This is a genomic window from Polaromonas sp. P4_F4, from assembly GCF_056401355.1.
On record NZ_JBFUJO010000005.1, the window covers coordinates 169,624 to 226,060 of the forward strand.

At 63.2% G+C, this 56,437-nt stretch carries 51 protein-coding genes and 3 pseudogenes (2 of these 54 running past the window's edge); 24 read left to right on the plus strand and 30 right to left on the minus strand.

All coding sequences use genetic code 11. The annotated features are described in order from the left end of the window. The 8 genes from ilvA to AC1DUR_RS07990 form a co-directional block, all read left to right on the plus strand. A protein-coding gene (gene ilvA, locus AC1DUR_RS07955) for a threonine ammonia-lyase, biosynthetic (protein ID WP_477717627.1) crosses the window boundary here: on the plus strand, positions 1-1,338 show its 3' portion. Its footprint begins 285 nt before the window's first position; the window shows 1,338 of its 1,623 coding nt (coding positions 286-1,623); its start codon lies off the left edge, out of view; the stop codon is at positions 1,336-1,338. 108 nt (positions 1,339-1,446) lie between these two features. Further along, positions 1,447-1,614: a cysteine-rich CWC family protein gene (locus AC1DUR_RS07960; protein WP_477721522.1), complete on the plus strand. Its 168-nt coding sequence runs from the start codon at positions 1,447-1,449 to the stop codon at positions 1,612-1,614. Then, on the plus strand, positions 1,611-2,696 hold the full coding sequence (cobT, locus tag AC1DUR_RS07965; protein WP_477717625.1) for a nicotinate-nucleotide--dimethylbenzimidazole phosphoribosyltransferase: 1,086 nt from the start codon (positions 1,611-1,613) through the stop codon (positions 2,694-2,696). Before AC1DUR_RS07960 ends, cobT begins: the two co-directional genes overlap by 4 nt. Before the next feature lie 62 nt (positions 2,697-2,758). Then, complete coding sequence (locus AC1DUR_RS07970) at positions 2,759-3,607, plus strand: adenosylcobinamide-GDP ribazoletransferase (RefSeq protein WP_477717624.1); 849 nt, start codon at positions 2,759-2,761, stop codon at positions 3,605-3,607. A 256-nt stretch (positions 3,608-3,863) separates the two neighbouring features. Continuing rightward, positions 3,864-4,412, plus strand: a complete 549-nt coding sequence (locus tag AC1DUR_RS07975; RefSeq protein WP_477717623.1) for a histidine phosphatase family protein — start codon at positions 3,864-3,866, stop codon at positions 4,410-4,412. A gap of 174 nt (positions 4,413-4,586) precedes the next feature. Further along, positions 4,587-5,573 carry a 5'-nucleotidase gene (locus tag AC1DUR_RS07980; RefSeq protein ID WP_477717622.1) on the plus strand — a complete coding sequence of 329 codons (987 nt, stop codon included), beginning with the start codon at positions 4,587-4,589 and terminating at the stop codon, positions 5,571-5,573. Then, on the plus strand, positions 5,570-7,435 hold the full coding sequence (locus AC1DUR_RS07985) for an ABC transporter ATP-binding protein/permease (RefSeq protein ID WP_477717621.1): 1,866 nt from the start codon (positions 5,570-5,572) through the stop codon (positions 7,433-7,435). The genes AC1DUR_RS07980 and AC1DUR_RS07985 overlap by 4 nt, the downstream gene beginning before the upstream one ends. Before the next feature lie 55 nt (positions 7,436-7,490). Beyond that, on the plus strand, positions 7,491-9,101 hold the full coding sequence (locus AC1DUR_RS07990; RefSeq protein ID WP_477717620.1) for an MFS transporter: 1,611 nt from the start codon (positions 7,491-7,493) through the stop codon (positions 9,099-9,101). Positions 9,102-9,138: 37 nt separating this feature from the next. Here AC1DUR_RS07990 and queC read toward each other — a convergent pair whose 3' ends face one another. Together queC and AC1DUR_RS08000 are read right to left on the minus strand one after the other, a co-directional pair. Beyond that, a complete protein-coding gene (gene queC / locus AC1DUR_RS07995; protein ID WP_477717619.1) occupies positions 9,139-9,837 on the minus strand; it encodes a 7-cyano-7-deazaguanine synthase QueC in 699 nt (232 codons plus the stop codon). An 18-nt stretch (positions 9,838-9,855) separates the two neighbouring features. Continuing rightward, positions 9,856-11,034, minus strand: a complete 1,179-nt coding sequence (locus AC1DUR_RS08000) for a fumarylacetoacetate hydrolase family protein (RefSeq protein ID WP_477717618.1) — start codon at positions 11,032-11,034, stop codon at positions 9,856-9,858. Positions 11,035-11,313: 279 nt separating this feature from the next. Between AC1DUR_RS08000 and AC1DUR_RS08005 the strand changes: the two genes are divergently transcribed. The 3 genes from AC1DUR_RS08005 (at position 11,314) to AC1DUR_RS08015 (ending at position 13,809) form a co-directional block, all read left to right on the plus strand. Then, positions 11,314-12,468 (plus strand): patatin-like phospholipase family protein, encoded by a 1,155-nt coding sequence (locus AC1DUR_RS08005; protein ID WP_477717617.1) that lies wholly within the window; start codon positions 11,314-11,316, stop codon positions 12,466-12,468. A 345-nt stretch (positions 12,469-12,813) separates the two neighbouring features. Further along, on the plus strand, positions 12,814-13,353 hold the full coding sequence (locus AC1DUR_RS08010; RefSeq protein WP_477717616.1) for a phasin family protein: 540 nt from the start codon (positions 12,814-12,816) through the stop codon (positions 13,351-13,353). Between the two features lie 228 nt (positions 13,354-13,581). Next, on the plus strand, positions 13,582-13,809 hold the full coding sequence (locus AC1DUR_RS08015) for a hypothetical protein (protein WP_477717615.1): 228 nt from the start codon (positions 13,582-13,584) through the stop codon (positions 13,807-13,809). A gap of 161 nt (positions 13,810-13,970) precedes the next feature. Here the strand turns inward: AC1DUR_RS08015 and AC1DUR_RS08020 are convergent, their stop codons facing one another. From AC1DUR_RS08020 to AC1DUR_RS08065, 10 genes are all read right to left on the minus strand, one after another. Next, positions 13,971-14,624, minus strand: coding sequence for a response regulator (locus AC1DUR_RS08020; RefSeq protein ID WP_477717614.1), 654 nt, complete (start codon positions 14,622-14,624; stop codon positions 13,971-13,973). Further along, the gene (locus tag AC1DUR_RS08025) at positions 14,621-15,907 is read right to left on the minus strand and encodes an MEDS domain-containing protein (RefSeq protein ID WP_477717613.1); all 1,287 of its coding nucleotides are present in this window, start codon (positions 15,905-15,907) and stop codon (positions 14,621-14,623) included. Before AC1DUR_RS08025 ends, AC1DUR_RS08020 begins: the two co-directional genes overlap by 4 nt. Positions 15,908-16,276: 369 nt before the next feature. Next, positions 16,277-16,999 carry a ribonuclease activity regulator RraA gene (locus tag AC1DUR_RS08030; protein ID WP_477717612.1) on the minus strand — a complete coding sequence of 241 codons (723 nt, stop codon included), beginning with the start codon at positions 16,997-16,999 and terminating at the stop codon, positions 16,277-16,279. Between the two features lie 139 nt (positions 17,000-17,138). Then, positions 17,139-17,480: a cytochrome C oxidase subunit IV family protein gene (locus AC1DUR_RS08035; protein ID WP_477717611.1), complete on the minus strand. Its 342-nt coding sequence runs from the start codon at positions 17,478-17,480 to the stop codon at positions 17,139-17,141. Between the two features lie 23 nt (positions 17,481-17,503). Then, positions 17,504-18,199: a heme-copper oxidase subunit III family protein gene (locus AC1DUR_RS08040; protein WP_477717780.1), complete on the minus strand. Its 696-nt coding sequence runs from the start codon at positions 18,197-18,199 to the stop codon at positions 17,504-17,506. Positions 18,200-18,244: 45 nt separating this feature from the next. Continuing rightward, positions 18,245-18,859 (minus strand): cytochrome c oxidase subunit 3 family protein, encoded by a 615-nt coding sequence (locus AC1DUR_RS08045; protein ID WP_477717610.1) that lies wholly within the window; start codon positions 18,857-18,859, stop codon positions 18,245-18,247. Continuing rightward, positions 18,856-20,622 (minus strand): cytochrome c oxidase subunit I, encoded by a 1,767-nt coding sequence (gene ctaD / locus AC1DUR_RS08050; RefSeq protein ID WP_477717609.1) that lies wholly within the window; start codon positions 20,620-20,622, stop codon positions 18,856-18,858. Before ctaD ends, AC1DUR_RS08045 begins: the two co-directional genes overlap by 4 nt. A 26-nt stretch (positions 20,623-20,648) precedes the next feature. Next, positions 20,649-21,818, minus strand: coding sequence for a cytochrome c oxidase subunit II (locus AC1DUR_RS08055; RefSeq protein ID WP_477717608.1), 1,170 nt, complete (start codon positions 21,816-21,818; stop codon positions 20,649-20,651). Between the two features lie 33 nt (positions 21,819-21,851). Then, positions 21,852-22,340: a hypothetical protein gene (locus AC1DUR_RS08060; protein ID WP_477717779.1), complete on the minus strand. Its 489-nt coding sequence runs from the start codon at positions 22,338-22,340 to the stop codon at positions 21,852-21,854. Positions 22,341-22,403: 63 nt separating this feature from the next. Then, a complete protein-coding gene (locus AC1DUR_RS08065) occupies positions 22,404-22,919 on the minus strand; it encodes a DUF1269 domain-containing protein (RefSeq protein ID WP_477717607.1) in 516 nt (171 codons plus the stop codon). Between the two features lie 314 nt (positions 22,920-23,233). Here AC1DUR_RS08065 and AC1DUR_RS08070 point away from each other — a divergent pair, with 314 nt between their 5' ends. Next, a complete protein-coding gene (locus AC1DUR_RS08070) occupies positions 23,234-24,163 on the plus strand; it encodes a LysR substrate-binding domain-containing protein (protein ID WP_477717606.1) in 930 nt (309 codons plus the stop codon). Positions 24,164-24,343: 180 nt separating this feature from the next. Further along, positions 24,344-26,545, plus strand: a complete 2,202-nt coding sequence (locus AC1DUR_RS08075) for a CHASE2 domain-containing protein (protein ID WP_477717605.1) — start codon at positions 24,344-24,346, stop codon at positions 26,543-26,545. A 15-nt stretch (positions 26,546-26,560) separates the two neighbouring features. Here AC1DUR_RS08075 and AC1DUR_RS08080 read toward each other — a convergent pair whose 3' ends face one another. Next, positions 26,561-28,519 (minus strand): TolC family outer membrane protein, encoded by a 1,959-nt coding sequence (locus AC1DUR_RS08080; RefSeq protein WP_477717604.1) that lies wholly within the window; start codon positions 28,517-28,519, stop codon positions 26,561-26,563. A 215-nt stretch (positions 28,520-28,734) separates the two neighbouring features. Between AC1DUR_RS08080 and AC1DUR_RS08085 the strand changes: the two genes are divergently transcribed. Then, positions 28,735-28,923, plus strand: coding sequence for a hypothetical protein (locus tag AC1DUR_RS08085; RefSeq protein WP_477717603.1), 189 nt, complete (start codon positions 28,735-28,737; stop codon positions 28,921-28,923). A 66-nt stretch (positions 28,924-28,989) separates the two neighbouring features. Here the strand turns inward: AC1DUR_RS08085 and AC1DUR_RS08090 are convergent, their stop codons facing one another. Continuing rightward, positions 28,990-29,448: a FecR family protein gene (locus AC1DUR_RS08090; protein ID WP_477717602.1), complete on the minus strand. Its 459-nt coding sequence runs from the start codon at positions 29,446-29,448 to the stop codon at positions 28,990-28,992. Between the two features lie 168 nt (positions 29,449-29,616). Continuing rightward, on the minus strand, positions 29,617-31,839 hold the full coding sequence (locus AC1DUR_RS08095) for a cyclic nucleotide-binding domain-containing protein (RefSeq protein WP_477717601.1): 2,223 nt from the start codon (positions 31,837-31,839) through the stop codon (positions 29,617-29,619). A 488-nt stretch (positions 31,840-32,327) separates the two neighbouring features. Here AC1DUR_RS08095 and AC1DUR_RS08100 point away from each other — a divergent pair, with 488 nt between their 5' ends. The 3 genes from AC1DUR_RS08100 to AC1DUR_RS08110 are packed head-to-tail and all read left to right on the plus strand — an operon-like array spanning position 32,328 to position 37,178. Then, positions 32,328-33,947 (plus strand): ShlB/FhaC/HecB family hemolysin secretion/activation protein, encoded by a 1,620-nt coding sequence (locus tag AC1DUR_RS08100; protein WP_477717600.1) that lies wholly within the window; start codon positions 32,328-32,330, stop codon positions 33,945-33,947. Between the two features lie 21 nt (positions 33,948-33,968). Continuing rightward, complete coding sequence (locus tag AC1DUR_RS08105) at positions 33,969-36,353, plus strand: two-partner secretion domain-containing protein (protein ID WP_477717599.1); 2,385 nt, start codon at positions 33,969-33,971, stop codon at positions 36,351-36,353. A gap of 12 nt (positions 36,354-36,365) precedes the next feature. Next, positions 36,366-37,178 carry a FecR family protein gene (locus tag AC1DUR_RS08110; RefSeq protein WP_477717598.1) on the plus strand — a complete coding sequence of 271 codons (813 nt, stop codon included), beginning with the start codon at positions 36,366-36,368 and terminating at the stop codon, positions 37,176-37,178. Between the two features lie 291 nt (positions 37,179-37,469). Here the strand turns inward: AC1DUR_RS08110 and AC1DUR_RS08115 are convergent, their stop codons facing one another. Both AC1DUR_RS08115 and AC1DUR_RS08120 read right to left on the minus strand, forming a co-directional pair. Then, complete coding sequence (locus AC1DUR_RS08115) at positions 37,470-37,676, minus strand: tautomerase family protein (RefSeq protein WP_477717597.1); 207 nt, start codon at positions 37,674-37,676, stop codon at positions 37,470-37,472. A gap of 139 nt (positions 37,677-37,815) precedes the next feature. Further along, entirely contained in the window at positions 37,816-38,550 is a 735-nt protein-coding gene (locus AC1DUR_RS08120) for an SDR family NAD(P)-dependent oxidoreductase (RefSeq protein WP_477717596.1), read from the minus strand. Positions 38,551-38,730: 180 nt separating this feature from the next. Here AC1DUR_RS08120 and AC1DUR_RS08125 point away from each other — a divergent pair, with 180 nt between their 5' ends. After that, positions 38,731-39,699, plus strand: a complete 969-nt coding sequence (locus tag AC1DUR_RS08125; RefSeq protein ID WP_477717595.1) for a LysR family transcriptional regulator — start codon at positions 38,731-38,733, stop codon at positions 39,697-39,699. Positions 39,700-39,749: 50 nt separating this feature from the next. On the opposite strand, the gene AC1DUR_RS08130 is transcribed toward AC1DUR_RS08125, so the two are convergent. The 6 genes from AC1DUR_RS08130 to AC1DUR_RS08155 form a co-directional block, all read right to left on the minus strand. After that, entirely contained in the window at positions 39,750-40,688 is a 939-nt protein-coding gene (locus tag AC1DUR_RS08130) for an aldose 1-epimerase (protein WP_477717594.1), read from the minus strand. A 23-nt stretch (positions 40,689-40,711) separates the two neighbouring features. After that, a complete protein-coding gene (locus AC1DUR_RS08135; RefSeq protein WP_477717593.1) occupies positions 40,712-41,914 on the minus strand; it encodes a mandelate racemase/muconate lactonizing enzyme family protein in 1,203 nt (400 codons plus the stop codon). 37 nt (positions 41,915-41,951) lie between these two features. Then, complete coding sequence (locus AC1DUR_RS08140; RefSeq protein WP_477717778.1) at positions 41,952-42,740, minus strand: ABC transporter permease; 789 nt, start codon at positions 42,738-42,740, stop codon at positions 41,952-41,954. Between the two features lie 70 nt (positions 42,741-42,810). Next, a complete protein-coding gene (locus tag AC1DUR_RS08145) occupies positions 42,811-43,692 on the minus strand; it encodes an ABC transporter permease (protein WP_477717777.1) in 882 nt (293 codons plus the stop codon). After that, positions 43,692-44,783 (minus strand): ABC transporter ATP-binding protein, encoded by a 1,092-nt coding sequence (locus AC1DUR_RS08150; protein WP_477717592.1) that lies wholly within the window; start codon positions 44,781-44,783, stop codon positions 43,692-43,694. The genes AC1DUR_RS08145 and AC1DUR_RS08150 overlap by 1 nt, the downstream gene beginning before the upstream one ends. Before the next feature lie 18 nt (positions 44,784-44,801). Continuing rightward, a complete protein-coding gene (locus AC1DUR_RS08155; protein ID WP_477717591.1) occupies positions 44,802-45,995 on the minus strand; it encodes an extracellular solute-binding protein in 1,194 nt (397 codons plus the stop codon). Positions 45,996-46,243: 248 nt separating this feature from the next. On the opposite strand from AC1DUR_RS08155, the gene AC1DUR_RS08160 reads away from it, so the two are divergent. Both AC1DUR_RS08160 and AC1DUR_RS08165 read left to right on the plus strand, forming a co-directional pair. After that, positions 46,244-47,176: a dihydrodipicolinate synthase family protein gene (locus AC1DUR_RS08160; RefSeq protein ID WP_477717590.1), complete on the plus strand. Its 933-nt coding sequence runs from the start codon at positions 46,244-46,246 to the stop codon at positions 47,174-47,176. 5 nt (positions 47,177-47,181) lie between these two features. Then, entirely contained in the window at positions 47,182-47,883 is a 702-nt protein-coding gene (locus AC1DUR_RS08165; RefSeq protein WP_477717589.1) for a FadR/GntR family transcriptional regulator, read from the plus strand. A 24-nt stretch (positions 47,884-47,907) separates the two neighbouring features. Here AC1DUR_RS08165 and AC1DUR_RS08170 read toward each other — a convergent pair whose 3' ends face one another. The 3 genes from AC1DUR_RS08170 to AC1DUR_RS08180 form a co-directional block, all read right to left on the minus strand. Then, the gene (locus tag AC1DUR_RS08170) at positions 47,908-48,321 is read right to left on the minus strand and encodes a DoxX family protein (RefSeq protein ID WP_477717588.1); all 414 of its coding nucleotides are present in this window, start codon (positions 48,319-48,321) and stop codon (positions 47,908-47,910) included. Positions 48,322-48,425: 104 nt separating this feature from the next. Next, a complete protein-coding gene (locus tag AC1DUR_RS08175; RefSeq protein ID WP_477717587.1) occupies positions 48,426-50,078 on the minus strand; it encodes an AMP-binding protein in 1,653 nt (550 codons plus the stop codon). After that, complete coding sequence (locus AC1DUR_RS08180) at positions 50,075-50,824, minus strand: nitroreductase (protein ID WP_477717586.1); 750 nt, start codon at positions 50,822-50,824, stop codon at positions 50,075-50,077. The genes AC1DUR_RS08175 and AC1DUR_RS08180 overlap by 4 nt, the downstream gene beginning before the upstream one ends. Before the next feature lie 114 nt (positions 50,825-50,938). Here AC1DUR_RS08180 and AC1DUR_RS08185 point away from each other — a divergent pair, with 114 nt between their 5' ends. After that, a complete protein-coding gene (locus tag AC1DUR_RS08185; protein WP_477717585.1) occupies positions 50,939-51,817 on the plus strand; it encodes a Crp/Fnr family transcriptional regulator in 879 nt (292 codons plus the stop codon). A 503-nt stretch (positions 51,818-52,320) separates the two neighbouring features. Here AC1DUR_RS08185 and AC1DUR_RS08190 read toward each other — a convergent pair. After that, the gene (locus AC1DUR_RS08190; protein ID WP_477717584.1) at positions 52,321-53,355 is read right to left on the minus strand and encodes an IS110 family RNA-guided transposase; all 1,035 of its coding nucleotides are present in this window, start codon (positions 53,353-53,355) and stop codon (positions 52,321-52,323) included. Positions 53,356-53,489: 134 nt separating this feature from the next. Then, on the minus strand, positions 53,490-54,437 hold the full coding sequence (locus AC1DUR_RS08195) for a LysR family transcriptional regulator (RefSeq protein WP_477717583.1): 948 nt from the start codon (positions 54,435-54,437) through the stop codon (positions 53,490-53,492). A gap of 168 nt (positions 54,438-54,605) precedes the next feature. On the opposite strand from AC1DUR_RS08195, the gene AC1DUR_RS08200 reads away from it, so the two are divergent. Continuing rightward, positions 54,606-55,604: a YeiH family protein gene (locus tag AC1DUR_RS08200; RefSeq protein WP_477721523.1), complete on the plus strand. Its 999-nt coding sequence runs from the start codon at positions 54,606-54,608 to the stop codon at positions 55,602-55,604. Positions 55,605-55,645: 41 nt separating this feature from the next. On the opposite strand, the pseudogene AC1DUR_RS08205 reads toward AC1DUR_RS08200, so the two are convergent. Next, positions 55,646-55,819 (minus strand): annotated as a pseudogene (locus AC1DUR_RS08205) (LysR family transcriptional regulator); the annotation flags it as partial. An 8-nt stretch (positions 55,820-55,827) separates the two neighbouring features. On the opposite strand from AC1DUR_RS08205, the pseudogene AC1DUR_RS08210 reads away from it, so the two are divergent. Then, positions 55,828-56,016 (plus strand): annotated as a pseudogene (locus AC1DUR_RS08210) (hypothetical protein); the annotation flags it as partial. Between the two features lie 136 nt (positions 56,017-56,152). Here the strand turns inward: AC1DUR_RS08210 and AC1DUR_RS08215 are convergent. Then, a pseudogene (locus AC1DUR_RS08215) lies at positions 56,153-56,209 on the minus strand (hypothetical protein); the annotation flags it as partial. Between AC1DUR_RS08215 and AC1DUR_RS08220 the strand changes: the two are divergent. Beyond that, positions 56,189-56,437: the beginning of an FAD-dependent monooxygenase gene (locus tag AC1DUR_RS08220; protein WP_477717582.1), read on the plus strand. Its footprint extends 435 nt past the window's final position; the window shows 249 of its 684 coding nt (coding positions 1-249); the start codon lies at positions 56,189-56,191; the stop codon falls past the right edge of the window. The pseudogene AC1DUR_RS08215 and the gene AC1DUR_RS08220 sit on opposite strands and share 21 nt — an antisense overlap.

Consider the following 56,437-nt stretch of genomic DNA (forward strand, 5'->3'; position numbering starts at 1 on the left):
AAGGGCGTGATTTGCGCCTCGGCCGGCAACCATGCCCAAGGCGTCGCCCTGAGCGCGCAAAAACTCGGCACCCGCGCCGTCGTAGTGATGCCGACGACCACGCCACAGGTCAAGATCGATGCGGTCAAAGGCTGGGGTGCAGAAGTGGTGCTGCACGGCGACAGCTACTCGGATGCCTATGCCCATGCCGTGTTGCTGGAAAAAAAACGCGGCCTGACCTTTGTGCACCCATTTGACGATCCGGACGTGATTGCCGGCCAGGGCACGATTGCGATGGAAATCCTGATGCAGCTGCAAAGCCTGGGCTCCAGCCGGCTCGATGCGGTGTTTGTGGCCATAGGCGGCGGCGGCCTGATTTCCGGCGTTGCGAACTACATCAAGGCGGTGCGACCCGAGATCAAGGTCATCGGCGTGCAGATGAACGACTCCGACGCGATGATGCAGTCAGTGAGCGCGAAAAAGCGCGTGACCCTGCACGACGTGGGCCTGTTTTCAGACGGCACGGCCGTCAAGCTGGTGGGCGAGGAAACCTTTCGCATCAGCCGCGAGCTGGTCGACGAATTCATCAGCGTGGACACCGACGCGGTGTGCGCCGCCATCAAGGACGTGTTTGTGGACACGCGCAGCATCGTGGAGCCTGCGGGCGCGCTGGCCGTGGCCGCCATCAAGCAGTACGTGGCCACGCACAAGACCAAGGGCGAAACCTACGCCGCCATTTTGTGCGGCGCCAACATGAACTTCGACCGCCTGCGCTTTGTGGCCGAGCGGGCCGAAGTGGGCGAGGAGCGCGAGGCGCTGTTTGCCGTGACGATTCCCGAAGAGCGCGGCAGCTTCCGGCACTTTTGCGAGCTGATCGGCGAGTTGCCCGGCGGCCCGCGCAGCGTGACCGAATTCAACTACCGCATCAGCGACGACGAGAAAGCCCATGTCTTTGTGGGGCTGACCACCTCGGCCAAGGGCGAGAGCAGCAAGATCGCAGCCAACTTCTCCCGCCACGGCTTCAAGGCGCTCGACCTCACGCATGACGAGCTCGCCAAGGAGCATATCCGCCACATGGTGGGCGGGCACAGCGCGCTGTCCAAAGACGAACGCTTGCTGCGCTTCATCTTTCCCGAGCGGCCCGGCGCGCTGATGAAATTTTTGTCCAGCATGCAGCCGGGCTGGAACATCAGCCTCTTTCACTACCGCAACCAGGGCGCCGACTATGGCCGCATCCTGGTGGGCCTGCAGGTGCCCAAGAGCGACAACAAGGCCTTCAAGGCCTTCCTGGACACCCTGGGCTACCCCCACGTGGAAGAAACCGACAACCCCGTCTACCGGCTGTTTCTACAGAGCTGAGCGGACCAACGCATGACATCACAAAGCACGCCATCACCAGAAACACCCGGGACCGGCTTGTCCCCCACCTCAACGTGCCCACGCTGCGGCGCTGGCTTTCGCTGCGGCATGGTGGCCGGCGACGCGCAATGCTGGTGCGTCAAGCTGCCGCACGTGATGCCCGTGCCTGCTTCAACTTCCCCGGCGGGCAAAGAGGCAAGCGCTGACAGCGCCAGCGCCGCCTCGTGCTACTGCCCGGCCTGCCTCCAGCTGATCACCGAGAACCGTGTCCGATGACTGCCACCACCTCTTTCCCCCCTGTCTCCTCTTCTCATCCGGCCCTGCACATCCCGGCGATCGCGCCCATCGCCGATGCCGCGCTGGCAGACCGGCTGCAGCACAAGATCGACCACAAGACCAAGCCCTTGGGCGCGCTGGGGGCGCTGGAAGGCCTGGCGCTGCAGCTGGGCCTGATCCAGCGCCGCGAGACCGTCACGCTGCACGAGCCGCAAATGGTGGTGTTTGCGGCCGACCACGGCATTGCCGCAGAAGGCGTTTCAGCCTATCCGCAGGCCGTCACCGTGCAGATGGTGGGCAACATGCTGGCCGGCGGCGCAGCCGTCAATGTGTTTGCCCGCCAGCATGGCTTTGCACTGCACGTGGTCGACGCCGGCGTCGCGGCTGAACTGCCCGCACACCCGCAACTGCTGCAGCGCAAGATCGCGCACGGTACGCGCAACCTCTGCAGCGAGCCCGCCATGTCGCCGGCCGAAGCCCATGCGGCGCTTCAGGCGGGCATGGCCGTCGTGCGGGCCCTGCCGGGCAACGTGGTGGCGCTGGGCGAAATGGGGATTGCCAACACCTCGGCGGCGGCCCTGCTGTTTGCGCGGCTGGCCGGCGCCAGCCTGGAGGACGCAACAGGGCGCGGCACGGGCCTGACCGACCCGCAGCTGCTGCACAAGCAGGGTGTGCTGATGCGCGCCCTGGAACGCCACGCCGACGCCACGCGGCCGCTTGACGCGCTCGCCGCGCTCGGTGGTTTTGAAATTGCCATGATGTGCGGCGCGATGCTGCAGGCCGCCAGCGAACGCCGCGTCGTGCTGGTCGACGGTTTCATCGCCGGCGCCGCGGCGCTGGTGGCCCACGCCCTGGCGCCGCAGGTGCGCGACTACCTGGTGTTCTGCCACCGCTCAGCCGAGCGTGGCCACGGCCTGCTGCTGGCCCACCTGAAGGCCACGCCGCTGCTTGAACTCGACCTGCGGCTGGGAGAAGGCACAGGCGCCCTGCTGGCCTGGCCGCTGGTGCAGTCGGCGGCGCTGTTCCTGGACGAGATGGCCAGCTTTGACTCGGCCGGCGTGAGCGGCAAGGAGAGCCCCTGAATGCGCCCGGATGTCGCCACGATGTCGCCATGACACCAACATAACGCCGCCATGACATCCCCATGAACCTGATCAGCCAATTTGTGCGTGAGTACCTGCTCGCCGTCCAGTTCTTCACCCGCATACCCGTCGTGGGGCGGCTGGCCGACTGGGTAGGCTACAGCCCCGAACTGCTGCGCGCCAGCGCTGGCCACTTTCCGGGCATCGGCATCCTGGTTGGCACACTGGCGGCACTGGTGTATTGGTTATTGCAGGCCCTGCTGCCCGACACCCCCTTCACACCGCTGGTGGCCACCGTCCTGTCCACCGCCGCCACCGTGCTGTTGACGGGCGGTTTTCATGAAGACGGGCTGGCCGATGTGGCCGATGGCCTGGGCGGCAGCCAGGACCGCGACCGCGCGCTGGAGATCATGAAAGACTCGCGCGTGGGTGCGTTTGGCGCCATGGCGCTGATGCTGGCGCTGCTGGGCAAGGTCGCCCTGCTGGCGATGCTGGGCTCGGTCGAGGGCAGCCTTCCCGAGGGCGGGGACGACGCCCCTTTCAGCAATTGGTACATCTGCGCCGCGCTGCTGACGGGCCACGTGGTCTCGCGCGGCCTGCCGCTGTTGCTGATCTGGCTGCTGCCGCACGTCGGCAACACTGCAAGCTCCAAGTCCAAGCCGCTGGCCGACCAGATTTCCCAGGGCAGCCTGCTGGTCGCATTCATCTGGTCATTTGTCGTGCTGGCCCTTGCAGGCCTGGCGCTGGATGCCATCAGTTTGATAACAGCCTGCAGCTTTGCCATGCTGGCGCTGTTGTGGATGGGGGCGCTCTTCAAACGGCGCCTGCAGGGCTTCACCGGCGACTGCCTCGGCGCCACGCAGCAGGTCTGCGAAATCGCCTTCTACCTGGGTCTGGCCGTTAGTTTGTGAATATGGCCCCCACGCTTGTCGCTTCGCGTACTGCGCTGCCCCCCGAGGGGGCGCATTTCGCCTTGGGGCGGCCCGGCGGCGAAACCCTGGCCCCCACGCCTGTCGCTTCGCGTACTGCGCTGCCCCCCGAGGGGGCCGCTGCGCCTGCGGCCCGGCTAAGCCGGTTCCGCGGCCCCTGCTGGGTTAAGACCCCACCTTGCCTTGATAGGCCCCCCACGCTTGTCGCTTCAGAAATGCGCCGGAGGACCTCTCCTCGATGAAGCTCTGGCTGGTCCGTCATGCGCAGCCCTTGATTGGGCCCGGCATTTGCTACGGCCGGCACCCGGTGGCGGCCGATGCGGGCGCGACGGCGCACTGTGCGCAGTCGCTGACCCGCTTGCTGCCTGAGGGCTGCCGCGTCGCCAGCTCGCCGCTAGCAAGGTGCGAGCAGCTGTCTAGGACTCTGCAAGGACTGCGGCCCGACTTGACTTATGAATCAGACCCGCGCCTGCAGGAAATGGATTTCGGCCAGTGGGAAGGCCGCGCCTGGCAGGACATTGCCCCGGCCGAGCTGCAGGCATGGACCGACGACTTTGCGAACTACGCCGTCGGTGGCGACGGAGAAAGCGTCAGCCAGGTGATGGCGCGCGTCGCCTCTGCCTTCGACGAATTGCAGGGTCCGGCAGGCACGCTGTGGATCACGCACGCGGGCGTCATGCGGGCGGTACACCTGCTGGCGCGCGGCCTGCGCCAGGTCGCGCGTGCCGACCAATGGCCGATGGGTGCACTGGCTTATGGACAATGGTGCACACTGGAACTGGTATGAACACCCCCGTTGCTTGCTCACTGCGTGTAGCCGCCTCCCCCCTTGCAGGGGGCGACACCTGCGGCCTGGCAGAGCCAGTTCCGCGGCGTCTGCTGGTATCGCGTCGCACACGGGTGATCAGCGCCAAATGAAGCCATACCCAAAACCGACCTAACAACACCAAGGCATCACAACATGGCAGCAAATCTGGACGGTCAGCTCGTGGTGGCGATCTCGTCGCGCGCGCTGTTTGATTTCGAGGAAGAGAACCGTATTTTTGAAACGGGCCTGATGCAGGAAGCGCCGCCGGGGGCCAAAAAAGATGCGGCCTACATGAAGCTGCAGCTGGAGCGGCTCGACGTGCCGGCCAAGCCCGGCGTGGCGTTCTCGCTGGTCAAGAAACTGCTGGCATTCAATGACGCCCCTGAAAGCCAGGGCGAAGCGGCCAGCCCGGCCGCGCCGAGCCAGCGGGTGGAGGTGGTGATCCTGTCGCGCAACGACCCGGTCTCGGGCATGCGCGTGTTCCGCTCGGCGCAGCATTATGGCCTGAAGATCGAGCGCGGCACCTTCAACCGCGGCGAAGCGCCGTGGCGCTACCTGAAGCCCCTGCATGCCAACCTCTTTTTGTCGGCCCACCTCAGCGACGTGCGCGACGCGCTGGTTGCCGGCGTGCCCGCCGCACAGGTGTACCCGCACTCGGTGCGTGCCAGCGACGCGCATCCGCACGAAGTGCGCATTGCTTTTGACGGCGATGCAGTGCTGTTCTCCGACGAGGCCGAGCGCGTCTTCCAGTCGCAGGGCCTCACGGCCTTCCAGCAGCACGAGCGCGACAAGGCCACGCAGCCGCTGCTGGCCGGGCCGTTCAAACCGCTGCTGGAGGCGCTGCACCGCCTGCAACAGGCGGGCACCTCGCGCATGCGCATACGCACCGCGCTGGTCACCGCGCGCAGCGCCCCGGCGCACGAGCGCGCCATCCGCACTCTGATGGACTGGAACATCGAAGTCGATGAAGCGATGTTCCTCGGCGGGCTGGCCAAGGGCGAGTTCCTGCGCGAGTTCGAACCCGATTTTTTCTTTGACGACCAGACCGGCCATGTGCACTCGGCGGCCCAGCATGTGCCCTCGGGCCACGTGGCCAGCGGCGTATCCAACCAGTTGTCACCAAAAGGTTTGCCAGAATGAATGTTCCTGCCAGCACTGCCAGCACTCCCGGCCCCGCCGGCTTCCTCGCCAAATTCAGCGCCTTCCGGCTGTTCGGCGCACGCGTCTGGGCCCTGTCGGCGCCTTACTTCCAGTCGGAAGACAAATGGAAAGCGCGCGGCCTGCTGCTGGCCATCGTCGTCCTGAACCTGGGCGCGGTCTACATGCTGGTGCTGCTCAATGAATGGAACCGGGTGTTTTACGACGCCTTGCAAAACAAGGACGCGGCAGTGTTCTGGACGCAGCTGGGGCGCTTTACCTACCTGGCCTTCGCCTTCATCCTGATTGCGGTGTACCGCTTCTACCTCACCCAGTTGCTGGAGGTGCGCTGGCGCGCCTGGATGACGACACACTACCTGAAACGCTGGCTCGCCGACCACGCGTTTTACAAGCTGGAGCTGGGCCGCTTCACCGGCGCAGCCAAAGACGCGCTGAACACGAAGGACACCCCGGACAACCCGGACCAGCGTATCCAGGAAGACATCAACCTCTTCACCTCCTACAGCATTTCACTGAGCATGGGCCTGCTCAATGCGGTGGTCACGCTGCTCAGCTTTGTCGGCATCCTCTGGTCTCTCTCGGGTGCTTTCGCATTCACGCTGGGCGGCACGAGTTACAGCATTCCGGGCTTCATGGTCTGGATGGCCGTGCTTTACTGCGCCCTGGGTAGCGTGCTCACGCACTACATCGGCCGTCCGCAGATCAGGCTCAACTTCCTGCAACAGCGTTATGAAGCCGATTTTCGCCACCACATGGTGCGGGTGCGCGAATACAGCGAAGCGATTGCGCTGGACAAGGGCGAAACCGTGGAGCGCGTGCACCTGGACACGCGCTTTGCCGCCGTGCTGGCCAATTACCTGCTGCTGATCAAAAAGCAGAAGAACCTGGTGTGGTTCACCAACTTCTTTGGCCAGGCCGCCGTGGTGTTTCCTTTCATCGTGGCGGCACCGCGGTTTTTCAGCGGCGCCATCCAGCTCGGCGAGCTGATGCAAATCGCGTCGGCCTTCGGGCGGGTGCAGGACTCGCTGAGCTGGCTGGTCGACAACTACAGCAGCCTGGCCGCGTGGCGCGCCACGACCGACCGCCTGACCAGCTTTGAAGACCACATCGCGGCGATGACCGAGCAAGGACGCGCGCAACTGGCTGCCAATTTGATAGCAAACGAAGCCTCCCCGCTGGCCGGCGCTGACACGCTCGCGGCCCGCGACCTGACGCTGGCCCTGCCCTCGGGCGCCACGCTGCTGAGCGGCGTGTCCGTGCAGGCGGCACCCGGCGAAAGCGTGCTGGTGAAGGGCCCGTCGGGCAGTGGCAAGTCCACGCTGTTCCGGGCGCTGGCGGGCATCTGGCCGTTCTCGCGAGGCCAGACACAGTTGCCGCGGGACGCGATGTTCATTCCGCAGCGTCCCTATTTCCCCGACGGCGCGCTGCGCGATGCGCTGGCCTACCCGCAACCGGCCGCGCGCTACAGTGACGAAGCCCTGCAGCAGGCGCTGTCTGACGCGCTGTTGCCCCAGCTGGCCAGCCGGCTGGACGACAAGGATGCCTGGACCCAGAAGCTGTCGGGCGGCGAGCAGCAGCGCCTGGCGATTGCCCGCGTGCTGCTGAAAAAGCCCGCCTGGATTTTTGCCGATGAAGCGACCAGCGCGCTGGACGAAGCGGCCGAGAAAACGCTGTATGAAAAACTGCTGGCGCATGTGAAGGCCATGCATGGCGGCATCGTCTCGATTGCCCACCGCCCCACGGCGGCGGCCTTTCACAGCAGGCTCTGGGAACTGGAAAAATTGCCGCCGGGTGGACCCGTGCTCTACCGGCTGCACGAAAGCCGGCCGCAGCAGACCCTCTGAAGACCCTCTGAAGCCCTACTGAAGACACACGAAAGAAATACGGAAAAGTCACTGAATGCCCGAAGAACCACTCAAGGCAACGCCGCCGTCCGCCACTGAATCGCTTTCGCCATGGACGCCCATCACCTACCCGGTGTTCCGCATGCTGTGGAGCACCTGGCTGGTGGCCAACATCTGTATGTGGATGAACGACGTGGCCGCCGCCTGGATGATGACGTCCATGACCACCACGCCGCTCTGGGTCGCGCTGGTGCAATCGGCCTCGACCCTGCCGGTCTTCCTGCTCGGCCTGCCCAGCGGTGCGCTGGCCGACATCCTGGACCGGCGGCGCTACTTCATCATGACGCAGTTCTGGATTGCCGGCGTGGCCACGCTGCTGTGTATCGCCGTGGTCTCGGGTGTGATGACGCCGCCGCTGCTGCTGGCCCTGACCTTTGCCAACGGCATCGGGCTGGCCATGCGCTGGCCGGTGTTCGCCGCCATCGTGCCCGAGCTGGTGCCGCGCCCGCAGTTGCCGGCCGCGCTGGCCTTGAACGGTGTGTCCATGAATGCCTCGCGCATCGTCGGCCCCCTGGTGGCAGGCGCGCTGATTGCCAGTGCCGGCACCGCCTGGGTGTTTGTTCTCAATGCCGTGCTGTCGGTCATCTCCGGCTTCATCATCATGCGCTGGCGGCGCGACCATGTACCCAGCCCGCTGGGGCGCGAACGCCTGGTCAGCGCCATGCGCGTGGGGCTGCAATTTGTGCGGCAGTCGCACCGCCTGCGGGCCGTGCTGGTGCGCGTCTCGCTGTTTTTCCTGCATTCCACTGCCCTGCTGGCCCTGCTGCCTCTGGTGGCGCGCAACCTGCACGGCGGCGGTGCCGGCACCTTCACGCTGCTGCTGGCCTCCATGGGGGCGGGCGCCATCATCGCCGCCATGTACCTGCCGCGCCTGCGCCAGATGATGCCGCGCGACACGCTGGTGCTGCGCTCCACCGTGCTGCAGTCGGCCTCCACCGCCGTGATGGCGCTGGCGCCGAATGTCTATGTCGCCGTGCCGGCCATGCTGCTCAATGGCATGGCCTGGATCTCCTGCGCCAATTCGCTCAGCGTGTCGGCCCAGCTGTCGCTGCCGGACTGGGTGCGGGCACGCGGCATGTCGATGTACCAGATGGCCATCATGGGCGCCAGCGCCCTGGGCGCTGCGCTGTGGGGCCAGGTGGCCACGGTGACCAGCGTGCCGACGGGCCTGCTGGTGGCCGCGCTGAGCGGCACGGTCACCATGCTGCTGGCCCAGCGCTGGGTCACGGACCTCAGCATCGAGGAAGACCTGACGCCTTCACGCGACTTCAAAGTGCCGGTGGCCAACGTGCCGCCCGGTGCAGGCCATGTGGTGGTCACCATTGAATACCAGATCGATCCGGCCCGTGCCGACGATTTTCGTGCCCTGATGCAGGAGAGCCGCCGCAGCCGCCTGCGCCAGGGAGCGCTCGACTGGGCGCTGCTGCGCGACATCGGTAACCCGGGGCGCTACATCGAGCAGATCATCGACGAGTCATGGACCGAACACCTGCGGCGCTTTGACCGCGTGACCGCCAGCGACGTAGCGCTGCGCGAGCGCAAGCTCGCCTTTCACGTCGGAGAAGAGCCGCCGCTGGTCAACCGCTGCCTCGTGGAAGGCAGCTGAGGGTCTGGTATTGCTGCAGTACGCTGAGCCGTGAAGCTCAGGGCGTCCCCACATAACCGGCATAGCCGCGCGCCCGCAGCTCGCAGGCCGGGCATTGCCCGCAGCCGTAGCCCCAGGCCTGCCGGTGCGTGCGGTCGCCCAGGTAGCAGGTGTGGGTGTGCTCGATGATCAGCTCGACCAGCGCCTGGCCGCCCAGCGCATGGGCCAGACGCCAGGTGTCGGCCTTGTCGATCCACATCAGCGGTGTCTCGATCAGAAAGCGTTTGTCCATGCCCAGCGAGAGCGCCAGCTGCATGGCCTTGATGGTGTCGTCGCGGCAGTCGGGGTAGCCTGAAAAGTCGGTTTCGCAGACGCCGGTCACCAGCACCTGCAAATCGCGCCGATAGGCCAGCGCGGCCGCCAGCGTGAGAAACAGCAGGTTGCGCCCCGGCACAAAGGTGTTGGGCAGGCCCGAGTTTTCCATCTTGAAGGCCACGTCGCGCGTCAGCGAGGTATCGCTCACCTGCCCCAGCACGGCCAGGTCGAGCAGATGGTCTTCGCCCAGCTTGGGCGCCCAGTGCGGAAACCGGCTTTTGATTTCGCGCAGCACATTCAGGCGTGCATCCAGCTCCACCTTGTGGCGCTGGCCGTAGTCAAAGGCGACGGTCTCCACGCGCTCGTATTTGGAGAGCGCCTGGGCCAGGCAGGTGGTGGAATCCTGGCCACCGGAAAACAGCACAAGTGCGGAGGTATGCATGGCCGGCTTCACCCCTTTCTACAGCAGGCCGCGGCGCGCCAGGCTCTGCATCAACGCCGTGACGCCAAAAGTCCAGGGCGCGGCCTTGTCCGACGTGGTGACGCGGTTCACCAGGCTGCCCAGCTGCGGCGTCGCCACCGTCACCAGGTCGCCCACCACATGGGTGAAGCCCTGGCCAGGGCCGTGCCGGTCCTGCGTGGGTGCGAACATGGTCCCCAGAAACAACATGAAGCCATCAGGATACTGGTGGTTGGCGCCAATCGCCTGGGCCACCAGGTCCAGCGGGTCACGGCTGATCAGGCTCAGCGAACTGCCGCCTTTCATTTCGAAACCCTCCGGCCCGGTCACCGTCATGGCCAGCTCACTGCGGCGCACATCGTCCATGGTGAAGTGGTCGTCCAGCAGGCGAATGAAGGGGCCGATGGCGCACGAAGCGTTGTTGTCCTTGGCCTTGCCCAGCAGCAGCGCGCTGCGCCCTTCAAAGTCACGCAGGTTGACGTCATTGCCCAGCGAAGCGCCCTGCACCTCGCCGCGCGAATTCACCGCCAGCACGATTTCAGGCTCCGGGTTGTTCCAGTGGCTGCGCGGGTGCAGACCTACTTCAGCGCCCGTGCCCACCGCGCTCATGGGCTGGCTCTTGGTGAAGATTTCCGCGTCGGGCCCAATGCCGACCTCCAGGTATTGCGACCAGACGCCCTGGACAATCAGCACTTCCTTGAGCTGGGCCGCTTCCGGCGAACCGGGCTTGATGCTGCTGAGGTTCTCGCCCATGACGCTGACCACCGCGCTGCGCACGGACTCGGCCTTGCTGGCGTCGCCGCCGGCCTGCTCTTCAATCACCCGCTCCAGCATGGAAGCCACAAACGTGACTCCCGCCGCCTTGATGGCCTGCAAGTCGCACGGTGCGATCAGCCAGGGCAATTTCGGGTCGTGCGCGTCCGCATGCGAATTGGCCAGCACCTCGGCCGTGCCCGCCAGGCGCGGCAGCGACGGCGCGGCCGCACGCACGGCCCTGGCCAGGTCCGGCAACTCCAGCAGCTGGCTCGCAGTCGGCGCCAGGCTGGAGAGGTCAAACACGCCGCCGGGATTGACCAGCGCCAGCACAGGGCCGGAGCCCTCGACCCAGACCCGGCCGATCAGCAATGCATCGGGGGCGTCAACAGGCAGGGTCGCGGACGGGCTCAATAAATTTTTCATGGTGGTGTGGCGAATGGAACGCGTATTAACGGGGTTACGGGTAATTTACGGGTGGTACGGATAACCGTATTTTGACAAGGGGAGGATGTGCAATTTCATGAGTTGCAACCTCAATGCTAATGCTACAGCGCTGCAAGGCGCCGGCTCATCACCAGGCCGTGCTGCCGGCCATTCAACCTCTTTTTTGCAAGGTTAAGTGAGTTCGCGTCCGCTTATACGGGAAAACCCTATACTGAACCGACACCTGCAGGGCATTTCGCCCGCCGTGAAGGAGTTCATTTGATCGACAGTGGAGCAACACCGCGACGCGCCAAAGCCCCAAAGCAGTCAAGCCTGGCGCGGCTCAAGCGCCTGCTGGGCCCCCGCCTCGCGCCGGCCCCCGCATCCAGCCCCGGCACGGTGTCAAAAAGCTGGCTGGGTCGGCGCTCTCCAGCGGAGCGGCTCAACCTGGCGCTTCAGGGCGGCGGCGCCCATGGGGCCTTCACCTGGGGGGTATTGGATGCGCTGCTTGAAGACCCGCGCGTCCAGTTCGAGGGCCTGAGCGGCAGCAGTGCCGGCGCCATGAATGCCGTGGTGTTTGCAGACGGCTGGATGAAGGGCCAGCGCGAGGGCGCGCGCCAGGGCCTGGCCGACTTCTGGGGCGAGGTCGGAAAGCAGATGCCCTGGAGCATGATGACCCAGGGGCAGGGCGACGCCATCAGCCTGTCGCCGGCCAGCAAGATGCTGGCGAACTGGGCCGGGTATTTCTCGCCTTCGCAGCTCAACCCGCTGGACCTGAATCCCTTGCGCGACCTGCTCAACCGGCAGGTCGACTTCGAGCGCCTGCGCGCGGGCAGTCCGTTCAAGCTGTTCATCGGCACCACGCAGGTGAACACCGGCAAGCTGCGCGTGTTTCGGGAAAACGAACTCACGGCTGAGGTGCTGTTGGCCTCCGCCTGCCTGCCCAAGATCCATCACTCGGTGGAAATCGACGGCCAGCCGTATTGGGACGGCGGCTACTCGGCCAACCCGGCGGTGTTTCCGCTGTTCTACGACTGCGATTCACGCGATGTGCTGCTGGTCCTGCTGAGTCCGCTCGAGCGCAATGGCACGCCGCGCAGCGTGGAGGAGATCGAGGCGCGCATTGTGGAGCTGGCCTTCAACGCCACCTTCATGCGCGAGATGCGCATGTTCGCCCATGCGACGGAGTTTTCAAGCCTGCCCTTCCTGACCACGGGGCGGCTGGAGCGGCGACTGCAGAAGATGCGCTTTCACATGGTCGACTCCGCTGAGCTGGTGAGCCTGCAACGCACCGAAACCAAGCTGCTGGCACACGGCCCCTTTCTCGAACTGCTGCGGGAACAGGGGCGCGAGAGGGCCGGCACCTGGCTCTCGACGCATTACGAGGACGTTGGGCGGCGGTCAACGGTCGATGTGAAGAAGTGGTTCAGCTGAGAGTGGTTCAACTGAGCCGGCCTGCCCCCACCAGCGCCGGCGAGCCGCCGCAGCCCCGGGCGGCTCGCACAAGGCCCACGTGCAAGGCTATCGGCAGAGCTTGTTATGTCGTGGAATCACTACAACTTTTTTCCCAGAATTCATGACATGCGATGAACGGAATTGACGATAGCGCCAGGGCAACCGCCGCCGCACACTCTTCAGACGTTTTGAGCACCACATTCAGCGCAGCAGGTGATCGGACACGGGGCCAGCGAAGCCAGTGATTCGGAGAAGGCAGCGATGAAAACCGGTCATCCAGAGCGCCCTGTTTATTCAACTCCTTATTCAAAAAAAGAGACATTCATGACGCAGTCCAACAACCAGCTTTTCGATTTCCACCGTGCCAGCCTGAAGGCGACAGGCGATACGATCAGGTGGTCACTGGAGGGCGCGGAACGTTTGCGCAGCCATCAGCTTGCCGCTATCACCGAGGCCCTGGCATCCCATGCACAGGCCACCACCATGGTCAACGAGGCAAAGGACTTTGAAGAACTCGTCGCCGTATCGGCAAAGCTCGTGAACATCCAGTCCCGGACGATGATCGGCTACTGGAGCGGCCTCTACCAGATGGCCAGCGAGAGCCAGACCGAGGTTACCAAGCGCATGCAGGCCCAGGCGGAACAGATTCGGGAAAACTCCCGGAAAATTCTTGGCATCAGCACAGCTGGACAGGCGCCGATGCTGGCGGCGCTGCAACCGCTGGTGGACGCGGCCTCATCGGTTTACGACTTGGGCGCGCGCGCCACGGAAGAGGCGACGAAGTTCGCCACAGGCACCTGGAAAACTCCCCGCGCGGGTACGACCCGGGGGAACGGCGTGAATGGGCATCAAAAGTCGGCCTGAAGAAGCCGCCCACTAAGACATCGCCGGAGGTGCTGGAGCGAGACAAATTTGCCGGGACAGCGTGTCGCTGTCACCTGGCCATCCCCATCCAATGTTCTGTCACACCATGAGTTGCCGTCAATAACAAATTTTTCGCGTTTCAGTGGCCAGGTTCTTGCATGTCGTTAATTCAACCACGAAGCCGCGTTCCAGCTTACCCGGAGCGCAGGCTGCCTCAGGAGGAAGCGAATGTTGTCCCATCATGAATTGGCAAAATTATTTCTGATCAGCCGGGCGCCAGAACAGCTCGCCCTGGGCGACCCGGATGTCGGCTCGTTGATCGAAAAAAATCTGGTGGGTCTGCCGCGAATATCCGATGGCGGGAGCAATTTGCAAATCACGGGCCTCGGCATTGCAGTGCTGCGCGCACTGGACCGGCCGCAGCGCAGGCGTTCGGGCTACGCTCCATCTCACTAGCTCGCATCCGGCGATCGCGATGTGACGCGACGCCGTGAGCCTTGGAGCCGCGAACAAAACCCAGCGAAGCGGTCCTGGCCAGGCGTGCCGCCGCAGACAGTGCTATAGCTATAGCACGGCAAGGCGGCACAACGACGCCGTGAGGGTTTTGTTGACGGCTCTTATTGAACCAGGCTATTGTCGATCGCGTAGCGCGTCAGCTCGGCATTGCTGTGCACATCGAGTTTTGCGCAGATACGGGAACGGTAGGTGGTAATGGTACTGGCGCTCAGGTGCAGGCCGGCAGCGATGCGGGCCAGACTCTTGCCATCGACAATCTGCCTGAGGACTTCAAGTTCCCGGTCGGTCAGCGACTCATGGCCCCTTTTCCTGCGGCCGCCGCGTGTGCTACCGACATTGGCGGCCAGCTGATCGACCAGTTCAGCGCTGAGGTACTTGCCACCGGCGTGTGCCTTGCGCACCGCGGCGATCAGGCTGGCGGTGGGGCTGTCCTTGGTCAGGTAGCCGGCCGCGCCGTGTTTGAGTGCCCGCATGGCGTAGAGATCCTCGGCATACATGCTCAGCATCAGTACGGCGAGCCCGGGACACTCGGCGCGCAACATCTTCAGCAACTCCAGCCCGTTGCGCCCCGGCAATGCGATGTCCACCAGCGCCACGTCAAACGCCTGTTTGCGCACCAGGTTCAAGGCATCCCTAGCCGTCGGCGCCTCTCCCGTGACGTCGATGTCGGGCGCGGTGCCCAGCATCAAGCGCACCCCATTGCGCACAACAGCATGGTCATCCACCAGCAGGACCCGGATCCTGGGACCCGTCATTGCCGGTTCCCCGGCGGCCATGGCAGGCGCAGGGCAACCGTCGTGCCCTGCCCAGGCACCGGGATCATCTTCAGTTCCGCGCCACAGTGGCGTGCCCGCTCATGCATGCCGGCGATACCCCAGGATTCGCGCTGCCCCATGCGAACCAGGCCATTGCCGTTGTCCATCACTGCCACAGTCACCGCGCCATCCGCCTGCCGCACCTGGATGTCGACCCGCGAGGCCCCGGCATGACGCACGACATTGGTCAATGCTTCCTGGACAATGCGAAACACCGCATTGCTGGATTTGGCATCGAGCTGGGCGAGAACCTCGGTTTCATCGATGTCCACCCGGCAGGTCAGCCCCGCCTGCTTTTCAATCTGGCTCGCATACCACTCGATCGCTGCCCAGACGCCCAGCTGGTCCAGCACGCTGGGCCGCAAATCCGTGATGATCCGGCGCACGCTGGCCAGCGCGGTATCGGCCAGATCGGCGGCGTCGGCCAATTGCGGGTCTGATGGCAGGCCTCGCCGCACGCAGCGCTCCTGTGCAACCGACACATAGGCCTTGATACCCGTCAGCAGGCCGCCCAGCTCGTCGTGGATCTCCCGGGCGATCCGCTTGCGCTCCTCTTCCCGAATATGCTCCTGGTGGGCGGCCAGGCGACTGATGGCACGCTCAGCCTCCTCGCGCCGCATGATCTCGTGTTCGAGCGACTGCGCCTTGTGCTGCAGGCGCGCCATCGTGCGGTGAAAACGGTCCGGGTCGGCAAGCAGCGCCTGGTACTCCTCGCACGGGCTGACATGCGAATGCGCCGAACATATCGCGTCGAACACCTGCGACGGCGCTTCCGCCCCAAAAGCATCGACCGGATAGGCGCATAGCAGGGAGAACGCATGCTGCGTGGCAAGCTGGTTCCAAAGCTCTTCCAGCCGCAGCGCCGCCTGCGGCTTGCCATCGGCGCACAACAGGGCCACCATCTCCCCGAAAGCGTGCAGCCGCAGCGCGCCACCCCGCGTGGCCTGAGAGATGATGTCGCCCAGAAGAGCCGAGAAGCGCCTTTCGTCGGGCCAGTCATTGACCATGAATTGCTCAAGCGTTTGCCGGGCGTCGAGCGAAATAAACCGCTCGCGCGTATCGACGCCGTCGCGCTGAAGCTGCCCGGCAAATGCCGCGCGATGCACGGGCGTGGCGATCACGATGGCCGCGTCACCTGCGTCCAAGGCAGCGCTGACGTGGCCAGCCACCCTGGCGACCAGAAACGCCTCGTGTTCGTAAAACTGGACTTCATGAAAAGACATGGCTCCCTCATCAATGGCCCGCTTTTATTGCGGCCTGTGATTTTTTTTGATGCAACCGCCGGGATCTGGCCAGGTACCGGACCATAGCCGCCATGGCCGCATCTGCAAGGTGTGAAAAAACGTACGCTCGGATCTTGCGATGGTACGTTACAAAAAAAGCGCATCCATCTTAATGCCATCACAAAAATAGTTGCAAACCACAGGTCTTCCACGCAACGCCCATGGTTGCCCAACGCAGCCAGCGCCCCCGGTCGGACGCGGGCTCCGACGATGCGCTTCGGCCTGCCCGGGCGGGCAGGCACTTCGCGCAACGCACGGACGCCGCGTCAGGAAATCCAGTAGCACCACACGGCCATCGCCAGCGGATGCTCAGGCCCCGCGCCGCCAGGCCTCATAGCGCGTCCGGTTTTCTTCGTTGGGCGGGTACAGGCCGGGCAGCGGCGAGCCCTGGCTCACCTGCTGCATGATCCACTCCTCAAGACGCTCATGCTCTACAGCGGCCTCCACAACCTCGTCGATCAGCGCAGCAGGAATCAGCACCGCGCCGTCGGTATCGACAACGACCACATCGTTGGGGAACACCGCAACACCGCCGCAGCCCACGGGCTCCTGCCAGTTGACAAAGGTGAGTCCCGTAACCGACGCCGGCGCGGCCGTGCCCTGGCACCAGACGGGCAAGCCGGTGTCCAGCACGCCCGACAGGTCGCGCACGACGCCATCGGTGACCAGCGCGGCGACACCGCGCTTTTGCATGCGGGTGCAGAGAATGTCGCCGAAGATGCCGGCATCGGTCACCCCCAGGGCTCCCACCACCGCGACAACGCCCTCGGGCATGGCTTCGATGGCCGCGCGCGTCGAAATCGGGGCGCCCCATGAGGCCGGCGTGGCCAGGTCCTCGCGGGCAGGTACAAACCGCAGCGTGAAGGCGCGCCCCACCTGGCGCGGCTGATCGGGGCGCAGGGGGCGCGTGCCGCGCATCCAGACATTGCGCAGGCCCTTTTTGAGCAGCACCGTGGTCAGGGTGGCAGTGGTGATGCGCTTGAGCGTTTCGATGACTTCTGGGTTCAGCGGGATGACCGGGGTCTGTGGCATTGGAAGCTCCATGGAGGTAGATATAGCAATGATGCACCGGATTTCCGGCGCGCACGTCGCACAGGGTCACGCTCATGCCATCACGCTTCTGCCGTCACTCCCCTGCCATTACTTCCAGGCAGTCCCCTGCCACCCTGCCCTAGCGGAAAAACAGCAACCGGGTGATGAAAGTGTGGTCAGCTTCGGCAGCCATCAGGCCGACCAGCACCAGCACGGCCAGCGGCGGAACCAGGATGGCATAGACCAGCGCCAGCCGCTCCCAGGCCATGTGCATGAACACCGCCACGATGAGCCCGGCCTTGAGCAGCATGAAGACCAGGATCAGGCCCCAGCGCAAGTAGCCCTGGAAGTGGAAGTAATCCACCAGGTAGGACAGCGTGCTGAGCACGAAAAGCAGGCCCCAGACCTTGAGGTACAGGCCGATCGGATGTTGCTGGCCGGAGGAAGATGGCGATGAGGAGGGCGATTGGGAGGAGGACATGGTCAACCTTTCAGCAGGGGCGGTCACCAGAGATAGAACAACGCAAAGATGAACACCCAGACCAGGTCGACGAAGTGCCAGTACAGCCCGGCGATCTCGACGATCTGGTAGTTGCCCGTCTGTTCGTAGCGGCCGCGCAGCAGGCGCGTGGCCACCACCAGCAGATAGATGACGCCGGCCGTCACATGCAGGCCGTGAAAACCGGTGATCATGAAGAAGGCCGAGCCGAACTGGGCTGCGCCCATCGGGTTGCCCCAGGGCCGTATGCCCTCCTCCAGTATCAGCTTGGACCACTCGAACGCCTGCATGGCGACGAAGGTCTCACCCAGCGTGGCAGTCACAATCATCAGCACGGCCGCGTTGATGCGGTCACGCCGGTAGGCGCAGTTCACTGCCATGGCCATGGTGCCGCTGCTGCTGATGAGCACAAAGGTCATGATGGCAATCAGCAGCAGGGGCACCTCGGCGCCGCCCACATGCAATGCGAATACCTGGCTCGCGTTGGGCCAGGGCACGGTGGTCGACACGCGCACCGTCATGTAGCCCGTGAGGAAGCAGCTGAAGATGAAGGTGTCGCTGAGCAGGAAGATCCACATCATCGCCTTGCCCCACGAGACGTGGAAGGCCTCGCGGTCGGACGACCAGTCGGATACCAGCCCGCGCCAGCCGGCCACCGCACCGGCACTGGCGGCGGCGGCGGTGCTTGGGGGTGAAGCCATCGATATCGTGGTGTCCATGGAGCCTCCAGGAGTTCATGCCGGCCGTCAGCCCGTGCCGCAGATCCAGCGCACGACTTCCGGCGTCAGCCAGCCGAGCGTCGCAAACAGCACCACCCACACTGCCAGCAGGAAGTGCCAGTAGCGCGCGCACAGCGCAACGCGCCAGGCGAACGCCGGGCCGGCCGCGCGGCCCGCGCCGCGCACCGTCACCGCCCAGCCGGCCAGCCCCCCGATCACGTGGAGCCCGTGCATGGCCGTCAGCAGATAGAAGAAGCTGGCCGCCGGGTTGCCGGCCGGCATCACCTGCGCGGCTTGCAGCACCTGCCAGGCCCAGAGCTGCACGCCCAGAAAAGCCAGCGCGCAGGCCCCGCCGGCCCCGAGCAACGTGCGCGCCGCGGCCGGGTGGTCACGCCGCGCGGCGCTGGCGGCCCGCTGCAGGCACGCGCTGCCGGTGACCAGCAGCCCGGTACTGAGCCACAGTTGCCAGGGCATGGCAATCGGCGACCAGTCACCGCTGTCCATGCGCATCGCATAAGCCAGGGTGAACAGCGAGAACAAGGCGGTGGCGACACCCATGAAGGCCCACAGGCCGGTACCGGTGCTGGCCGCGCGGCGGTCCGGCGGCCAGCCGCCGGGGGGATAGGCAACAGCCGTGTTCATGCGATCGCTCCCTTGGCCCTGCCCGGGGCGGGATGCGGCTGCGGCTCCTGGCCACCCGCCTCGGGGGGTGCGTTTTGTGCAATGAAGTCCTGCGGCGCGCCCGGCACACTGTAGGCATAGGCCCAGCGGTAGACCACCGGCAGCTGCGGCCCCCAGTTGCCGTGCACCGGCGGTGTCTGCGGCGTCTGCCACTCCAGCGAGGCGGCGCGCCAGGGGTTGGGCTCGGCTCGCCGGCCGCGGAAGGTGCTCCAGGCGAGGTTGAAGATGAACAGCAGCTGCGCCGCACCGACGATCAGCGCGGCCACGGTGATGAAGGTGTTCAGCGCGTGCGCCGAGGCCGGGATGAACTGGTAGCCGTCAAAGTTGTAGTAGCGCCGCGGCATGCCCAGCACGCCCAGGTAGTGCATGGGGAAGTAGATGGCGTACGTGCCGAGGAAGGTGATCCAGAAATGCAGCTTGCCGATCCGGTCGTCCAGCATGCGGCCCGTGACTTTCGGGAACCAGTGGTAGATGCCGCCGAACACCACCAGCAGCGGCGCCACGCCCATCACCATGTGGAAGTGCGCCACCACGAAGTAGGTGCCCGACAGCGGGATGTCCACGCTCACATTGCCCAGGAACAGCCCCGTCAGTCCGCCGGCCAGAAAGGTCAGGATGAAGGCCAGCGTGAACAGCATGGGCACGGTCAGGTGAATGTCGCCGCGCCACAGCGTCAGCACCCAGTTGTAGACCTTGATGGCGGTGGGCACCGCGATGATCAGCGTGCTGGTGGCAAAGAAGAAGCCGAACCACGGGTTCATGCCGCTCACGAACATGTGGTGCGCCCACACGACAAAGCTCAAGGCCCCGATGATGACGATGGCCCAGACCATCATGCGGTAGCCGAAGATGGCCTTGCGCGCGTGCACGCTGATCAGGTCGGACACGATGCCGAAGGCCGGCAGCGCCACGATGTAGACCTCGGGGTGGCCAAAGAACCAGAACAGGTGCTGGAACAGCAGCGGGCTGCCGCCCTTGTAGCCGGTCACCTGGCCCATCGACACCAGCGCCGGCATGAAGAAGCTGGTGCCCAGCGTCTTGTCGAGCAGCATCATCACGCCGCTGACGAACAGCGCGGGGAAGGCCAGCAGCGCGAGAATCGTCGCCACGAAAATGCCCCAGACCGCCAGCGGCATGCGCAGCAGCGTCATGCCCTCGCAGCGCGCCTGCAGCACCGTGGTCACGTAGTTCAGCCCGCCCATCGTCGTAGCGACGATGAAGATCACCAACGACACCAGCATGAGGATGATGCCCCAGTCATGTCCTGGCGTGCCGGGCAGGATGGCCTGCGGCGGGTACAGGGTCCAGCCCGCGCCGGTGGGCCCGCCGGGCACAAAGAAGCTCGCGATCAGCACGAGCACCGACAGCAGGTAAACCCAGAAGCTCAGCATGTTCAGGTAGGGGAACACCATGTCGCGCGCGCCGATCATCAACGGGATCAGGTAGTTGCCGAAGCCGCCGAGGAACAGCGCGGTGAGCAGGTAGATCACCATGATCATCCCGTGCATGGTGACAAACTGGTAGTAACGCTCGGCGTTGATGAACTCGAACTGCCCCGGGAAACCCAGCTGCAGCCGCATCAGGTTGGACAGCACCACCCCCAGCAGCCCCACGGCGATGGCGACGCAGGCGTACTGCACGGCAATCACCTTGTGGTCCTGGCTCCAGACATACCGGGTCAAGAAGCTCTGCGGGTGATGCGAAGTGTCTTCAGCGTAGGCCATGGTGTTCCTCGTTCAATGGCGCAGCTTCACCGCTGCGCCTTCTGCCCAGGTGCGGGTGCGGGTGCGGCCGAAGCCGCACCGCCCAGGGACTGGATGTAGGCCAGCAGCGCAGCCACCTCGTCGCTGCCCAGGTTCGCCGGCGGCATGATGGGCGGAAAGCCCTTCACCACCTGCGCCTGGGGCTCGAGGATGGAGCGCCTCAGATAGTCCTCGTCGGCCCGTACGGTGGTGCCGTCGGCGAGTGTCCGGGTCGTGCCGTACAGTCCCTTCCAGGTCGGCCCGACCCGGGCGCTGCCGTCCACCGTATGGCACGCCGCACAGCCCCTGGATTGGGCCAGCGCCTGGCCCTGGGCGACCAGGCTGTCGGCACCGGTGGCCGGTGTTGCAGTGGCCGGGCGGCCGGCGCTCGCCATGGTCACCGCAAAGGTGGGCTGCGTCTTCAGCCAGGCCTGGAACGCGGCCTCGTCTTCCACCACCACCTGGCCGCGCATATTGGGATGACCGATGCCGCACAGCTGGGCGCACATGGCCTCGTAACGGCCGAGCACAGTGGGTGTGAACCAGAATGTGCTCATCTGGCCCGGCACGATGTTCATGCGCGCACGAAACGGCGGAACGAAGAAGTCGTGCAGCACGTCGTGTGAGCGCAGCAGCACCTTGACCGGTTTGTTCAGCGGCAGGTGGACCTCGGTGCCGGCGACGAGGAAGTCGTCCTGCCCGACCGGATCGCGCGCGTCGAGGCCGAACGGGTTGGCAGCGCTGACGAAGCGCGCATCGGTCGGGCCCAGCTTGCCGTCTGCGCCGGGAAAGCGGTAATACCACTGCCATTGCTGGCCCAGTATCTCCAGCACGATGGCCTCGCGCGGCGCATTGATGTATTGGGCATAGACAAAAAGCCCGGGCGCCAGCAGCAACGCGATGCCGACCGTGGTGATCCCGATCAGCCAGCGCTCCAGCCTGCTGTTCTCGGGTTCATAGGATGCGCGGCTGCCTTCGCGATGCCGATAACGAAACAGCGTGTAGGCAACAAAAAAATTGATGACAACGAAAAAAAGGCCTGTGACGACCAGCGTGATGGTCAGCGTATCGTCCATCGACTGCCAGTTCGAGGCCAGCGGCGTCGCCGACCAGGGACTGACAAAGTGGAACAACACCGATCCGATGACGATGACAATGAGGACATAAGCAAAAACCATTCGCATCCTCTCGGTTCGGCGCCGGCCACCCCTTCAATGCCGATTGAACTTCCAGTACAAAAATGCAGCCGTCACCCCAAAAATCAGGTGGGTTATCGCGGTTGGTGCGCCACGCAATTCGGCGAACCAGGGAAAGAAGCGGGTCATGCCGTAAAAATTCAGCAGATACAGCACCACGCCGAACACCGCGCCCGCCAGCAACACCATGCCTACCGTCGAATCGAGTCGGAACGGCACGATGATGGCAACGAGTACCAGGCCAAACAGGACACCCAGCACATAGTGAGCCGCGAGGGCCACGGCCACCACCATGACGCTGAAATCTGTCGATTGCAGGGTCTCAGGCCCCGTCACGATCGCAGAGATCATGTATGACACGACCCACGGGCTCTCGCCAGAAACCAGGGTCGACCAGAACAGCTCCAGCACCATCAGCACCGCCCCGGCCGCCAGTCCGGCGACCGCCGCTGCAGGCCAGTCCGGCTGGTGTTGCCTCTGGTAGGAATGCAGATGAAGGTCCATGGCCACCTCCGCCAGTTTGAGGGACTGCGCACGTGTCAGGTGACCCGCGCGCATCCCGGCTCTTCAGGGGAACACCGGGGTATCCGGGTCCTCACCTTCCAGACGCGCTTCAGGGTGCGAAGCCTGCAGCAGGTTTTCGATTTCCTTGACCTGCAAACTCGACACGTCCACCATCAGCAGGATTTCACCACGCTCGATGGCGGCCTCAAAACGCTTGAGCCGGTGGCTCGGCACGGAAATGCCAATCAGACTCGACGACCAGGCCCCGAACAGGGCACCGAGCACACCCAGTATGGCCACAACACCCCATTGCAACGAAGCAAATCCGAGGGGATAGTACATGGCCACCAGGATACCCGCCGCGATACCGATCACGCCACCGATCAGCAGGCCCAATTCGGCCGCGTAAATCACGTCCGTCGTCTGAAAGACATTGGCGGGATGAAGACCCGAGAGATTGGTGCCCTCCCGTCCAAAGCAATGGATATGCTGCACCGGCACACGCGCCACCAGCAAGTCATTCACCGTTTGCCTGGCGCTGGCCACATCAGGTAGTAACCAATAAACTCGTCTGCTCATAAGCCCCCCCTTTTCATCACTCTGTGTGACTGTGGGATACAGATCAAAACGCAATCAATTTATACACCCGCGAACAGGTGAGTGCAAGCTGAGTGCAAGTTGCGTCGTCTCCCCTTCCAAGAACGGCCCCGCGGGCGGGCAAACCGCAACTGGTCAGCGTGACGCGGTGGCAATGGATTGGCGTCCCTATTGGCTTCCCGGTGAGACCTGTTGACTCAAGCGTTATTTGCCTGTCCCGCCGTTGAATTCGACAGCCCTCATGCCCACCGCTATAGTGAAATCACTGTTTACCTGAATTTAACAATTGAGCGCATATGACACCTGAAATTCAACCTGCCGACCTGGGCTTTTTCTCTGCCCTCGCGAGTGCCGGCAGCCTGAGCGCCGCCGCACGGGAACTTGGCATCACCACGCCCGCCGTGAGCAAGCATCTGGCGCTGATGGAGTCGCGGGTGGGTGTGCCGCTGGTGAACCGGACGACGCGGCGCATGAGCCTGACACCGGAAGGCGAGCTGTACCTGGAGCATGCACGCCGCATTCTTGGGGAAATCAATGACATGGCGGAACTGCTCGGCGTGTCGAGGTCCACCCCGAAGGGCCTGCTCAGGGTCAATGCGACGCTCGGCTTCGGGCGCACGCACGTGGCACCGATCATCTCCAGGTTTGTCCGCAAGTACCCGCAGGTCGAGGTGCAGTTGCAGCTGTCGGTCAACCCGCCGCCCCTGACGGACGACTCGTTTGATGTCTGCATCCGATTCGGCGCGCCGCCGGACGCCCGCGTGATCGCCAGACACATCGCGCCGAACCGGCGGCTGCTGTGCGCGTCCCCCGCCTATCTGGCCAAGCACGGCACACCCAAGGTCCCGAACGATCTGACCCGGCACAACTGCATCGGCATCCGGCAGGGTGAAGAGGCTTATGGCGTGTGGCGCCTGGCAAGCGGCCGTGGCCGAAACGTGACCACCGAGGCCGTCAAGACCCGCGGCAACCTGACCACCAACGACGGCGAGATCGCCGTCAACTGGGCGCTCAACGGCCACGGCATCCTGATGCGTGCCGAATGGGACATCGAGCGCCACCTGAAATCCGGCAGCCTCGTGCAGGTGCTGCCTAATTACTACACGCCCGATGCCGACATCCACGCGGTTTATCCGCAGCGCCACCAGTTGACCGCGCGTGTCCGGGCGTTCGTCGACTTTGTGGCGCTGTCATTTACGAAACGCTCGGTGGCAAGCAAGCCTTAGACTCCGCTCGCTAACCATAGCTGTAGCCGTAGCGGCTCAGCTGGCTCAACTCTGGATCCGGGACGCACCGCTCATGCCGGCCAGGCAACCGGCAAGGCCTTTCGAGCACCCGTCGACATAAAACTCCCGTCATCGGGGTCCGCCCCACATAATGGGCAGCAACGTCCACAGGAATCGATCATGTTCCGAGGCTTATCGTTACGCGGGCTGCCCGGTGTCTTGTCCAATGTCGCGGCGGTCACGCTGGTGCTGGTCATCGCCTTGAGCGGACTGGCCCTGTGGTTCACCGACCCGATCCCGGTGCAAAGCCTGCGGCTGGCGCAGTTTGACCAGTTCCAGCGCTGGCATCCGCGCCCTTATACGCCGGTGGCCGTGCGTGTGGTGGACATTGACGAGACCAGCCTGAAAGCCTACGGCCAGTGGCCCTGGCCGCGGACCCGGCTGGCCGAACTGGTGCAGCGCCTGAATGAGGCTGGCACGGCAGCGATCGCGTTTGACGTGCTGCTGACCGAGCCGGATCGCACCTCCCCGGCGGCCATGGCGCAACTCTGGAACAACCCGAAGGTCGGCCCCCTGCTACAGCGCCTGCCCGATCATGACGCGGTTCTGGGCAAAACGCTGGTCGGCCGGAACGTGGTGCTGGGCAGCAGCCTGTCCCGCAGCGGAGCCTCCAGCGCATCCGCGGCAACCACCTCCGACGCCCCCGCCGATGCGCCTTCCACACTGCCCTATCGCATCGTTGGCAGCGGCGCCAGCAACCCGGCGCAATGGCTTCATGGCTTCGATACCGTGCTCTGGCCGTTGCCGGTGCTGCGGGGCAGTGCGGCCGGGCTGGGCGCGCTGAATTTTGCGGCTGATGCCGATGGCGTGGTGCGCCGCGTGCCCCTGTTGCTTCGCCTGGGTCAGCAGATTGTGCCCACCTTGAGCGCCGAGGCCCTGCGCGTCGCCCAAGGTGAGCGCAACCTCTTGCTGCGCAGCAATGAGGCAGGCGTGCAGGACGTGCGCATCGGCGGTGTCACGGCGCCCACCAATGCGCAGGCTGAAATCTGGTTGCACTACACCGAAGATCAACCCGGCCGCTTCGTGTCGGCAGCGCACGTCCTGAACGGACAGGCCGACGCCAAACTGCTGGATGGACACATCGTGCTGATCGGCAGTTCGGCTGCCGGGCTGATGGATTTGCGCTTCAACCCCATGGGCAAAATGATGCCGGGCGTGCAGGCCCATGCGCTGGCGCTGGAACAGCTGTTGTCGGGTCAATACCTGCAGCGCCCCGCCTGGGCCGGTGGCGTCGAGCTGCTGACGCTGGTGCTGGGCTCGCTGGTCGTCGGCCTGCTGGCGCTGGGAACCCCCGCCAGATGGGCAACCGCAGCGGCTGCTGGGGTGCTGGCTGCCTTGTTCGGTGGCGCCTGGTATGCGTTCGTGGTCGAACACCTGCTGCTCGACGCGATCAATCCCGGACTGGTCATCCTGGTGAGCTTCGGTCTGGCCAGCGGTATGCACCATCTGGTCAGTGAACGGGAACAGCGCTGGGTACGCCAGGCTTTTTCACGCTATGTGTCACCCAACAGGGTGGCGCATCTGGTGGCGCACCGGGAACAGCTGGAACTGGGGGGCCAGCGCCAGGTCTGCAGCTTCGTCTTTACCGACCTGGCGGGCTTTACCAGCATGATGGAAGCTGACGACCCGAGCCGGGCGGTGGCCCTGCTCAACGATTATCTGGACGCCATGCTGGCCATCGTCTTCAAGCACGAAGGCACGCTGGACCGCATCGTGGGCGACGCGGTGGCCGTGTTGTTTTCGGCGCCGGTGCAGCAGGCCGATCACCGACAGCGCGCCCTCAACTGCGCGCTGGAGATGGACACCTTTGCCTCGGCCTATGCGACCCGGCTGCAGGCTCAAGGCATTCCCTGGGGACACACCCGCATCGGCTCCCACAGCGGCGAGGTGATTGTCGGCAATTTTGGCGGCAAAACCCTGTTTGACTACCGGGCGCTGGGTGACCCGATCAATACTGCTGCGCGGCTGGAAACCGTCAACAAGCACCTGGGCACGCGCGTCTGCGTGTCGCATGCCATTCTGGAGGGCTGTACGGATGTGCCGGTGCGGCGCGTCGGCCAGCTGGTGCTCAAAGGCAAGAGCAAGCCGCTGTTGGTGTTTGAGCCGCTGGCCACCACCAACGCCACCGCTTGCGCCGCCCCCGCCGACTATGACGCGGCCATGCGCCTGCTGCAACCCGGCGAGATGCATCATCCGACACTCGCCTGTGAATATTTTGAGGCCCTGGCCGAGCGCCACCCTCATGACCCGCTGGTGGCCCTGCACCTGCGCAGGTTGCGCGAGGGTGCGGCAGACGACCTTATCGTGATGGCCGAGAAATGAGCTCCCCCGTCACCGTCAGCGCACGGTTATCTCTGCTCGGCGGTTACGCGGCTCATCGGTATTTTTGGGCGTAGCCACCAAAAGGCTGCGTGCGCCGTTTGACTCCACCACGATCGCCATATTTTTCAGGCCGAGCTGCTGCATTTGCCGGGCAATGGCATTCGCGCGCCTGAGCCCCAGGACTTCGTTCGATTCGGTCGTACCCAAGGTGTCGGTGTGGCCGACCACCGTGATGTCCAGCGCTTTGCGGGCCTTGGCGAGTTCCTTGATGCGCGGCATCACGGCCTTCGACGCTGCCGTCAACTCGGTGCTGCCGCGCTGAAAGTAGAGCGTGAACGATTCGGGCAGCGGTGGGCGGGCGGCCATGGCGGCACCGAAATCACGCTCCACCTGCGCCTTGTTGACATCGAAAGGCGGCGCGCTGCCGTCCAGCAATGCGCCCTGTTGGGCCTGGGCCAGAACCTGCTCGCCCCGGTCGCCTTGCACCACCACGCGGCCCACGCTGTTGTCCGGGCTGGGCAGCAGCACAACATAGGAGCCGGTGCGCCTGGGCGCAACCGCCAGGCGGGCCCTGATCTGATCCATGGTGTCGACCACGGTCTCATCCTGCGGGCACAGCTCGGCCGGGTCGATGCCGGTGCGGTCCTGCCCCGCATCCTGGGCGCCGGGCACATCGGCGCGGTTGACGTTGAGCGCCGTCACCAGCTGCCCCATGCCCGCCAGCGTGCGCGCCTGCGCAATGATCTGGTCGTAGCTGGCGTTGACGTAGGAGCGGTTGGCCTGGAAGTATTCGTTCTGGCTGTCCAGCARGTCCAGCAGCGTGCGCTGGCCCAGCTCGAACTGCTGCAGGTAGGCTTCGCGCGATTTCTCGGTCGACAGSCGGTGCTGGTCGCGGTAGGCCAGCTGCTCGTTGAGGGTCCGCACGTCGCTGTAGGCGATCGACAGGGTCTGGCGCACGTCGCGGCAGGCCTTTTCCTTCAGGTCGCGCGCCTGCTCGTGCAGCTCGACGGCCTGGCGCTCGCGCGCCTTGTCGGCGCCGCCGCGAAACAGGTTGTAGTTCAGCACCAGCTCGACGCCATTGACGCGGGTGGTGCCGGTCACGCCCTGCAGGTTGCGGTCGCGGGAGTCATACAGCCGCAGGTCCACGCGCGGCATGTAGGCGGCCTGGCGCGAGGCGATGGCGGTTTTTTGCGCCCGCACGTTCTCCAGCGCGGCATTGATGGTGGGGCTGTTGGGCAGGCCGTCTTTCATCAACATTTCGGTGGAGGCGGGCATGGGGCCGATCTGGAATTTGGCGGGCAGCTTGGGCAGGACCTCCGGCGGCTTCTCGCCGACGATGCGAAGGTAGCGTGCGCTCACATCGTGCAGGTTGGTCAGCTCGGTCAGCAGGTTGGCCTCGGCCAGCGCGAGGCGGCCGGTGGCCTGCTCGACGTCGACGCGGCGGCCCACGCCGGCATTGGAGCGCTCTTCGACCTGGCCGGTGGTCTGCTTGTGCACGACGTAGTTTTGCGTGGCCGTATCGACCAGCTCGCGGTAGCGCACGACGTCGGCGTAGGCGCGCACGGCTTCGAGCGCGGCGGTCTCGGAGACTTCCTGCAGCTCGTAGTAGCGCGTGAGCTTGGCGTAGCCGAGCCGCTTGACCTCGTTGGGCGTGAACAGCCCGTCAAACAGCATCTGGTTGAGCGTGAGCGTCGTGCCACGGAAGTTGTAACGGCCAAAGTCGGTCAAGGGCGTCTCGCGGCTCTCGCGGCCGGTGCCGGCGCGCAAGTCGATCTGGGGGAAATAGCCGCCGCGGGCCACGTCTCGCTCGTTGCCGGCGGCCTGGAAGCCGTGCCAGCGGGCCTGCACCTCGGGGTTGCTGACCACCGCCTTGCGCGCTGCGTCCACCATGGGCTCAGGCAATGTCTGGGCTTGCACGCCCAGACCGGCCAGTATCGCCAGCGTCAGCACCGAGAATTTTTTCTTCTTGACCATTTCGACCATCCCTCTGCAATGCAGTTAGTTAGCGTATTTTTATCAGTTTTTACATTATTTAACAACAGATAACTAATTTTCACCTGTATTGCTCGCCATTTCGAATGGCGAATTGACTTCAATGTCCGGAATCCCGCGGGCAGCAGATCGGTCACAGGAAACCCGACCTGGTCAACGTCTCGAGTTCCAGGTGAAAGGGTCTCGCGCGCAAAGCGATGCCCAAGGTCATCAGGAGGCAGGCGGTGCAAAAAACGGTGCACCGCGATCCGCACAACACGGTCACGCGGACTGCGCTGTTCTTTTTCTCGACATCGATATTCGAAGACTGTCTTGCTCATGCGCGCCAGGCGGATCAGGCGAAAGTGCGGGGCAAGATCTCAGCAGATCTCAGTAAACCTCAGTGAATTCAGTCAAAGCGGGCTTGTGCAAGGCCACCCAACCAAGCGCCAAACCGAGGCAGGGCGGTTGGTTCAAGGCACTTGTACCGTGGCAACGAACTGCGTACCTCGCACGCCGATGATGCCGGCCGGCGTCTTGACCGTCACGGCATCGGGCTTGAGCTTGGCAATCACACCCGACACATAGTTCAGACTACCCTTCGCCAGGCGCGTACCCAGCTTGAGCTGGCCCTGCGCGGGCGCATACAGATATTCGTCCACCGTCAGTTCGGTATCGGGGCCGAAGGACATCACGGTGTTGTCCTTGAAGGTGACCCCCAGCGTACCGACGGGGCCCGTCTTGAGCTGGCTGCCCTGCTGAATGGGCGTGCCCAGCTGCGCCGGGACGCGCTGCCCCGCCGTGGTGATCCAGGCGTCGCCCTTCACGGTTTTCACGAAACCGACGGGTTCAGTCTGGGCGTGGGACAGCAACGGCGCCCAGGCGAAACCCCAAACCATAAACGCGCTCAAAATGCTTCGAAGATCATTCATTTGCATACAACTCCCCCAAAAAATCATTCTCGTTGACTTGGGCCGTACGGCACAAGTCAATTTTCACGCCATTTGACGCCCGTAACTCCTTGCTTTCCTTCCGCATATGCGCAAGGAAAACGTTTTCTCCCTCCTCCCTCGGATCGGCGCGCGCGCTCTCGACCTGACTCACAGCCGGGAAAAGTTGCTCTGTACGCTGCTCGCCCAGCCGGAGACGGGTTCGCTGGTGCCTTCGGCCAGCAGGGCCGAGGTACTGCGTATCCGGTAAGACAGGTACTTCACGATATTGCGCATCATCTTCAGGGTGGCCTCGGGCTCCCGACTCATCAGTGCCGCGATGGCCTGTTTGTCCAGTAAGACGGCACGCACGGGGCTATCAGCCTGCGCGGTCGCAGACCGAGGTTTTCCGTCGATCAGGCTCATTTCACCGAGGAACTGGCCTGGCCCCAACGTGGACAGCCGGGTGGATTCATCGCCGCCCGACAAGATACTGACATTGCCTTCTTCGAGCAGCCAGACGCCATCCGCCTCACTGTCCTTGAAGAACAGTACTTCACCCTTGGCCACCTCACGGAATTCGCCCAGCATCAACACCTCGGTAACTTCCTCCGCAGTCAGGCCGTCCAGCAGGCTGTTTTCCGGGAGCGGTACGCAAAGCAATGCAGCCGATTTTGTGGAGGAGGCCGAAAGAACCACATCCTCGCAAAGCTCCAGCCCGCGATCCATGTCGACACGGCGTTGAATCCCGGGTATTGCCTGCAGGGCCTCGTGCAGTTCCGGTGACCGGGTCCGGTTCATGCCCGTGAGGACAACCGTCAATTCCCGCTCCACAACAGCCCGGATGAGCCACGTCAGTGCATTCAAACCACTGGGGTCCACATCCAGAACCTGACTCACGTCGATGACAACGGCCGTTGCCTCGGGGTTCAGTTCGTCGACCAATTGAGTCAGCCGGATGCTGTTGCCAAAAAACAGATGGCCATTGAGCTTCAAAATGCCCACCCGGTCGGACGTCTGAGTCAGGAGGTTGCTTTCCTCGAAGGTCCTGACCCGCCGCGAGCGGTAGCGATCGAGATAATTCCACTTCGTGGTGAGGCTGTCGGACACACGCCGCAGAATGACCAGGCACGACAAGCCGATACCCATGAAACAGGCCCAGATCATGTTGCCGAAGTACTCCACCACTGAAATGACCACGGTGGTCCAGAAACCCAGGTCGGACGTCCCTTCACGGCGCCAATGCCGCGTGCGCACGATCTCCGATAGCCGATGAAAGAATTCATGCTCCGCCATCAGAAGGGCCTGCAGGAGCAATATGCCGGCCACCACCCCAACAGGCAAGGCCACCAGCCAGTTGCCAAACGTCAGTAACAGCGCACCGGTGAACACCAGACCCGCCAGCGCAACATGCACGCCACGCCCCCCGGCCAGCCAGCTGGAAATGCTTCGGGAATTGTGACCCGTGCAGGGCACGCCCCCCAGCAGGGCGCTGACCATGTTGGAGCCCCCCAGCACCATCAACTCGCGGTTTGGATTGATGCGCACGCCAAAGCGCTGCTCCATCTCGTTGGCGGCCGTGAAGGTTTCCAGGATCATCACCAATGCCAGGGTCATGACGCCCGGCAAGCCGATCTTGAGCAGGCGCGCGAATTCGTGCTGGGGCAATTCAGGCCACAGCCGCACGGACATCCATGCCCAGTCGGGCGCGACCCACGTGCTGGAGGATGGAAAGGGGACCTCCAGCGGCATGGCGATGGCCAGCCCCACCGACAGGGCCGCCACCACCCCGGGGATGAAGGTCAGCTTTTTCGCCCGCGCCAGCAGACGGGGCCAGACAACAAAACAGGCCACCATGCCCACGGCCGTGACAGCAGCCGTCACGCCGCTGCCCCTTATCGTCTGAATGCCCAGCATCAGCAATAGCAAGGCCGTGCCATTGCTGATACCTGCGGTGACAGGCATGGGAATCATCTTGAACAGATTGCCGAACTTCAACAGCCCGCAGAGCAACACCAGGGCGCTGGCCACCAGAAACATGAGGCTGCCAGCCGCCAGCCCAATGGTTAGCTGCGCTGCCGTCAGGTGCAATTGGGGCGCATGTCCTGCCGCCTCGTCCGCTGCGATGGTCATGCTGATCACGAGCCAGACGTAGGCCGCCAGGGAGGCCATGCGGGCGCCCGGTATCACCGCGGACTGCCCCCTCAGAAGGAGGTTGATGGCGGGTATCAGGGTCGCGGTGATCACGGTTGCCCAAAAGCCCGCGGCCATGGCCTCCGGCCCCAGCATGCTCATGAAAAGCAGCACGGGAGCGACTGTGGTCGTCATGGCCCGCAGTGACGCCTGGATGCCGCCCCGCAGATCGGCGCGATTTATTTTTATCAGTTCCCGCATACCCCGCCCCTGTAGAAGTGAAACCTGTCATGAGTCCTGACAAGCACGTCGCTACCGTTCGGTCCGCATGTTTTTGGGAACATCCGGAAACTTGCGGAGTATGAAGCAAATATCGAACCAGCGCGTCCTCGGTTTAGGGGAGGCGGCGCGGGGATCTGTTCCATCGGACCCGCGCCTCCGCCCGAACGACCGCGAGGAACACGATCCACTGCTCCGGGGCTTTGAGCACTGTCGAAATGCCACCTTCTGCGCTAGCGTGCGCTCACATCAAATCCGGTTTAAGCGCTTGATGGTGCGACATAGCCCTCGGGATACGTCGAAACCTCATGTGAAGCCGTCATCGAAGATGTGGTGCGGCCCCGCCGCCTTTTCGGGTAGCATGCAACAACCTGTAACACCTAACCCTTTTCCCGCGGGGTTTGCGATGAAGGCCTTCATGCGGCCTTTCGCGATGCCGGATCGCCAGCAGACCCAACCTGACCCATCCCATGAAAAAAACCCAAAATGGGGCGTGGCTACGCCGTACCCGCGCACTCTGGATAGTCGCTGCCTTGTCAGCTGCCGGACTGGCCGCACAGGCGGCCGATGAGGCGGGCGGCAGCGGACCGCGTTTTGCCATCTCGCGCTTCGCCGTGGAGGGAAACAGCCTGCTGCCAAGCGCCGAAGTTGAAGGGCTGCTCGCATCCTTCGCCGGCCCTGAACGCAGCTTCGGCGACGTGCGGCGCGCGGTGGAGGCACTGCAGCAGGCTTATCGCCGGCATGGCTACAGCGTGGTCCTCGTGCAGTTGCCCGAGCAGGAACTCGCCCAAGGCGTGGTGCGCATCAAGGTGATCGAGCCGCGCATCGGCCGCACACAGGTGGAGGGCAACCAGCAGTTTTCGACCGCCAACATCCGCGCCAGCCTGCCCGCGCTGCGCGAAGGCACCTCACCCAACATGCGGGACATTTCGGCCAGCCTGAAGGTGGCCAACACCAACCCGGCCAAGCAAATCACACTGGCGCTACAGGGCGCCGAGCAACCCGATGCGATCGATGCCGTGATCCGCGTGACGGAAGAAGACAAGCCCTGGCGGATCGGCCTGACCGCCGACAACACCGGCAACGCCGAGACCGGCCGCACGCGCCTGGGCGTACTCTTTCAGCATGCCAACCTCTGGGACCTGGACCAGGTGATGACCTTGCAGTACACCACCTCGGCCGAAGAGCCGTCCAAGGTCAACGTGTTCGGCGTGGGGTACCACGTGCCGCTGTATGCGCTGGGCGACTCGATGGATTTCTTCGCCAGCCACTCGGACGTGGACTCCGGCACGCTGACGGCCGGTGTGCTGAACCTGCAGGTCAGCGGCAAGGGCAAGGTCTTCGGCGCGCGCTACAACCACAACCTGCCGCAGTGGGGCGACCTGAGCTCCACGCTGATCTACGGCGCCGACTGGCGGGCCTACAAGAACAATATCGACCTCGGCGGCTTGCAACTGGGCGATGACGTCACGGTCCATCCGCTGTCGCTCACCTATGCCGGCCAGCTGGCCCTGCCCTCCGCCATGCTGGGCGTCCAGTTGACGGGCCTGCAAAACATCCCCGGCGGGACGAACGGCCGGGACGCGGACTTCAGTCGCCAGCGCGTCGGTGCGTCGGCCAGCTACCGCGCCCTGCGCTACGGCGTGGGCTACAGCCAGCGGCTGGAGGGCGACTGGCAGTTGCGCCTGCAGTTCAACGGCCAGGCCACCCGCGACGCACTGGTGCCGGGCGAGCAGTTCGGCGCCGGCGGGGCGAGTTCGGTGCGCGGCTTCCGGGAGCGTGAAGTCGCCGGCGACCAGGGCCAGTTCGCCAGCGCGGAAATCCAGACGCCCAACTGGTGCCCGGCCACCGCCGCCATCGCGGTGCAATGCCGCGCGCTGGCCTTCGTCGATGCCGCCAGCGTTTCGCGCAACAAGGCCCTGCCCGGCGAAGAGCAGCGCACGTCCATTGCCAGCGCGGGCCTGGGTCTGCGCTTTGCCCTGGACCGGCGCGCCAGCCTGCAGGTGGACTACGGCCGCGTGCTCGACGGCGGCGGCTCCCGCGCGGCCGGCGACAGCCGGGTGCACGTCGCCCTGACCCTTTCCTACTGACATGACCCAAAGGAAACGCAAGTGAAAACAACCCACGCACACCCTGCACGGGCCTTGCTGGCGGCCCTGGTCATGTCCGCCTGCGCGGCCGGCGCCGGCGCCCAGACCGTCGTCAACGGCCAGGCCAGCTTTCAGCAGCTTGGCAATGTCCGCACGATCACCAACACGCCCGGCACCATCATCCAGTGGCCTGGTTTCTCGATCGCGGCGGGCGAGGTCACGCGTTTCGTCCAGCAAAGCGCCACGAGCGCGGTGCTCAACCGCATCACGGGCCAGGAACCTTCGCTGATCCTGGGCGCCCTGCAATCGAACGGCCGCGTCTTCCTGATCAACCCCAACGGCGTGCTGTTCGGCGCCGCCTCGCGGGTGGACGTGAACGGGCTGGTGGCCTCGAGCCTGGCGATCTCCAACAGCGACTTCCTGGCCGGCAAGATGAATTTCAGCGCCGGCACCGTGGCGGGCCGCGTCGCCAACCAGGGCCGGATCTCGACGCCCGAAGGCGGCCAGGTGATCCTGATCGCGCCGCAGGTCGAGAACAGCGGCCTCATCCATTCGCCCGGCGGCGACATCGTGCTGGCCGCGGGCCGCAGCGTGAAGCTGGCCGACAGCGGGAACCCGGCCCTGCACGTGGTGGTCAGCGCCCCGCAGGACCAGGCCGTCAACCTGGGCCAGATCGTGGCGCAGAGCGGGCGCATCGGCATCTACGGCAACCTGGTCAACCAGCGCGGCCTGGTCAGCGCCGACACGGCTGCGGTGGGCGCCAATGGGCAGATCGTGCTCAAGGCCAGCGGCGACCTGCTGCTGGAGGCCGGCAGCCTGACCAGCGCGAGCGGCGCCGGCACGGGCACCGGCGGCACGATCCATCTTCTGGGTGAACGCGTGGGCCTGACGGGCAACGCCCGCGTGGACGCCAGCGGCGAGTCCGGCGGCGGCACCGTGTTGGTCGGCGGCGACTTGCGCGGCCAGAACCCGGCTATCGCCAACGCCAAGCAGGTCTACATTTCCAGCGACGCCACCATCAGCGCCGACGCCCTGGCGTCCGGCAACGGCGGCAAGGTGATCGCCTGGTCCGACGGCACCACGCGCGTCTACGGCAGCATCAGCGCCCGGGGCGGCGCGCAGTCGGGCGACGGCGGCTTCGTCGAAACCTCGGGCCACACACTGGACATGCGAGGCCGCGTCGACACGCGCGCGCCGAATGGCCGCACCGGCACGCTGCTGCTGGACCCGACCAACATCTACATCGCGAACGACCAGGCCAGCGCCACCAGTGCGGGCATGGTGGGCAGCGACACCTCGGCCGAAACCTTCGTCGCCAGCGGCGCCGTGAGCGATTCGCTGCTGACCGTCGGCACTTTGCAGGCCGCGCTTGCCAGCAGCATGGTGGTCGTCACCACCGACAACGCGGCGGGCACGGGCGCCGGCATCATCCAGGTGGTCGACCCCGTGACGTGGACCAGCGACACGAGCCTGACGCTCAATGCCGCCGCGGGCATCAACATCAACGGCGCCATCAGCGGCGGCCCCGGCAGCCGGCTCGAGCTGCACACCGCTTCGGGTGACATCAACCAGACGGCACCCATCGCTGTGGTGACGCTGTCGGCCCGCGCGGACGCCGGCTCGGTCAATCTCACCAACGCAGGCAACCAGGTACAGCAACTGGCCGGCTTTGCCAACGGGGCCGGTGGATTCAACTTCCGCAATAACAGCACGCCGCTGCTGATCGGCCTGGCCGGTCCGGAAAGTGGCATCACGTCGCTCGGCAGCGGTGCGATCAACATCAACGCTGCAGGCGACCTCATGCTGCTCAGCCCGGTGAGCTCGCAGGCGGGCGACATCGTGCTGGCCTCCGGAGGCACCTTCATCAACCAGTCGACCGTGAGCGCCACCAGCGGCCGCGTGACGGTGCAGGGCACCGTACTTCAATCTTCCCTGGCCGACTGCACCGCCAACCCGGCGCTGGACGGCTGCTCCGCCATGCTGCCGACGCTGGCGCAATGCACCAGCGCTCCCGCGACCGCAGGTTGCTCTGCCGTGCTGCCGACCTTGGCCCAATGCATCAGCGCACCCACGATCGCAGGTTGTTCCAGCGTACTGCCGACCTTGACTCAATGCACCAGCACACCTACGGCCGCGGGTTGCTCTGTCGTTCTGCCGACAACCCAGACCAGTACCAACACGCCCGTGTTCCAGGCTTTGAATGCGACGATCAACATCATCAACGCCAGCAGCACCGTGCTGCTGACCCAGCCGACCACTACACCGCCTGCCATCGCATTTCTCGACACAAAGAAGACGGACACGAAGACGGACGACACCAAGACGGACAAGAAGAGCGATGATGCCGACAACAAGCCGTCCGTGGTCAAAAACGAATCGGCAGTCAAGAAAATGTATTGCAACTAACCGGGGCTGACCATGAACCACCATTCCCCTGCCATTACCTCCATTACCTCCCTCCTGTTCGTGCTGTCGCTCTTCGGGGCCCAGGCGGCCCACGCCGGCACGCCGGCCGGCGAAGTGACCCAGCTCAGCGGTTTCGTCATGGCCGTCAAGGCAAGCGGTGCGCTGAAAGTGCTCTCGCCACAATCCGTGGTCGAAGCGGGCGACACGCTGATGAGCGAGGACAACACCTACGTTCGCATCGGCCTGGCCGACGGCCGCCAGGCCGTGCTGGGCCCGCAGACGCGGCTGACAATCACCAACGCAACCGCGCTGAGCCTGGCGACCGGCCAGCTCCAGGTGCTCGCCGGCGCACAGCCCGGCGCCGGCCGCCTGACCATCGAGGCGGGTGAAACCACCGTCGACGCCGGCACGGCCAGCTTCAACCTCTTCTACCGGCCGGACCCGGCCGCCGCCCTCGCGCAGCGTGCCTATGCACGGGCCAGCCTGGCGTCGGCCACCAGCCCCGTGCAAAGCGATGCCGGGACAGCCCTGCCCGTCTGGGAGAAGGTCGCGCAACTCACGCCTTCCCTGCCAAGCACTCGTTCAGTCCTGGCGCCAGGCCTGTATGTGCATGTGATCGACGGCCTCATCAATCTAACGAACAAGGGGGGATCGATGCAGTACTCGCCCGGGCAGTTTGGTTTTACCCCCTCCTTCAGTCAGCCGCCAGTCGTTTTGCCCGTCAACCCGGGCATGGTATTCAAGCCGCCGCCGGCGTTTTCGTCCCCGCCCATGAGCGGCAGCGGCGGCAACAGAAGCAACACCGTCGACTGCGAAGTGCGCTGACCCCAAAGAAAATCCCCCGGTGCGCATCGCGCCCTACCCATGCTCGATGGGGCTGCGCGCACCGTAATGCTCGGGCATGCGGATAACATGCAGGGCCCGCCGACGACCATAAGATCGTCGCGCTTGACGAACAGACGCGCGCCTCGCAGCACGTTGCCCAGCGCGGCTTTCATCCTGCGCAGCGGCTGGATTGATGTCGCGCCGTCGATCAACCGGGCGCGTCGGTCCCCGCTGACAGTGGCTTCGGCCTTCAGGTCATCGGCTCATGTGGTGGGCGGGGCCGCGGCGGGGCTAGCCTGTGCCGTCCTTGCGGATGGCGGTGGTGGTGCGCCCACCAAAGCCCCAGTTGTCGGTATCGACTTCCTCGATGGCGATGTGAGTCCACTCCGGCGGCTTGTGCAGCACGCGCTCCAGGGTTTCGGTCACTTCCTTGATGACCTGGGCTTTCTGCTCGGGGGTGGTGCCTTCACGGGTGATGCGGATGCTGACGAAGGGCATGACAGGGCTCCTATAGGGTGTAGTGGGGTGTACGGGGATGTACTGGCGAAGGAAATGGAAATGAAATGGCAATGCTCGGGTTGTTGTTCGGCATCCCGGCTGCGGCCGGAGACAGGATCCGGTCGCAACTCGAGGCCTGTTACTTGCCGGCGCTCGCGCCGCCGTCGACTGGCAGCACCACGCCGGTGACGTAGTCGGACTTCGCCAGGTAGAGCACGGCCTCGCCGATTTCGCTGACCTTGGCGATGCGGCCCAGCGGGTGCATCTGGCCCAGCGCGGCGTGGGTCTCGACGGGGTGCATCGGGGTGGCGACCACACCGGGGGCGACTGCGTTGACCGTTACGCCGAACGGCGCCAGCTCCAGCGCCAGGGCGCGGGTAGCCTGGTTGATGCCGCCCTTGAGGGTCACGGCCAGCAGCGCCGGAACGTTGCTGGCGGGCTGGATGGCCAGCGAAGCGGTGATGTTGATGATCTTTCCCTGCTTGCGCCCGGACATATGCCTGGCCGCTTCCTGCGACGGGTACAGCACGCCCTTCAGATTGGTGGATATCTGCTCTTCCACCTCGGCCGGCGTGAACTGAATGAACGGCTTGGCGGTGAAGATGCCGGCATTGTTGACCAGCACGTCGACCTTGCCAAACTTCTCGATGGCTTGCTCGAACACCTCCCGGGCCGACTCGGGTTTGCCGACGTCGCCAGCGACGCCGAGGAAGCGGTCGCCCGCATTCAACCGGGCTGCGGTAGCCCGTAGACGCTCTGGCGAACGGCCGGTGCCGACGACGTTGTAGCCTTCCTTCAGAAAGGCCTCGGCCAGGCCCAGGCCGATGCCGCTGGTGGCGCCGGTGATGACGACGGTTTTGTCTGATTTGCTCATGGATGCACCTCTGCGAAATGGGGGTTGAAAAACGATCTGGATGAGGCCCCGGGGTTGAGCAGAGAACTCGCTTCCGGGCCTGGAGCAACTGTATTGCTGCTGTTGAAATCAATAAACTGGCTTTGCTACACTTGTATTGATACATCATGTAATCAATCATGAAGCGGCAATGAGGCAGCAATGAAGCGCCACTTTGACAATGTCCTCCTGGGGAGCATCGAACTGTTCTGCCTGGCCGCGGAAGCCGGCAGCTTCACGGCGGCCGCTCTCGCCGCCAGCGTGACGCCCGCCGCGGTGAGCCGCTCGGTGTCGCGGCTGGAGAAAAGACTGGGCGTGCGCCTGTTCGTGCGCTCGACGCGCAGCATCCGCCTCACCGAAAGCGGCAAGACCTATTTCGAGCAGTGCCGCCAGGCGCTGAACCAGTTGGTCGACGCCGAGCGCAAGGTCACTGGCGAACAGGTGCAGCCGGCCGGCACCCTGCGCATCAGCGCGCCGACGACGTACGGCCACCACCGCCTTCTGCCCTTACTGCCGGCGTTCCGTGCGAAGTACCCCCTGATCAAGGTGGAGGTGCACATCAGCAACCGCAACATTGATCTCCACGACGAGAACTACGACCTCGCCATCCGCGTCCGCACCCAGCCGGATTCGACCATGACCGCGCGCCTGCTGGAGGATGCGCCGCTGGTGGTGGTCGCCAGCCCCGACTACCTGAAGCGCGCGGGCATGCCGCAGAAGCTTGCCGACCTGGAACAGCACGATTGCATCCAGTTCGACTTGCCGAGCAGCGGAAGGCGGATTTCATGGCTGTTCCACGAGGACGGCCACGAGAAGGAGATTTTCACGATCGGCAACTACGCATGCTCCGAGGATGTGCTCGGCGGCGTGACCCTGGCGAAGGCCGGCGCCGGCCTGTTCCAGACCTACAGGTTCATCGTCGAGAAAGAACTTGCCGACGGGAGCCTGGTAGAGGTGCTCCAGTCGTTCGGCGGGCGTTCACGCCCCTACAGCCTGCTGTATCCGCATGGACGGCTTTTGCCCTCGCGCGTGAGGGCATTCATCGACTTCATCACTGAACGCCTGCAGGATGAGGCAGCTGTCACGCTGCCGCCAAAGGCGAAGCACTCACCCTCGACCAAACTCGTCTGATATTCGGCCAGCCATCCTCTCTCGGTGCACAGTGGAAGCGCCGAAAGGGCTCAGCTGAGATCCCGGGTGCGCAACTGAATCCGTAAACGGCATTCCAGCCGCTGCCCCGGCGCCAGCGTTTGCCAGCCGGTGCCTGCGTACCCCTGTTGCGCCAGATGCGCTGCATTGGAAACATGCGACACGGGTTCGACGCAGAAATATTGCGCACCCGACGGACGATGCAGCACCAGGTGCTGCATCAGGCCACTGGCGGTCATCTGGATGGTCGCGCCATCTGCCGCGGCCAGGGTGGCGCTGCCGTTCCATTCGCTGTAGTACTGGGTCAGTTCGGCGTCGGCCACTTCACGCGGTTCGGCATAGTCGTCCATTGCGCCTGCAGGCCGCGGTGCGCTGCCCAGAAACTGCGCGTCGGGTGGCCAGATGGTAGGCGCGCCGAAGCCGACGCGATGCGCAAACCGGCTTGGAAAGTAAGGGTGAAAACCGATGCCGCAAGGCATGGGCGCGTCGTCTGCATTCGTCACCTGCATGTGCAGGGTGAGGCCTTCATGGTCAAGCGTGACCGTGTGCCCGGCGCGGTAAGACCACGGCCAGCCGTCCTGATTTTTTTGGTGGACGTAGGCCATGGTGGCACTGCTGGCATCGTGCTGCGTCAGCGTCCACGGGCGTTGCTGGCTGCCGCCGTGCAAAGCGTGACGTTCGCCGGGATGCAGCGCTAACTGCACGGTGCGGCCCGGCCAGGCGAAGCTTCCGTGCTGGATGCGGTTCGAGTACGGTATCAGCGGGTAGAGGCCGGCCTTGGGCCAGGAGGTGCTTTCAAAACCGGTGGCACGCACCGCATCGCTGAGCGGCACCAGCCAGTCGATAGATTGGCCTGTCGCGGCATCGGATGAAAACAGGCGCGAGATGCGCCCGCCGGCGGCAGGTGCCAGCACCGCGTGCAACGCGCCATGGTGCAGGCGGGTTTCGGGCAGAACTTGCAGATGCGTCATGGCGTCACTTCATAACGAGCTACTTATAGCTTGCTGCTGCGAATCGTCACGTCCGGCCGCTGCAACAAAGCCGGCGCCAGGGCAAGGCCCAGTCCGGCGCCCGCTGGTACCGTGGCAAAGCCGTCGCGCACTTCCGGCAGTTGTGTGACCAGATCGCGGTACCAGCCCGAGAGGTAGGCGCGTACGACTTCCTGCAGCACGACGTTGGGTGTACTCATGGCCAGATGGAGCGAGGCAGCCAGCACCACCGGCCCGGTGCAGTCGTGCGGCGCGACCGGCTTGTGAAAGGCTTGCGCCATGGCGGCAATTTTTTTAGCCTCGGAAATCCCACCCACCCAACTCAGGTCCAGCATCACATAGTCGACCGCATTGTTATTCAGCAAGTGCAGAAAGGGCTGCCGTGTGGCCAGGGTCTCGCTGGCGCAGACCGGGATGCGCACACGCGAGCGGTACTCGGCGATGGTGTCCAGGTTGGTCATCTGGATCGGGTCTTCGGCCCAGTAGGGCTTGAACTCTTCCAATGCCTGCGCGATACGGACGGCCATTGGCAAATTCCACATCGAGTGGAACTCCACCATGATGTCCATTTCCTCGCCCACAGCGCGACGGATTTCACGAAACGGCCGAAGCGCGGTGTCCAGGTCTTTCGCCGAAATGGACTGCCCCCGGCTGGCCGCCGCGAACGGGTCAAACGGCCATATTTTCATGGCCTTGTAGCCTTCGGACAGCAGGCTTTCGGCAAGTTGTGCGGGACGTTTGACGAAAGCTTCCTGATCTTCGTACGGGCCTTCGGGTGCGAGCTCTGCGCTGCCGTCGGTGACCACGCGGCGCTGGCTGGCCTTGTTGTAGGTGTAGCCGGCGCAGGTGTTATAGACCGGCACGCGGTCGCGCACGGCGCCGCCCAGCAATTGGTACAAGGGCTGCCGGGTCAACTGCCCCAGCAAGTCCCACAGCGCAATGTCGACGGCTGATGCGGCGCGGGTCTCCACGCCGCTGCTGGCAAAGCCGATGTAGCCGTGCAGCAGGTGGTGGTGGTGCGCCTCGATGGCCAGGGCATCCTTGCCCAACAGGTAGGGCGCGGTCAGCTCGTGTATTTGAGCCTGCACCGCCTGCGCGCCGCGAAAGGTTTCACCGAGGCCGACCAGGCCGCTGTCGGTGTGAATTTGCACCCAGGTGATGTTGGGGTAGGCGGCCACATGAACCGTGTCGATTTGTGTGATTTTCATAAGGGTGCCAGGGCGCTTCAGGATGCTTCAGGATGCTTCAGGCCGTTTGAGGATGCTCTTTGACGCGGCTGACCAGCTGGGTCGGATTGACGAACTGCAGCGCAATCAGCAACCATACCAGCGTGATGACCATATAAATAATGGCCATGGCGTCCACCGACTGGGGTGCGCGTACGCCCGCTGCAAATACGGCGTAATACAGCGCGACCACCAGCGTCTGGGAATCAGGCCCGGCCGTGAGAAACGTCAGCTCGAACATGCCAATGGTTCGCACCAGCACCAGAAGCGACGCGGCCAGGATACCGGGCGCCAACAGCGGCAAGAGCACGTGCCAGAACAGCTTGAAGGTACTGGCGCCAAAGACGCGCGCGGCCGACTCCAGGTTGCCATCAATCTGCTCAATAAAAGGCGTCATGACCAGGATCATGAAAGGCACGGCCGGGATCATGTTCGACAAGATAACGCCAAAAATAGTGCCCGCGATATGGGCCTGGTACATCACGGTCGCCAGCGGTATGCCATAAGTGATCGGCGGCACCATCAGCGGCAGCAGAAAGAGGCCCATCAACAAGCGCTTGCCGCGAAAATCGCGCCGCGCCAGCGTGTAGGCGGCCGGCACGCCGATCAGGATGGAGAGGAAGACCACGGCAGCGACCACCTCCACCGTGACCCACAGCACGCTGCCCAGCTGGAATTCATTCCACGCGGTGAGGTACCAGTTCAGCGTATAGCCGTCGGGCAGCCAGGTACCCAACCAGCGGAACGCGACCGAGCTGGTGGTCACCGCGGCGATCATCAAGCCGACGTTGATGAGGAAGAAAGTCATGGCCAGCGCGATCAATGCTTTCCAGAGCTTGGTCAGGAGCTGGTTGGCGCCCGTGTTGTTCAGCGTCATGTCAGCCCTTCCCGCCCGTGACCGGGCCGCGATAAAACATGCCGCGCGCGCTCAGAATGGCGACCACGACCACCAGTTGCACAAAGCCCATCACCATCGCCACCGCGGAGGCCATCGAATAGTCGTACTGTTCAAAGGCAGCTTCATAGGCCGCAATCGAAATCACCCGTGTTGCACCCGCCGGAGAGCCCAGCAGCACGGCGGAGGGAAATACGGAAAACGCCTGCACAAATGACAGCGCAAACGCCATCGCCAGGCCCGGCACCAGCAGCGGCAGGTAGATGTGGCGGAACTGATTCCAGGGCGATGCACCCAGCGTGGCGGCGGCGCGCGGCAGCGTCGGATCAATGCCGGTCACATACGACAGCGTCAGCAGAAAAGCGAACGGAAAGCCCGAAATGACCAACGAGATCAGCACGCCCCAAAAGTTATGCGTCAACCGGATCGGCCCTTCATAGAGGTGAAAAAACTGCAGCGCCTGCGACAGCCAGCCCTTGGGGCCGAAGTAGCCCAGCATGCCCTGGGCAATCAGCACCGTGCCCAAGGTCAGCGGAATGACGAGCAGCGTGGTAATCCATTTCTGGTAACGGCTTTTGATGCGCATCTGGTACGCAATGGGCAGGGCCACGCCCAGGTTGATCACCGTCGCCGGGATGGAAAGCTTGAGCGTGGTGCCAATGGTGCCCCACAGGTTGTCAGTGGTGAAAAATTTTGTGTAATTGGCGAGCCAGCCACCCTCCATGGGGCGAAAAGACAGTTGCAGACCATATAAAAATGGATAGACAAACAGCACCACCATGAACAACGTGGCAGGCAACAGCAGCAACATGGAGCCGTCGAATCCGGCGTTGCCGGAGGACGCTGGAGAAGACCGGCCGGCCATCATGCGGCGCAAGCTTCATCATCCGGGTAAGCCAGCGCTTTGTCCGGGTCAACCGAGAGCACGACTGATTCGCCATTTTGCAGACGTGCGGTGGTGCGCACAATCAGCGGCAAGCCGCTGGACGTTCGCACGTCGACGATGTGGTCGTGGCCGCAGTATTCAACATTGGTAACCTGTACCGCAAAGGCGTTGTCGCCCACTGTCGGGACGATGTTGAACTGTTCAGGACGAATCGCCAGCACCATGTTGCTGGTCGGGGCCTGCATGGAGCGCCCCTTGAGCGTCAGGCCATTGCTCCCAAGCTGCACTGAATTGCCTTGCGCGCTGCGCACCTGCATGGGCAGCAGGTTTCGGTAGCCCATGAACCGGGCGACGTGCAGGTTGGCGGGCTGGTTGTAAAGCTCATGCGGCGAAGCAATTTGCTGCGCCACGCCGTCTTTCAGGACCACCACGCGGTCAGCCAGTGACAGCGCTTCATCCTGGTCATGGGTGACATAAATCGTGGCCCGGCCGAGTTCCTTGTGGATACGGCGGATCTCGGCGCGCATTTCCACGCGCAGCTTGGCGTCGAGGTTAGACAACGGCTCATCCATCAGCACCAGTGGCGGCTCGATCACGATGGCACGGGCAATCGCCACGCGTTGCTGCTGGCCGCCCGAAAGCTGGCCGGGCAGCTTGTTGGCATGCGCATTCAGTTGCACCAGTTCAAGCGCACGACTGACCCGCAGTGCGATTTCGCTGCTGGACACGCCGCGCATCGTCAGGCCAAAGCCCACATTTCGCGCCACGGACATGTGCGGAAACAGCGCGTAGTTTTGAAACACCATGCCAAAGCCGCGTTTTTCGGGCGGCAGCACGTCGATGCGCGTGTCGTCCAGCCAGATGCCGCCATCCGACACCGGCAACAGCCCGGCAATGCAGTTCAGGGCAGTCGACTTGCCGCACCCGGACGGCCCCAGCAAGGCGATAAATTCGCCCCGCTGGATGGTCATGCTTAGCGCGTCGAGTGCGGTGAAGATCGGCGCGCCTTTGCCCAGGCCAAAGCGGCGCGTCATACGGTCAAGCCGCAATTCGGAGAAATTTGAATGCATGGATAAGGGCGCGAAGGCTTACTTGGTTTTTTGTGAACCGATTTCCTGGTCCCAGCGACGGAAGGCGTCAACCATCGCCTTGGTTTCCAGCGGCTGTGCATGGGGGAACTGCGCCAGCCATTGGGCATACTCAGGCCGGCCAAATTCCTTGATCACGTCCTGGCTGGCCTGGGGCGCCAGCGACAGGGGCACATTTTTAACAGCGGGGCCGGGGTAAAAATAACCTTTGTCATAGGTTATGGCCTGCTGCTGCGGTTTGAGCAGGAAAGCCATGAGGTCCAGCACGACGGCCTGCTTTTCAGGCGGCACACCCCTGGGAATGACGATGTAATGCGCATCGTTGACCCAGGTCATGTTCTTGAAAGGCACCACGCCAAAATTTTTAGGCACGATGCCAAGGGCGCGCGGGTTGATGTCCCAACCGGTCACCGTCAGCGTCATATCGCGCGAGCCTTCACCCAGTTCCTTCATCAAGGCGCCGGTGCCTGTGGGGTAGTACTCGATGCAGGAATTGAGCTCCTTCAGGTAGGCCCAGGTCTTGTCCCAGCCTTTCATCGGGTCAGACGGGTCCTTGTCGCCCAGCAAGTAAGGCAGGCCCATCAGAAAAGTGCGGCCCGGGCCGGAATTGGCGGGGCGGGCGTAAATCAACCGGTTGGGATTGGCTTTGCACCAGCTCAGCAATTCTTGCGGGGTGGTGGGCGGCGTTTTGACTTTCTCGGGGTTGTACTCGACCAGGGGGCCTGAAGGCATGAAGGTAATGACCATGCCGTGGTCCTTGGCCAACTCCTGCATCTTGGCGGCGTTGGGCTGGTAGTTGTCTTTCAGCCCAGGAAATTTGTCTGAATAGTTCGGGAAAAGCTTGACCCACAAATTCTGTTCCAGCCCGGCAGCAAGCGCGTCGGTGCCGACGATGATCATGTCGACGTCGCTGCGGCCGGCACCTTGCATGGCCTTGACTTTGGCCGGGACTTCGGGTGCCGGCGCTTTGGTGAAAGTGAACTTTGACACCAGCTTTGGGTTTTGCGCCAGATAGGCATCGATGGCGCCTTGCGTCAGTGCCAGATTGCCGGCGGCGTCCACCACATTGATGACCACGGGTGACTTGGGCATGGGCAGGCTCTGCGCCTGCACCAGCGCGCCGCTGGACAGGGCCATGCCCATCACTGCGCCCAGCAGGGTGCGGCAGGTGCGCGGAATGATCGAGGGATGCATCACGTTGTCTCCTGAAATAGTGGATTGAATCGTCGCGATTTTGTAATACAACTTATTTAGTTGTCAATCAACAATAGGCTCATGTCGCACCATTTTCAGCAGAAATATGAGAAACCAAGGGTAATCACCGGGAACTCTCGGGCTCCAGGCGAATTAATCTGACTGATAACAACTAAAGTTGTCTTACAATTTATTCTGCGCAGCCTAGCTTTCAATTAATCAATACCGCATCAATACCGCGAGACCTCATGAATACATTTCCTTTGTCTGTCGAGGAGTTTTCCAGCTCGGTGCTGGCCGTGCCGCCGCTGGCGCGCCGGGCCGACCTGACGGTGGATGCAGAGCAAAACCGCAAGCTGATTCGCCATATCGAGTCTGGCGGGCTGCGCACCCTGCTGTATGGCGGCAACGCCAACCTGTACCACACCTCGGCGCATGAATACGGCGAATTGCTGGCGCTGCTGGCCGACAGTGCGGCCGAAACGACGCGCGTGATTCCCGCCATCGGGCCCGACTTCGGCAAGATGATGGATCAGGCGCGTTTGTTGCGCGGCACGGGTTACCGCACAGCCATGGTTCTGCCGATGCAAGGCTTCACCACGCCGGAAGGTGTGGCCGAAGGCATCGCTCGCGTGGTGGACTTCATGGGCATGCCCGTCACGCTGTATCTCAAGAGCGAAGCAACGATTGGCATCGAGGCGCTTGGCCGGCTGGTCGACGAGGGGCGTGTGTTGGTCGTGAAGTACGCCATCGTCCGCCCGGATGCCGCTGATGACAACTACCTCAAGGCGCTGATTGAACGCATCACGCCGCAGCGCATTGTCAGCGGCATGGGTGAACGGCCAACGCTGGTGCATATGGCCCAATTTGGCCTGGCTTCGTTCACGACCGGTTCCGGCTGTATCGCACCTGCCGCCTGCCAGCAGCTTTTTCAGACATTGAAAGCCGGCAACCTGGCGGCTGCACGAGCTATTTACGACCGTTTCATGCCGCTGGAAACACTGCGCGACAGCATTTCGCTGATTCGAGTGCTGCACGACGCAGTCAGCTTGTCGGGTTTGGCGGATATGGGGCCACACCTGCCGCTGCTTACCGCCTCGCCGGCCGATCGGCACGCGGAGATCCAGTCGGTCGCCCGTGAGTTACTGGATTACGATCAGGAATTTGCGCGCACGCATTAGCCACCATGAAGCATCTGCCAGCCAGTTCCCCTGCGACCGGTCTTGTTGACCGGGTGTATAGCGAAATTTTGGGTCGTATCGTGGCAGGAGAACTTGTGGAAGGCCAGAAATTGCCCACGGAGCTTGCACTCACCACACGTTTTGCCACATCACGCCCGACCATCCGCGAAGCACTGTCTCGCCTGCGCGCGGACGGCATTATTGCCACCCGCCAGGGATCCGGTACGGTGGTGGTCCGTCGGCCCGACCCGGACTTGTCGCGCTTCACGCCACTGGAAACGATTTCGGACATTCAGCGCTGCTATGAGTTTCGCATCGTGCTCGAGTCTCATGCTGCTGCGCTGGCTGCCACCATGGCCGATGAGGCGGACCTGGCCAACATCGAGCACAGGTTTCGCCAGCTCGATACCGTCATTACCGAACATGCGCTGGGTGTTCAAGAAGATTTCGACTTTCACCTGGCGGTGGCGCGGGCGTCCAAGAACCAGTTCTTTACCTCGGCCATCGGGTCGATACAGTCGCAAATTGTGTTCAGCATGAACCTGATGCGAAACCTCTCGCTGGTGAAGACCCTGGAGCGCCGCAAGCTGGTGCAGACCGAACATGAAGCCATCGTGCAGGCTCTGCGCCGCCGCGATGCAGCAGGCGCGGCTGCGGCGATGCGAGCGCATCTGGAAAACGCACGCGACCGGATGTTCGGGAAATAAGAGCCCGCAAGCTCGCAGCGATCTTCAGGCTGTCTTCTTCGCCAGGCGCATGGCATCCACGCTCCAGACGCCGGCACCTGCCACCGCGAGAAACAAAAACACAAAGCAGAACAGCACGGCAGACTCACCCTGGTTGAGCATGGGCGACAACGCAAAGCCCTTGGACGCATGGCCAATGAAGTAGGCAAATGCCAGCAAGCCAGACAAGACAAAAGCCACGGGACGCGTAAACCAGCCAATCAACAGCAGCGCACCGCCGACGAGTTCAAGGACGCCTGCGGTACCGAGCATGGAAAAAATCTGCAGCCCGTCAAAAAAAGCCACATGCGGAAAGCCCAGCAGCTTGGCCGAGCCATGCTGAATAAGCAAATAAGCTGAAACAACGCGCAGGACTGAGAGTGCGCGTGAAGTGAGTTCGTTGTTGCTGGCAAAAGTCATGGATTCCCTCTGTTAAAAAGGGAATCTGACAGGGGTGGGGCGGAAAAGTTCAATATTGGTTCACAAAACTCCCCGCAGCCGGCTACCCCTTCGCAGCCCTACACTCACGCAGCCAGTTTTGTAATCGCATTGCGGCTGCCAGCCAGCTCCCGCAACCGGAACTTCTGAATCTTGCCCGTGGCCGTCTTCGGCAACTCTGCAAATACCACGCGACGGGGACACTTGAAGTGCGCCAACCGTTCACGACAAAATGAGATCACATCGGCCTCAGTGAGGAGCGGCGCATCCGGTTTGAGCTCCACGAAGGCACATGGCACTTCACCCCATTTGTCGTCTGGCTGCGCGACTACCGCGGCATTCAGCACACCGGCGAGCCGGTACAGCACCTCCTCCACTTCTACCGACGATATGTTCTCTCCGCCAGAAATAATGATGTCCTTCGAGCGGTCCGTGATCTGCATGTAGCCATCCGGATGCATGACAGCCACGTCGCCCGTGTGGAACCAGCCGCCCGCAAAAGCCTTGGCGGTAGCGCCAGGGTTTTTCAGATAGCCCATCATCACGGTGTTGCCGCGTATCAGAATTTCGCCGGTGGCGACGCCATCTCCTGGTACGGGTTCGAGCGTATCAGGGTCGGCAACGCGGAGATTCTCCAGGGCTGCTGCACGCACGCCTTGGCGTGCCTGGAGGCGACCTTGCTGGTCAGCGGGTAGTTCGTCCCATTCGGTCTGCCAGGCACAACTCACCGGAGTGCCGGAAATCTCGGTGATGCCGAAGACGTGGTCAACATCAAAGCCCATGGCCCTGACGGCCTCAAGAACCGTCGCGGGCGGAGGAGACCCGGCTGTCAATACACGCACGCGGCGCGGCAGCGGCCGGCGCTCCGCCTCAGGTGTACTGGCAATGCCAGCCATCACGATCGGCGCGGCGCAGAAGTGATCAACGCCGTGTTCCGAAATAGCAGTGAACACATTAGCCGCCGTCACCTTGCGGAGGCACACGTGCGTGCCTGCCGCTGCGGTGATCGCCCAGGTGAAACACCAGCCATTGGCATGGAACATCGGCAGCGTCCACAAATAAACTGGCGCGCGCGGTAGCGCCCAATCGGTCATCTGCAGGAGACTCATGAGGTAGGTACCCCGGTGGCTTGGCACCACGCCTTTGGGGTCACCCGTCGTGCCTGATGTGTAGTTGAGCGCGATCGGTGTCCACTCATCAGTTGGCCAACGGCCGGGGAATGCCGGGTCTCCGCCGGCCAAAAATGACTCGTAATCGGTCTCGCCGATGGCGGCGCCGGCAGGCGCCTCGAGATCGTTGATGTCGATCACACGGGGTGGGTGGGACACGCCTTGAAGGGCTTTAACTACCAGCGGAGAAAATTCACGATCCACCAGCAACAGTTTGCACTCACCGTGGCGCAAGATGAAAGCAATCCCGTCAGCGTCAAGGCGACAGTTGATGGCATTGAGTACGGCCCCTGACAAAGGAACGCCGAAGTGAGCCTCCAGCATGGCGGGCGTGTTTGGCGCGACGATCGACACTGTGTCGCCGGCTTGTATTCCGAACTTGACGAGTGCGGAAGCGAGGCGATAACAACGGTCGCGTGTTTCAGCCCAGGTTTGGCGGAAGGCTCCATGGATGATGGCGGTTCGATGCGGAAAAACGGCAGCCGTGCGATCGAGAAAATTTAGCGGCGTCAGAGGAACATGGTTAGCGGCATTCCTGTCAAGGCCCTCTGCGTAGGCTTTTGCACTCATGACTCTGTCTCCTTATTTGTAGTTTCGTGAAAGGTGGTGAAGTTGCTGACCACCTCACGGTCGGTAACGAGTGAGTTCTCAATGCGGCTGGGATCTGCGTAACCCAGGCTCATGCCGCAGACAAACATTTGCTGCTCAGGAATAGCCAATTCCCCGGAAATAACGCGGTGAAACGTGGTGAACGCCGCCTGAGGGCAGGTGTCAAGGCCGCGAGCCCGTGCTGCGACCATGATGCTTTGCAGGAACATTCCGTAGTCGATCAAACTACCCCGCCCCATGCCCCGATCAATGGTGAACATGAGTCCGACCGGGGCGCCAAAGAAGCGGTAGTTGCAGCCATGTTGAGCATGCATGCGCTCCTTGTCACTTCTCTGGATTCCAAGCAAGCCATACAAATCCCAACCGACTTTGCGCCGCCTGTCGATGTAGGGGGAGATCCACTCTTGTGGGTAGTAGTCGTAGGGTTCGTCGAGCTTGGCCGCCAGCGATGGATCGTCATATATGCGCATGATCGCTTCACTCAGGCGCTGCTTTGCAGCCCCCATGACGACGTGAACATGCCAGGGCTGCGTATTCACCCCGGAAGCACAATACCGCGCCACATCCAGGATAGCCTCCACATCCGTGCGTGGAACTGGCGTAGGAAGGAAGGCGCGCGTGGCACGGCGTGTCACAAGTGCCCAATCGACAGCGCTTCGTAGCACGTCGGTCGGGATACTTGGCGGTGAGGCAATTCGGCTGCTCATACTCATCTTCCAGGCAAAAATTTAATCAACACGATCTGGTGTGTCGTCACCAAAATTCCATCGAAAACGTACGTGATTTGGTCCGAGAGAAAATTGTCGGAGAAATGGGTAGAAATGAATGTCCTCTGGATAACATTCCTGGCGACGCTGCCATTGCTGGTTAGTATTGCGATCGTTAGTAGTCCTGCCGCTACCCAGCATCGGATACTGCTTCGGGGTGATTGGACGGCCTTGCAAGCCGATCATTCATCGGTAAAACTTTCGATCGGTGGTAATGAAATGAATGCTCACCAGACAACACAACGCAACAAACTGCTGGAATTTCTCGCCTCTTCTCCATGGCGCGAGGGCCTTTCCCAGGATCAGTTTGATCGTGTCTGTGGCGACGCCGTGACGCGTACTTTCACGGCTGGGGCTACGATTTGCCTTCGCGAATCACCCTCTGAGCACTGGCTGGCCGTCGTTGACGGCCTGGTCAAGGTTGACACGGTTTCTGCCGATGGCCGGGCGACGACGTTTGCCGGCGTTCCCGGCGGCGCCTGGTTCGGCGAAGGAGCCGTACTGAAAGGCGAACCGCGCCCGTATGCCGTCGTGGCAATCCGCGACAGCACTGTCGCTTTCGTGCCCCGGGCCACCTTCCTCTGGCTGCTGGATAACAGCCATTCGTTCAGCCGATGGCTTATCGACCAACTGAACGCCCGTTTAGGCTACTACGTGGCGCTGGTCGAAGGCCTACGCCTGGGGGATGTGAATACCCGGGTGGCGTACTGCCTGGCCGAACTCTTCAACCCACAGCTCTATCCGAACACGCAACTCCGCATAGACATTTCCCAGGAGGAGATTGGTCGACTTACCGGCATGGTGAGACAGACCGCCTACCGTGCTTTGCACGAACTTGAAAATGCCGGCCTGATAAGGGTGCAATACGGATCGATCGAGGTAGTGGATCTCGACGGGTTGAAAAAGTTTGCGCTCGGTGCGCAAGCTCAATGATTAAGGGATGAGCGAATGCTGGTTCAGGGCATTCACGCGCCAATTCATCATCAAGTTGCAGGGAATACAGTCGGCATGGGTTTCGACTGAAATCTGGGTCATGTGGCCTGCGTGAACCTCGGGCAGCTGTTCGAGTCGGATAAACAGCTATGCGCGAGTCCGCGGTCCAGCTGGAACCTAGCATCGAGTTGGGCGGGATCCGTCACTTATTGCACTGAAAACGTACATGGACGCTCCCGGTATGCCAAGCTTTCAATTCATGATGACTCGAAGGTATAGATTGCACCCGTACATTCGGACTTTTTGCGTGACTCTTGGTCACTGTCCCTAATGGGATTCGCTGGTTGACGCCCCAATCGAGGGGATGCACTCGAAGTGCTTCGTTTTCAACGGGCTTTGCCAACCACGGTCTGACCTATCTTGCCATCACTTCATGATCGCCTGAGCAATCGGTGGTTCAATTCTCCCTACTCTATTGTCGTTATTCCAATCAGCCGACCCGACTACACCGCCGCCTTAGCGGTGGTGTAGTCGGGTCGGAACTCCCGGTCATGGGCAAGTAATGCCCATACGAGTCGCGCATTCTTATTGGCCAACGCAACAGCCGCCACATTCTTATTGCGCCGATTGACAACTCCGTTGATCCAACTGCATGACTCGGGCTTTTGACCCGCCTGGTAGATAACGGATCGCGCGCCATGTATCAGCAAGGTTCTGAGGTAGGTATCGCCACGCTTGCTGATTCCCTGCAAATTCTGTTTCCCGCCACTGGAATGCTGCTTAGGGACAAGACCAAGCCAGGCCGCCACTTGACGACCGCTGTCAAAGTTCTTCGCGTCGCCAATGGAAGCGACCAGCGCACTGGCGGTGATCGGCCCAATGCCTGGGACCTGGGCAAGCTTGCAACTGACATCGCTGCTGCGATGCCAAGATCGAATCTGCACTTCAAGTTCATCAACCTGACGATCCAGTTCCTTGAGATGGTCCAGCAGCCGTTGAACGAGTACCCGAAACGAGCCAGGCAGCTCGTTGCTGGCATCTTCAATAAGTTCAGGAACCCGAGTGGTGATGTAACCAATGCCCTGTGGGACGATCAGCCCGAATTCACCAAGAAGACCTCGGATTTGGTTGGCCTGGGCGGTGCGCGCTTTCACAAAGCCCTGGCGGACCCGATGCAGTGCCAGCACCGCCTGCTGTTCGACGTTCTTGATCGGCACGAAGCGCATGTTGGGCCGGGCAACGGCTTCGCAGATCGCCTCGGCATCAGCGGCATCATTTTTGTTAGTTTTGACATAGGGCTTCACGAACTGAGGCGCCATCAGCTTGACGGTGTGCCCAAATCCCTGCAGCTTGCGCGCCCAGTAATGAGCACTGCCGCACGCCTCCATCCCTATCAAGCAAGCGGGTAGGTTGACGAAATACTCGGCCACCTGGTCACGGCGCAACTGCTTCTTGATAACGGTTTTTCCAAACTCGTTGACCCCGTGCAACTGGAACACGTTTTTTGCCAAGTCGATGCCTACTGTAGTAGCCTTCATGTCGGACGCTCCTGTCTGTTTAAGTGGTTGATTTGCATCTCCACTTTGGCACATTACGATGCCGTTTAGGTGGGAGCGTCCATCCCATTGAGGGGACCCCGCCTTGGAGGCGAAGTACGCCCCGGACAGATGCGTCAAGGGCCTGTTGAGTGGTTGTGACGGGCGCTGTGCGGCGCGGCGGCGCTGCAGTGCGCCAGGAAGTCTGTGGTCGCGCGGCCCAGCCGCTTTTCGCGGTGCAGCACGATGGCGAGCTGGCGGCTTGCCCTGGGCAGGCGTGTTCGCAATTCAACCAGGTGCCCGTCTGCCACACTTTGCGCCACCGCGTAGCGCGAAAGGCAGCCCAGGCCATCGCTCGCCGCCACCACGCGCTTGATCGCTTCGGTGCTGCCAAGTTCGAAACCGACGCGCACCTGCCCCAGGTTTTTCAGCAACCATTCATCAGCGATCTGGCGCGTGCCGGAACCGTGTTCCCGTAGCACCCAGGTGGCGTCGGCCAACTGGCGGGCCGTCGCGCAACGATTCGCCAGCGGATGACCCGGAGCCGCGAGGATCACCATTTCGTCATCCAGCCAGGGGCGCACGACCAGGTCGGCATGCGTCTGCGACCCCTCGACGAAGCCGATGTCGACGTCCAAAGCAGCTACCGCGGCGATCACTTCGCTGGTATTGCCTATGCGCAGATGGATCTGGCTCTTGGGGTGCAATTGCGTCCATTGCGACACCAGGCTGGGCAGCAGGTATTCGCCGATCGTAAAGCTGGCCGCCACGCGCAAGGGCGCGGCGTGCTCGTCTGTGAACAGGGCTTGCACTTCGGCCGCCTGTTCGACCAGGGCCTGGGCCTTGGGCAACAGCGCGCGCCCGTTCTCGTTAAGCAGCAGGCGTCGGCCGATGCGGTCGAACAGTTCGACGCCGAGCGCGGCCTCGAGTTCGGCCAGCGAGGTGCTGGCCGCAGATTGCGAGCGTGCGATCCGGTCGGCCGCCGCACGCGTGCTGCCACCGCGCGCCGTGGCCAGAAAGACTTCGAGCTGACGCAGGTTGAGGCGCAGGCGCTGGAAGGATTGCTGATTGGATTTATCGATCATTCTTAACGATATTATCCGCTTTTTTCTTTAATGACTTTTGCCTATTATCTAATTCATTGAGGGCATAACCCTCCCACGCGTACCCCACGCGCGCTGTTCGAAAGAGGTTTGCCTGTGTTCAATTTCCTGTCGCCAACGTCAGCCGCCGACACGGCCCACCCCGCTTGGTTGCCGCAGCACCGGCTGCAACTTCTCCCGGGTGTCGCTTTGTCTTGTGTGATTGCGATGGCCGCCACCCTGGTGTCCACGCTGCACGGCGGGCCCCAGTTTTTGTATGCGCTGTTCTTTGGTGTGGGATTTCACTACCTCAGCCATGACGCCAACACCAGGCCCGGCATCGAATTTTGCGCGCGTACCGTGCTGCGCCTGGGCGTCGGCCTGCTCGGTGCGCGGATCACGGCGAGTCAAATTGCGGGCTTGGGCTGGAGCACTGCGGCCATCGTCATCGCCGCTGTCGTGACCACGCTGCTGTGTGGGGTGCTGCTGGGACGTCGTCTGGGCATGAACCGCGCGCAAGCGGTGTTGTCCGGCGGTGCGGTCGCCATCTGTGGCGCGTCGGCCGCTCTGGCGATCTCGGCGGTGTTGCCGCGCAACAAGGAAAGTGAACGCTTCACCCTGATGGTGGTGGTGACCGTGACCGTGCTGTCTACCCTGGCCATGGTGATTTATCCACTGGTTGCCAAGCTGCTGCATCTGCCGCCCGAGCTGGCTGGCCTGTTTCTGGGTGGCACGATCCACGACGTTGCGCAGGTAGTAGGCGCCGGTTACATGCTGAACCAGGAAACCGGCGACTACGCCACCATCGTCAAGCTGTTCCGTGTCTCCATGCTGGCTGTGGTGGTGGTGGTGGTGTCCAGTCTGTTCAAGCGGCAGCGCGAGGCGAGCGAGAGCACGTCCGCCGACGCCAAGCAGGCCTTGGTGCCGTGGTTTCTGTGGGTATTCGTGGCCCTGGTCATCATCAACTCCATGGGCGGCGTACCGGCGGCGGTGCAAACCGGCCTGAACGATGTCTCGCGTGCCTGTTTGGTCGTTGCCATTGCGGCGCTGGGCGTGAAGACTTCATTCAGGCAACTGGCCCGCGCCGGCTGGCGCCCCTTTGTGCTGCTGCTGGTCGAAACGCTGTGGATGGCCGCATTTGTTCTGGCCGCCATCCTGTTGCGCCACTGAAAACGATAGCCTGCCACGGTTTTTTTTCACGCACACCCTTGGGCGAACTCCGCAATCAGTGGCGCCATGTAGATGGTGGCAAAGTCCACCGACAGTGACGCACGCAGCACGCCGCTGGGCTGCGCCAGCATCTCCCCCAGCTGCTCGTGAGCGATCCGCGCTTCGTCGACGATGCACCTGCAGCGCTCGTAGTAGATCTGCCCGGCTTCGGTCAGCTCGACCTGCCGGTCGCCTGCGGCGCATCTTGCCTGACTGGCAGGCCAGGTCGACGCCGGTCTATGCGCTCACCGAAACACGCTTGCTGCCGGCGAAGACGCAGCGCTTTGTCGAGTTCTTGCGGGAGCGCCTGGGCCAGCAAGCCAGGACGAGGAGCAGCCGGACGAAACTCGTGACGCGTAGCTTCCGGCAGTGACAAGCGCCCCATCGGAAAACGTCCATTTTCTTTCAGGATTCACTCTTCGACAGTAAATCCTGATGCCTTGATAACCGGTCCCCAACAAGGTGTAGCCGTCCGGTGGCGCCTTGGCCACGGTCTCTGCGCCGATCATTGTGTTGGCACCAGGCCTGTTGTCTACGATTACCGGTTGGCCGAACTGGGCGGCTATGCCGGCTACGTCGTCTGGCGAGGGCTCATCGAGGAGCAAACGCTGGAGCGTCCTGTCCCTTGGCCATCGAACGGCGGTCTGTGGATAGAGTTTGTAGAGGGCTACCGTTTGGTTGCCGCGGTGCTTCCTGGTCGCGACGGGTCGGTGGAGATGGGACGGCGGCAGGTCACATTCGCATGGTTCGATGTACACCGGCAGGAGTTGCTCCGCCGCACCAACCGCCTGACG

Bases quoted from the DNA above. Each gene is read 5' to 3' on its own strand.
- AC1DUR_RS08055 (WP_477717608.1), bottom strand. From the start codon at position 21,818: ATGGTTTTTGCTTATGTCCTCATTGTCATCGTCATCGGATCGGTGTTG.
- AC1DUR_RS08140 (WP_477717778.1), bottom strand. From the start codon at position 42,740: ATGACTTTCTTCCTCATCAACGTCGGCTTGATGATCGCCGCGGTGACC.
- AC1DUR_RS07985 (WP_477717621.1), top strand. From the start codon at position 5,570: ATGAATGTTCCTGCCAGCACTGCCAGCACTCCCGGCCCCGCCGGCTTC.
- AC1DUR_RS08035 (WP_477717611.1), bottom strand. From the start codon at position 17,480: ATGTCCTCCTCCCAATCGCCCTCCTCATCGCCATCTTCCTCCGGCCAG.
- AC1DUR_RS08190 (WP_477717584.1), bottom strand. From the start codon at position 53,355: ATGAAGGCTACTACAGTAGGCATCGACTTGGCAAAAAACGTGTTCCAG.
- AC1DUR_RS08110 (WP_477717598.1), top strand. From the start codon at position 36,366: ATGAACCACCATTCCCCTGCCATTACCTCCATTACCTCCCTCCTGTTC.
- AC1DUR_RS07980 (WP_477717622.1), top strand. From the start codon at position 4,587: ATGGCAGCAAATCTGGACGGTCAGCTCGTGGTGGCGATCTCGTCGCGC.
- AC1DUR_RS08125 (WP_477717595.1), top strand. From the start codon at position 38,731: ATGAAGCGCCACTTTGACAATGTCCTCCTGGGGAGCATCGAACTGTTC.
- AC1DUR_RS08170 (WP_477717588.1), bottom strand. From the start codon at position 48,321: ATGACTTTTGCCAGCAACAACGAACTCACTTCACGCGCACTCTCAGTC.
- AC1DUR_RS08045 (WP_477717610.1), bottom strand. From the start codon at position 18,859: ATGAACACGGCTGTTGCCTATCCCCCCGGCGGCTGGCCGCCGGACCGC.
- AC1DUR_RS08000 (WP_477717618.1), bottom strand. From the start codon at position 11,034: ATGAAAAATTTATTGAGCCCGTCCGCGACCCTGCCTGTTGACGCCCCC.
- AC1DUR_RS07970 (WP_477717624.1), top strand. From the start codon at position 2,759: ATGAACCTGATCAGCCAATTTGTGCGTGAGTACCTGCTCGCCGTCCAG.
- AC1DUR_RS08030 (WP_477717612.1), bottom strand. From the start codon at position 16,999: ATGCCACAGACCCCGGTCATCCCGCTGAACCCAGAAGTCATCGAAACG.
- AC1DUR_RS08155 (WP_477717591.1), bottom strand. From the start codon at position 45,995: ATGCATCCCTCGATCATTCCGCGCACCTGCCGCACCCTGCTGGGCGCA.
- AC1DUR_RS08160 (WP_477717590.1), top strand. From the start codon at position 46,244: ATGAATACATTTCCTTTGTCTGTCGAGGAGTTTTCCAGCTCGGTGCTG.
- AC1DUR_RS08150 (WP_477717592.1), bottom strand. From the start codon at position 44,783: ATGCATTCAAATTTCTCCGAATTGCGGCTTGACCGTATGACGCGCCGC.
- AC1DUR_RS08180 (WP_477717586.1), bottom strand. From the start codon at position 50,824: ATGAGCAGCCGAATTGCCTCACCGCCAAGTATCCCGACCGACGTGCTA.
- AC1DUR_RS08120 (WP_477717596.1), bottom strand. From the start codon at position 38,550: ATGAGCAAATCAGACAAAACCGTCGTCATCACCGGCGCCACCAGCGGC.
- AC1DUR_RS08070 (WP_477717606.1), top strand. From the start codon at position 23,234: ATGACACCTGAAATTCAACCTGCCGACCTGGGCTTTTTCTCTGCCCTC.
- AC1DUR_RS08010 (WP_477717616.1), top strand. From the start codon at position 12,814: ATGACGCAGTCCAACAACCAGCTTTTCGATTTCCACCGTGCCAGCCTG.
- AC1DUR_RS08195 (WP_477717583.1), bottom strand. From the start codon at position 54,437: ATGATCGATAAATCCAATCAGCAATCCTTCCAGCGCCTGCGCCTCAAC.
- ctaD (WP_477717609.1), bottom strand. From the start codon at position 20,622: ATGGCCTACGCTGAAGACACTTCGCATCACCCGCAGAGCTTCTTGACC.
- queC (WP_477717619.1), bottom strand. From the start codon at position 9,837: ATGCATACCTCCGCACTTGTGCTGTTTTCCGGTGGCCAGGATTCCACC.
- AC1DUR_RS08040 (WP_477717780.1), bottom strand. From the start codon at position 18,199: ATGGCTTCACCCCCAAGCACCGCCGCCGCCGCCAGTGCCGGTGCGGTG.
- AC1DUR_RS08175 (WP_477717587.1), bottom strand. From the start codon at position 50,078: ATGAGTGCAAAAGCCTACGCAGAGGGCCTTGACAGGAATGCCGCTAAC.
- AC1DUR_RS08090 (WP_477717602.1), bottom strand. From the start codon at position 29,448: ATGAATGATCTTCGAAGCATTTTGAGCGCGTTTATGGTTTGGGGTTTC.
- AC1DUR_RS08100 (WP_477717600.1), top strand. From the start codon at position 32,328: ATGAAAAAAACCCAAAATGGGGCGTGGCTACGCCGTACCCGCGCACTC.
- AC1DUR_RS08165 (WP_477717589.1), top strand. From the start codon at position 47,182: ATGAAGCATCTGCCAGCCAGTTCCCCTGCGACCGGTCTTGTTGACCGG.
- AC1DUR_RS07990 (WP_477717620.1), top strand. From the start codon at position 7,491: ATGCCCGAAGAACCACTCAAGGCAACGCCGCCGTCCGCCACTGAATCG.
- AC1DUR_RS08020 (WP_477717614.1), bottom strand. From the start codon at position 14,624: ATGACGGGTCCCAGGATCCGGGTCCTGCTGGTGGATGACCATGCTGTT.
- AC1DUR_RS08065 (WP_477717607.1), bottom strand. From the start codon at position 22,919: ATGAGCAGACGAGTTTATTGGTTACTACCTGATGTGGCCAGCGCCAGG.
- AC1DUR_RS08115 (WP_477717597.1), bottom strand. From the start codon at position 37,676: ATGCCCTTCGTCAGCATCCGCATCACCCGTGAAGGCACCACCCCCGAG.
- AC1DUR_RS08060 (WP_477717779.1), bottom strand. From the start codon at position 22,340: ATGGACCTTCATCTGCATTCCTACCAGAGGCAACACCAGCCGGACTGG.
- AC1DUR_RS08145 (WP_477717777.1), bottom strand. From the start codon at position 43,692: ATGGCCGGCCGGTCTTCTCCAGCGTCCTCCGGCAACGCCGGATTCGAC.
- AC1DUR_RS08025 (WP_477717613.1), bottom strand. From the start codon at position 15,907: ATGTCTTTTCATGAAGTCCAGTTTTACGAACACGAGGCGTTTCTGGTC.
- AC1DUR_RS08015 (WP_477717615.1), top strand. From the start codon at position 13,582: ATGTTGTCCCATCATGAATTGGCAAAATTATTTCTGATCAGCCGGGCG.
- AC1DUR_RS08185 (WP_477717585.1), top strand. From the start codon at position 50,939: ATGAATGTCCTCTGGATAACATTCCTGGCGACGCTGCCATTGCTGGTT.
- AC1DUR_RS07975 (WP_477717623.1), top strand. From the start codon at position 3,864: ATGAAGCTCTGGCTGGTCCGTCATGCGCAGCCCTTGATTGGGCCCGGC.
- AC1DUR_RS08095 (WP_477717601.1), bottom strand. From the start codon at position 31,839: ATGCGGGAACTGATAAAAATAAATCGCGCCGATCTGCGGGGCGGCATC.
- AC1DUR_RS07960 (WP_477721522.1), top strand. From the start codon at position 1,447: ATGGTGGCCGGCGACGCGCAATGCTGGTGCGTCAAGCTGCCGCACGTG.
- AC1DUR_RS08085 (WP_477717603.1), top strand. From the start codon at position 28,735: ATGCCCAAGGTCATCAGGAGGCAGGCGGTGCAAAAAACGGTGCACCGC.
- AC1DUR_RS08135 (WP_477717593.1), bottom strand. From the start codon at position 41,914: ATGAAAATCACACAAATCGACACGGTTCATGTGGCCGCCTACCCCAAC.
- cobT (WP_477717625.1), top strand. From the start codon at position 1,611: ATGACTGCCACCACCTCTTTCCCCCCTGTCTCCTCTTCTCATCCGGCC.
- AC1DUR_RS08130 (WP_477717594.1), bottom strand. From the start codon at position 40,688: ATGACGCATCTGCAAGTTCTGCCCGAAACCCGCCTGCACCATGGCGCG.
- AC1DUR_RS08075 (WP_477717605.1), top strand. From the start codon at position 24,344: ATGTTCCGAGGCTTATCGTTACGCGGGCTGCCCGGTGTCTTGTCCAAT.